Raw genomic sequence first — 56,454 nt, 5'->3', positions numbered from 1 at the left:
TCTTCCGAGAGCTTTTAAATGCCCGGGAGTTCCCGTAATCCCAGGCCTGGCGATTCTGTTCTGCCTGTTCTTGATTTTAAATCTGGGATGGGTGACGATTGTCCGCTTCCTGGTGTGGCTGTTAATCGGCATGGTAATCTATTTCCTGTATTCAAGAAAGCATTCAAAATTAAATCAATAAATAACCTTTTGATAAAGAGAGCGGTCATATAGACCGCTCTCTTTTCTGTTCTTGGCAAATGAATCTATAGAAATGAAGACAAAAATAAGAGATAATATAGGCTGGAAAGGAAGTGACGTTTATTGTCTGAGGAAAAACCAGTCCAATGGGCTTCGAAAATCGGTTTCGTCATGGCAGCCGCCGGCTCGGCTATCGGCTTGGGGGCGATTTGGAAGTTTCCTTATGTAGCGGGGACTAACGGAGGAGGAGCCTTTTTTCTTGTTTTTGTGCTATTTACCATCCTCTTAGGCTATCCGCTTTTAGTGGGGGAATTTATTTTTGGAAGACGGAACCAGACGAACGCCATTGATGCATATAAAAAAGAAGCGCCGCGAACCGCTTGGTTTTTTACAGGTTGGGTTGGCGTAGCAGCATGTTTTTTAGTGCTGTCGTTTTACAGTGTAATCGGAGGATGGATTTTGCTGTACATCGTGAAGACGGCGTCTGGTTCACTGTCCGGGCTTTCTCAAGCACAGTATGGCAGCTTGTTTGCTTCTATTATCCAAAATCCAGTGCAGACGATCGCAGCTCAGTTTATTTTTATGGTGCTGACTGTCTTGGTAGTCGCCAGAGGAGTTCAAAAAGGAATTGAACGGGTCAGCGCGGTGATCATGCCGATATTGTTTATATTGTTTATTCTACTCGTCCTTCGATCTCTTACACTTAATGGTGCGATGGAAGGCGTGACATTTTTGCTTGTGCCTCATTTCGGCGACTTGACATCGGAATCCATATTATTCGCACTGGGACAGGCCTTTTTTACGTTAACACTAGGGGTTTCGGTAATGGTGACCTACAGCTCATACTTGCCGAAAACACAAAATATCCCTCGTTCAGCCGCCTCTATCGTCTTGATGAATATCATTGTGACACTCCTGGCGGGTTTGGCCATTTTTCCAGCGGTTTTCTCATTCGGTTTTCAGCCAAATGAAGGTCCGACACTGTTGTTTACAGTGCTTCCGTCCGTTTTTGAACAGCTTCCGTTCGGCACGCTGTTTTTTATCGGTTTTCTCGTTGCATTTTTATTTGCAGCTTTAACCTCAGCGTTTTCGATGGTTGAAATTATTGTCGCGACGATCGGAAAAGGGGACGAAAAGAAGAGGAAAAAACTGTCTTGGACAAGCGGACTTTTGATTTTCTTGGTGGGAATCCCTTGCTGCTTGTCTTATGGCATGTTGAGCGATGTGCACATCTTTGGTAAAACGTTTTTTGATATTGCCGATTTTACCGTCAGTAATATTTTGATGCCGTTAGGCGCGCTGTTAATTTCTCTTTTTATCCCGCTCAAAATTTCGAAGCGGGAGCTCTGGGCGGAAATGAGGAGCGGATCAAAAGCAAGTAAAGCATTCTTTTACACATGGTTTTATTTGCTTCGTTTTATCGTGCCGTTAGCCATTATTATTGTATTTTTAAATTTAATCGGGATTTTATCATTTTAAAAAACAGGCTCCGGGAATGGAGCCTGTTTTTTATTTAATAAGATGATACGGCGCCCATGCCGTTTTCAATTTTTGGATGCCGAGTCTGATGTCCTCTTCTGACAAACCGCCATAACCGATTAAGACAGAAACAAAAGGCGTTCGTTCTTTATATGAAAAGGAGACGGGATAGATGGTTACACCGTTGTTTGCGGCTGCTTTTATTGCTTCTTCCTCACTTGCTGGAAACAAAAGACGCAGCAGAATGTGAAGCCCCGAGTTTTTACCGAGAACCTCAACGGTGTTTCCTAGTTCAGAGCGGATGGCTTCTAACAGGACAGCGTGTTTTTTTCGGTATAGACCTCTCATTCTATTTATGTGTTTTTGCCACTCTCCGGTTTCGATGAAGTCTGCCAGTGCGAATTGCGAGTGGGCAGAGACGGTTTGCTTCATTAACTCAGCGTTGTTTTTGATCGATTTCATGAGTTCAGGGGGCACAATCATGAAGCTAAGCCGCAAGGAAGGCAGAAGCGACTTTGAAAAAGTACCGAGATATATGACTCTGCCATTCGGATCAAGACCCTGTAAAGACGGAATGGGATGGCCACTGTAACGGAATTCCCCGTCATAATCATCCTCTATAATGAATGAATTTGATCTTGCTGCCCATGCAAGCAGCTCCTGTCTGCGGGTTATTGTCATGATGGTACCAAGCGGAAACTGATGCGAAGGAGTCGTATACATGAAATAAGGATTCCGGCGGTAGAGCTCATCCGGCAGGACGCCTTCTGCATCAGTACAAATCGGAATGACATTCATGCGATTTGCTTCAAACATCCTTCTTGAACGGTGAAAGCTCGGCTCTTCAAAACCGATTTTTGTTCCGGGCTGAAGCGTAAGACAAAGAATTTGCAGAAGCACGGTCGTTCCTGCGCCGATGATGATCTGGCCGGGCTCGCAATTTATTCCCCGAGACAGCCTGACGAATCGGGCAATCGTGTACCTGAGTTCGTATTCTCCTTGAGGATCGCCAGAGGTGTGAAACGAATCGGAATAGCGATCCAGACTTTTTACTATGCTTTTTCTCCATGCGCTAAAGGGAAAGAGGGCCGGATCAACATTGCCTTGATGAAAGTCAATAGCAGGTGCGTTCTTTTTATGTGGGTCAGGCTGTGCAGACTGCTGAAAATGGTCAGGAGCTGACGGAAAGTCTGGCTCTACTTCCGCCGCAAACCAGCCGATTTTCGGCTTGCTTTTGACATAGCCCTCAGCAGTTAATTGCTCGTAAGCTCGTTCTATTGTTGCCGTGCTGACATCGAGCAAGCTGGAGAGCCTGCGTTTTGAAGGAAGTTTTGTTCCCTTTGTAATTCGTGTATGTGAAATCTCTTGTTTGAAAAAGCTATAGAGCTGCTCATACAGCGGTATTTTGCTCTTTTTATCCAGAAACGGCGTGATATCCATCTCGTGTCCCCTTTTTATCTGGCGTGGTCATTTTTTCTGATAGTGGCTATTTGGCAAATGCCATTTATTAGCTATGATCATTGTAACGAAAGGAAAGGGGATTGAGAAGATGATTCATATCAAACAATTAACTACAAAAGAAGAATGGGCTGAGTCGTATCCGGTCATGGGTGAATTGAGAACAGAACTAGATATCGAGACGTATCTACAAAGGCTTGAAGCCTGTGTGCAGAAAGAATCGTATATGCTGTTTGCCTTATATGAAGATACAGAGATCAGAGCGCTGTGCGGCGCTCAGCCGAGGGTTTCCATTCATAAAGGAGAGTACTTGTGGGTTGCGGATCTAGTTACAACGGCACCTAGCCGGTCAAAGGGATACGGCAAAATGCTTTTGGATTATGCCGCAGACTGGGCGAGTAAAGCCGGACTTGGTTTTGTCAGTCTTTCATCTGGCCTTCAGCGTAAAGACGCACATCGATTTTATACAGAAAAAATGGGTTTTGCTATAGAAAGCTATTTGTTCCGAAAACCGGTGTAATGAAAAAAGACGCCTCTTCAGGCGCCTTTTTTAAAAGCCAAACTGTAAATTGGTATCCACTGATACAATGGTATACACACAAATAATCACAAAGAGATTCAGGATGACGCCGAGCAGGCCGGGGCCTGTGCGGCCTCTTTTGATGAAGAGTTCAATAATGCCAAACGGAACGGCAGCCATGGCGAATGGAAGCATTTGATAGGAATAAAATGTAACGTCGCTGATAATCGCCAAATTCAGCAAGAGCAGAGACAGAATCGCCGTTCCGACAGAGATCCACCCAAATACATTGTGTTCTTTAAATATTCTTACCAGTTCCATAATTCCACCTCGCCGACGTTCGCTGATTTTACAGATTTGTTTTTCAGCATGCGCTGGATTTCCTTGGTCGGTCCTGTAACGACCGAACCGTATACATTGACACCGTTTTTCTCTACATAATCCAAGCGGTTGTCCACATGCAGGTCTTTTCGTTTTGAAATGACCTGCGCCCATTTTTCATGCTTGGACATGAAGTGGAGGGCATTGATAAACTGATCGCCATTTGACTTGCCTTTTGTATTAAGGGCAGCCAAAAATTTTGAATCTTTCCCAGGATAGCCAAGAGGTTCTGTGTCTGCTGTTTTATTTGTATTTCTCTCTGTTTCGATTGCATTCCACAGAAAGCTCACATCATAGCCTTTGAATTTGTTATACACGTCTTTTGTCGGGTATGCACGGTCATATGAAAGATAGACCTCTGATACCGTTCCTTCAGGCAATGTCTTTAACGTTTTTTCTGCTTTTGAAGTTGTTTGTTCTGACGTATTTGATGGGTGTGTAAAGTAATGACTTGTATTATTTACTTGTAAGTCATAGTAGTTAACAGCCGGCGTCTTCACTTTATCATAAAACATTTCAACCCGTTCATTCCCTACGGCAGCTGTCTTCGCGCCAATCTGTTTTTGCAGCGGGAATTCCGTATTCATTCCAAACAGCTTCACTTGGCTTTTCAGTCCGGATGTATCGACAAGAACATTCGGCATAGTCAGGGCTACAGTGACTGCGGCGGTTTCCATAAGCTCATTGCCGGTGCTGTGTTTTCCTCCCATTCCGTAATAGAGGTAGCTTCCCAGCGTACAAAACGGCAAAATCATAAGTGTCGAAATGACGGCAAGTACAGAAATTCGCAAATATGACTTGCGTTTGCCGTAGGCTAAAATCGCTTTCTGTTTTTCTGGACTGATGCTGGCATCCAAAGCATTGCCGCCCTCAAGTTCGCTGTCAATCAGTTCCTGATACACTTCTAGCTTCTCAAGTTCTTCCTCAAACGCGGTCATTTCCTGGTCGGTCATTTCCCCATTTTTATATTGGTCAAAACGTTTTTTTAATTCTTCATTCATCATTAACACCTCTATTATAAAGTGCTTTCAGCCGCTGTCTGGCACGAAATAAAACACTTTTAAAATTCGCCTCTGAAATATTCATAATATGGGATGCTTCTTTGTAATTTAACTCTTTTAAATAATATAACGTTAAGGCCTCCCGATAATTATCGGGGAGCTCGGACATATAACCAGTCAGCACTTCCTTTATCTCTACCTGGTGGGCAGGACTCTGAACAGCATTTTGAAAGAGGCTTCCGATTAAGTCATCAGAAATGGTTACTTCTTTCTTATGCTTTCTGACGTAATCAATGAAGGCGTTACGCGCCACTTGAAAAAGCCAGGGCTTTACTTTGCTGTGATCATAGGAGTGAATGTGTATGTATGCCCGCATAAAGGTTTCCTGCAGCAAGTCTTCGGCAAGATGCTTGTCTTTTGTCATGGAGAGCAGGAACCTGTAAACATCATTCATGTACATTTGGTAAATTTCATCGATCGTCACTGCCTTTTCTCCCCTCTATCTTATACACGCATAAGAAAGGTTTAAAGTTGCACATTACGTACAAACGGCTTTTTTACACTTAATCAAACACCATTCCTATATAGTAACCAAAAATGGACTCAAAAGATAGTGCGAAGAAATGTTTAACATTTTTTCCAGCGGGGAAAATATAGTGGAAAAAGTGAAGGAGTGGCACAATGGAATACACCAATATAGCAGACACGGGAATCAAAGCTTCAAGAATCGGTCTCGGCACGTGGGCGATTGGCGGCACCATGTGGGGAGGCACTGACGAAAAAACATCTATCAAAACAATTCACGCCGCTCTAGATCGGGGGATCACACTGATTGACACAGCGCCGGCTTACGGCTTCGGACAATCTGAGGAAATCGTCGGCAGGGCGATCAAGGAGTATGGCAAAAGAGACGAAGTGATTCTCGCCACGAAAACGGCTCTGGATTGGAAGAATAACCAGCTGTTCCGCCATGCGAACAGAGCGCGAATTATAGAGGAAGTCGAGAATTCTTTGAAACGGCTTCAAACGGATTATATTGATCTTTATCAAGTGCATTGGCCTGATCCATTAGTGCCTATTGAAGAGACAGCGGAAGTCATGAAGGAATTATATGATGCCGGGAAAATCCGGGCAATTGGCGTCAGTAATTTTTCAATTGAGCAAATGGATACATTCCGCGCCGCTGCACCGCTTCATACGGTTCAGCCTCCGTATAATCTATTTGAAAGAGAAATTGAAGAGAATGTCCTGCCGTATGCAAAAGACAACCAGATCACAACATTGTTATACGGCAGTTTATGCAGGGGGCTGTTATCAGGCAAGATGACTGAAGGGCATACATTTGAAGGAGACGATCTGCGAAATCACGATCCTAAATTCCAGAAGCCACGCTTTAAAGAATATCTTTCAGCTGTCAAACAATTGGATGAGCTGGCGAAGACACGGTATGGAAAATCAGTCATTCACTTGGCTGTCAGATGGATATTAGATCAGCCGGGAGCCGATATCGCTCTTTGGGGAGCAAGAAAGCCTGAGCAGGTTGAGGCGGTATCTGAGATTACAGGCTGGACACTGAGTGAGGAAGATCAAAAAGACATCAACACTATATTAGAAAATACGATAACAGACCCGGTTGGGCCAGAGTTTATGGCACCGCCGACCAGGGAGGAAATATAACAAAGCTGAGGGCCAACCCTCAGCTTTTTAGCGTCTTTAACGGAGAAATCTTAAAAATTAGTACCAGGTAATAAAAAATATTGTTATAATAAGTACAGAAAGAATCATTGATTATGACAAAGGAAGTGCGATATGTATAAGTTTTGTGCAAATGCTTTAAAAGTTCTTCTTTCTCTTCGCGGAGGAGTGAAGGTGTATAACAAAGAAAACCTTCCGGCCGATTCAGGTTTTGTCATCGCGTGTACACATTCCGGCTGGGTTGATGTGATCACACTCGGAGTCGGGATTCTTCCTTATCAAATACACTACATGGCGAAAAAAGAGCTTTTTCAAAATAAATGGATCGGTTCATTTCTGAAGAAAATTCATGCCTTTCCGGTTGATCGGGAAAATCCCGGGCCAAGCAGTATTAAAACACCGATTAAGCTGCTGAAAGAAGGCGAAATCGTCGGTATCTTCCCAAGCGGAACAAGAACCTCTGAGGACGTGCCTTTGAAAAGGGGTGCGGTGACGATTGCGCAAATGGGGAAAGCGCCGCTCGTTCCCGCTGCATATAAAGGGCCATCAAGAGGAAAAGAATTGTTCAAAAAAGGGAAAATGAAGCTTATTATCGGTGATCCGATTCAGCAGGCTGATTTTGCCCACCTGCCGCCAAAGGAAAGACTTGCAGCTATGACAGAGGTTTTGAATCAGCGAATTAAAGAATTAGAGGATAAACTAGAACAGCTATAAGATGTAGTGGTTTTGAATGTTTTGTTTTCCTCACATTCCATGAAACTGAGAAAAATATATGTAAAAAAAGCACCTTTCACAAGGTGCTTTTTTATTATGCTTCCTGCTGTTCAGCTGTTTCCACAAGTTCTTCTTCTTGAAGCTTTTTCACTTCGATATAAGCGACATGGTGGCCGTCGATTTCGTTAATGATAAATTCGCAGCCTTCTTCAATGATAGAATCATCTTTTTCAACATCATATTTTTGAGTAAGGAACCAGCCGCCAATTGTATCGACTTCTTCGTTCTCTAAATGAATGCCGAGCAGGTCGTTTACTTGATCAATTAACACTTTTCCGTCAAGAATATAATGGCCTTCGCCGATTTTTCGGATCTCGTTAATTTCATCAATATCAAACTCATCACGGATTTCGCCGACGATTTCTTCAATAATATCTTCAACCGTCACGAGCCCGGCAGTCCCGCCGTATTCGTCAGACAGGATGGCGATGTGAACCCTGTCTTTTTGCATTTTGACAAGCAGGTCTTGAATCGGCGCAGATTCAATGACATGAATGATCGGGTTGATAAATTCAGAAATGGTGGAATCTACGGATACCTCACCGCTCATGCAGGCGGTCAGCACTTCTTTAATATTAATAACCCCGATAATGTTATCTTTATCGCCCTCTTCCACAGGGTAGCGGGTATATTTTTCAGTCTGAATGATCTCCATCATTTCAGAAATCTTAATATCATGCGGTAGGCTGACAATTTCAGTCCGCGGAATCATAATTTCTTTCGCGAGCCTGTCATCAAATTCAAAGATTTTATTTACATATTTAAACTCTGACTGGTTAATTTCACCGCTTTTATAGCTTTCAGACAAAATGATTCGCAGCTCTTCTTCAGAGTGAGCCAGTTCATTTTCTGAAACAGTCTCCAAGCCAAATGCTTTAGTCAATAATCGTGCGGAATTGTTCAAAAGCCAAATGAATGGGAACATAATGCGGTAAAACCAAATCAACGGTTTCGCAAACAGCATAGACACTGATTCCGCCTTTTGGATGGCGACTGTCTTAGGGGCAAGTTCCCCGACAACAACGTGCAGGAACGTAATAACCGCATACGCAAAAATAAACGATATCACATGTGAAAGGGAACCCGGAACATTCAGTTTTACGAAAAGCGGGTGAAGCAACCTTTCAATCGTTGATTCACCTAAAACCCCTAATCCGATGGAAGTCAATGTAATTCCGAGCTGACACGCAGACAAATATTCATCAAGATGCGTGGTCACTTTTTTAACACCTATTGCTGCTTTATGTCCTTCCGCGATCAGCTGATCAATCCGTGAGCCTCTGATTCTGATAATGGCAAATTCAGATGCCACGAAAAATGCCGTCAGGGCGATTAAAACAGCAACTAAAATCAAATTCACTATGTCCAATTAGAACCTTCATTCTAGCAATGAGAATGAAGGTAACACCTCCTGTTAGATAAAATGGTTTTAACTTAACAGCAGCATAAATGATTGGAACACGGCGAGCTTTTCGGGCGGGAGCTTGCTTTTCAGCTTGTCACGCTCCTCGGGCTTCAGCCGTTCAAACCGATTCAAGATTCCGGAGATGTTTTGATTCATATGATCAATTTCTAATGCCAGATTTCCAATTTCATCATCACGTTTAGCTGAAGAGGGAAACTGGTTCTCCAGTCGATCTTTAATATCGGACAGGGCCAATCGCTGCTTCTTGCAATCTACAATAAATATAAGCCGATTAAGTGCATTTTTATCATAGTAACGATAATTTGAACAGGATCTGGCCGGCGTAAGCAGGCCGATATTCGTATAATAATCAACTGTTCGTTTCGTTACTCCGGCAAGTGCCGCTAGTTCACTGATGCGATAAGTCTCAGCCCCATCTATATCCCTCCCAACCATCACGTTATAGTTATGAGAATAGTTTAATATATGAACGGCATCTTGCACAAGTTTATTGTTTTTTTAACGGGAACTGGAAGTGGTGGAATTCATCATCAAATTGAAGTAACATAGGAAGATAGAATTTTCTCACTTTTATATGCGGAAGGGACAGATGAATTTGGCTGGGGTATCCCGGGAAATTGAAGCAAACTTACATAAAGGATCATGGATTCGGAAGCTGTTTGATGAAGGCGCAAGGCTGAAAAAAGAGTTCGGAGATGACCAGGTGTTTGATTTTTCATTAGGCAACCCGATTGTTGAACCGCCTGAAGCTTTTAAGAGAGCGTTAATAGAGGAAGCTGAAAAAGGCAATCACGGATACATACAAAACCAAGGACTGCCGGCAGCGAGAGAAAAAGTCGCGCAATTTCTGGCCTCCCGTTTTGAAGCGGAGTTCTCGGCGGAACGCGTCGTCATGACGGTGGGCGCGGGCGGCGCTTTGAATGTCGCGTTAAAAAGTATCGTAAACACGGGAGAAGAGGTGATTATTCTCGCACCTTATTTTGCCGAGTATAAATTGTATATTGAGAACTATGGGGGAAAGGCTGTGAGCTGTCCGTTGACGTCTAAGTTCGAGATCGATATTGAAGCGGTAAGGCAATCGATCACTTCAAAGACGAAAGGGCTGATTCTTAATACACCTCATAACCCGACAGGCACTGTTCTCAGCCAGAAAAATATAGATGAGTTAGGCGATTTATTAAAAGAAATAGAAGAGAAGAGCGGCCAGGCGATTTATGTGCTGTTTGATGAGCCGTACAGTCAATTAATCTATGATGAGGAATTGGCAAATCCGTTTCAATCGTATCATCGTGTGATTTTGGCGAGTTCATTCAGTAAAGATCTCGGTATAGCCGGGGAGCGGCTCGGATATATCGGTTTGGACAGCCGGGTTCCGGATGCTGAACTTTTGATCAACGCTTTTGTGTATTGTAATCGAACGCTTGGATTTGTGAATGCGCCTGTCATGATGCAGCGGGCTGTGGCAAGGATGGATGATGTAAGAATAGATGCAAGCGCGTATAAAGAGCGCAGGGATATCATGGTCGGCATTTTAAACGAAGCCGGTTTTGAATTTGAAATGCCGAAGGGCGGTTTCTTCGTTTTTCCGAAATCACCGATAGAAGATGAAGTCGCTTTTTGCGTGCATGCCGCCCAAAAATATAAACTGTTAATCGTGCCAAGCAGCGGTTTTGGAGTGAAAGGACATTTCCGGTTATCCTTCAGTGTGCCGATCGAGCAGATTAAAAACTCACGGGATATTTTTGTATCTTTATATAAAGATTTTGTGTAGGAAAGCAAAGAAAACGGCTTTGAACGCCGTTTTCTTTTTTTTGAAATTCTTCTCTTCCAAACAACAAAATTGACAGGCTGTGCGCCTGTAAGCAAAAGCTGCCTCTTCATTAAAGTCTAAAAATTAAGAATCATTTTTGGAATGAGTTGTGTTACAATAAAATATACAATTTATAATCAAACTTTGACTTGGAGGTGGTATGATGGGGCCCTCTGCTTATTAGGCAACAATACACCGCGTACCTCAATGTTAAGGAAAAATGATTATATCAGGAGGTGACTCCTTATCCTTCGATGAGGGGATAAGGTTAAATGGACGATATTGACAGTCTGATTTTAATTGGCGTGCTCATTGCTTTAACCGCGTTTTTCGTTGCAAGTGAGTTTGCAATTGTTAGAGTAAGGAGATCCAGAATTGATCAGCTTATAACAGAAGGAAACAAACGGGCGATACTCGCAAAGCGTGTCATTACAGATTTGGATGAATATTTATCCGCATCCCAGCTAGGCATCACATTGACATCGATCGGACTCGGTGTGCTGGGAGAGCCGGCATTTGAACGGATGCTGCATCCATTGCTTGAACCGCTCGATCTGCCGGAATCAGTTTCTCATGGAGTCTCTTTTGCAGTGGCGTACGCCATGATCACGTTCCTGCACGTTGTTGTGGGGGAGCTGGCCCCGAAAACGGTCGCGATTCAAAAGGCAGAGCAGCTGACCTTGCTGATAGCGGGTCCATTACGTTTATTCTATTTGCTCCTGTTTCCGTTTATTTGGATCCTCAATGGATCGGCGCGGCTTTTATGCGGCATGTTTGGGTTAAAGCCAGCGTCAGAACATGACGGTTCCCATTCTGAGGAAGAACTTAGAATGCTGTTGTCTGAGAGTTTAAAAAACGGAGAGATTAATCCGTCTGAATATAAATATGTGAATAAGATTTTTGAATTTGATAATCGGATCGCCAAAGAAATTATGATCCCGCGCAAGGAAATGGCAGCTGTGTCAACAGAGATGACGATAGCAGAGATGCTTGAAGTCATGTTGAAGGAGAAATACACGCGCTGGCCTGTCACAGACGGGGACAAAGACAGTGTCATCGGATTGGTGAATACGAAGCATTTGTTTTCTGATTTGCTGTTTATGACAGAAGAGGAACGCATGAAGATGACAATACACCCGTACGTGAGGCCTGTCATCGAAGTGATTGAAACCATCCCGGTTCATGATTTGCTAATCAAAATGCAGCGTGAACGCATTCATATGGCCATATTGTCTGATGAATACGGAGGAACCTCAGGGCTTGTGACGACAGAGGATATTCTTGAGGAAATTGTCGGCGAGATCAGAGATGAATTTGATGAAGACGAACAGCCGCTGATCCAAAAGCTGGGCGACCGTCATTATGTGATGGATGGAAAGGTGCGTATCGATCAGGTGAACAGTCTTCTGGGAGCATCGATCCAAGAGGACGTCGATACGATCGGCGGACTGATATTGAAAGAAAACATCGATATTGAGGCTGGGGCGTCCATCCGCATTGGTTCGTATACGATAAAGGTGCTAAAAATGGACGGCCGATTAATCAAGCAAATCGATATAAAAGAAGTAGCCGGCAGCACAACCGGGATTACGGCACACCGCGCGCTGCCGATGCCCGAACCTGTGATGCTGAACAGTGCAACCTTGAGCGAAAAATAAGCTCAAGGTTTTTTATGTTGCGATTATCCAGCCGCACCAAAACGCCAAAAGTGACCCGCAAAGCGTCAGGGCGATGTACAGGATGCTTTCCATTACGCGTTTGGCCAGCAGGAGCTGAACACTTTCAACGCTGAAGGTGGAAAAGGTCGTAAAGGCGCCGAAAAATCCCGTGCCGATGATGAGGGAGGCCGAAGCATTTGTAATGTGCAGCCCAGTAAATATCCCAAGTCCGAGCGCTCCGATAATATTGACTAATACAATGCCGATGGGCAGGCTGGGACCTTTAATTTTGGCGGTTATGAGATTGCCGAGCCAGAAGCGCAGCATCGCACCAAGTCCGCCTGCTATGAAGATACCTGCTAGTGTCATCGTTCTTGAAGCCCCTTTCTTTGTTTGCTGCCTGCTATACGCCGTCCAGCCAATACACCGCTCAGCGCAAGGACGATTCCTGATAACAATGAAACTGCCATATACAAAACAGCCAGTGAGGGTTGCGCTTGCAAAAGCATCACTGTTTCTTTAGAAAATGTGGACATTGTTGTAAAGCCGCCGCAAAACCCTGTGCCTAAACAAGCCGACAGCAGAGGCCGTTTTGCCCTAATCATAAAAAAACCGGTCAGACTTCCTAATAAAAGGCTGCCAGTTGCGTTTTCCAGCCAAGTTGCTGCTGGAAATTGTCCGGAGTGTATCCATATGTTGAATGCATATCGGAGGCAGGCGCCAAGCGCACCTCCGACAAAAACAGCGCTATATATTTTCATGTTTGCCATCCTTTTTGATGAAATCCGGGTAATCTGTTACAATGCCGTCCACGCCCATAGCTTGTAATTTTGCTGCTGTCTTTTGGTTCTTGACAGTCCATGCAAACACTTTTAGGTTGTTTTTATGGGCGGAAGCGATCATCAGCCGGTTGAGACGTGTGTATTTGATATTGACATAGTTTGCAATAGATTGGCAGGCCTTCAGCTGATTTCTGGACAGCATGCCAAAGTTAGGCCTTGTAATGACAGCTGTCGGAATCGATGGATAAAGCTCGCGGAACCTTTGGACGGTACGGAATTGAAAGGATTGGACAATATTGTGGATAGAAAAAGAAAATTGCCCTAACAGCTGTCCTACTTCTTCTTCAATTCCGACTTGAGATGGATGTCCTTTTAATTCAATTAAAAGACCAATTTTTTTGTGATAGCGTTTGAGCACCGCTTTTAAGGTTGGTATACGCTCTCCCTGAAAAGCAGGGCCGTACCAGCTGCCTGCATCGAACTTCTGCAATTCCTCCAATGTAAAATCCTTAACAAAACCCGATCCATTTGTTGTTCGGTCTACCCTGTCATCGTGTATCACGACAATCTGTCTGTCTTTTGTAAGCTGGACATCCAGTTCGATCATATCGGCATTCATTTCTGCCGCAAGATCAAATGCGGCGATCGTATTTTCCGGAGCATAACCTGAAGCTCCGCGATGGGCAATGGTGTACAAGCTAAGTCAGCTCCTCGTATGGGCATTTCTGTTATTGTATCAAATCCATAAATGCGCGGCGATACAAACGGGTGAATTTTTTGCTTCATATCGGAATGGTCCGGGCTAAAGGAGGGCGTATAACGAAAAAAAAGACATTCAGAGCAGCCAAACATATTTCTCCGCAAATTTAGTTCTTTCGACACATCAACGAAACATCCTGATCATTTATAATGGCAAAAAAGGAGGCGAGATCATGGGAAAAGGGAGAATCAGAGTGGAGGAAAGAATTAAAGCCGAAACGGATACTGAAATGCAAAACGCAACTCTCCTTGATCAGACACAAACGAAAAAAAGTAAGTGACTGTCCCTATTGAATCTGGCTGAATAGTTGACTTGAAAAGTGACCTCGGCGTTCCGCCGGGGTTTTGTGCTGTAAAAAGACATTTAGAAGAGCATCTTTACGAATCTTTTAGTATAATAAACATTTGATTTAAGAAGGGAGATCATCATGCCGGATTATTTGCAGCAATATTTTACGCTTGATAAGATCATACAAATCGGCATCAGCCTGGCAATTTTGCTGGTGTTTCTTATACTCAGAAAGCTATTCACAAGATATTTTTTTCGGTTGCTATTTAATATAACGAATCGGCGGAAAACAGAAATTTTCAAACAGGTGGTTCTTGCATTTGAAAAGCCGGCCAGATGGTTTTTTGTTGCTTTAGGGCTGTTTTTAGCGATTCAGTATTCCCCGTTTTTAAACGATCAAATGCCGGTCATCAGCAAAATATACCGCTCACTGATCGTTGCGCTCATATGCTGGGGGCTTTGTAATTTGACTGCAGCGTCGTCATTTATCTTCCATAAGGTGAATCAGCGCTTCGAGTTGGACATGGATGACATCCTGGCCCCGTTTTTATCCAAATTGCTTCGTTTTATTATCATTGCGCTCAGTGTCAGTGTGATTGCTCAGGAATTCAATTATGATGTCAACGGATTTGTGGCAGGCCTAGGTCTTGGGGGCCTTGCTTTTGCGCTTGCTGCAAAGGATACCATCAGCAACTTCTTCGGCGGCATTGTTATTATTACTGAAAAGCCGTTTACCATCGGTGATTGGGTGGAGACGTCAGCTGTAACCGGATCAGTAGAAGATATTACCTTCAGGAGCACGAGATTCAGAACAGCTCAGGGAGCGCTTGTAACGGTGCCAAACTCTACGCTGTCGATGGCAGCGATCACAAACTGGACGAGAATGACTAAACGCCAGATTACGTTTTCCATCCATGTATCCTACGCTACACCGGTTGAGAATCTGGAACGTTCCATTCGTTCTCTTAGAACCATGCTTTTGGAGCATGAGGGTGTTGATAATGATCTCATTATGGTTAACTTCGATGCGTTTGCCGATAGCTACTACAATTTATTTTTCAACTTTTATACAAAAACAACGGTATGGGCTGAAAACCTTGTTGTGAGAGAGGATATCAACTATAAAATTATTGAAATTCTCGCCTCTGAAGGTGTGGAATTTGCATACCCCGGCCAAATGGTTGTTGTAAAGAAAAAGCATGAAAACGATCCGTTCCAGGTTAATCTAAATAAAGAGGAAAAGGAACGGGCTTAAAAGGGAAAGACTTCGTCTGGCAGAGGCGGAGTCTTTTTCGTGGTAAAATAAGAGAAAAAAGGAGGTGTTAACTTGAAAGCAATCAAAACTATTTTAAATGATGCACAGCGAATTGTCGTGCTGACCGGAGCGGGGATGAGCACAGAGTCAGGGATCCCCGACTTTCGTTCAGATGAGGGCATTTGGACGGAGGATGCTTCAAGAATGGAAGCGATGAGCCTGGATTACTTTTTAAGTCACCCGCGTCTGTTTTGGCCTAAATTCAAACAATTGTTTCAGATGAAAATGAGCGGGAGCTTTGAGCCGAATGAAGGGCACCTGCTTTTAACTGAGCTGGAGAAGCAAGGGAAGCAGGTCGACATTTTTACGCAAAACATTGACGGTCTTCATAAAAAAGCCGGGAGCCGACATGTGTACGAACTGCATGGCTCTATCCAGACCGCGGCTTGTCCTGTATGCGGCGCCCGCTATGAGCTCCCTCATCTGCTGGAACAGGAGGTGCCGGAGTGCACGGCGGCCGGACAAGCTGGTGCCATTTGCGGAGCGGTATTAAAAACCGATGTCGTTCTCTTTGGCGATGCCGTCCTGCACTTTGACACTCTTTATGAAAAGCTTGAACAAGCAGATCTATTATTGGTCATCGGCACATCTCTCGAAGTTGCCCCGGCACGATTTGTGCCTGAGGACGCAAGCCGGATTCCCGGCATGAAGAAAGTCATCATTAACCTTGAACCGACATATTGTGACAGCTTGTTTGACATGGTCATCCATCAAAAAATTGGAGAGTTTGCCCGACGTTTAGGCATAAAAAAATGAGGCGCTCACATAGTGGCGGCCTCATTTTTTATTCATGAACAGGAACCATGGTGTCCTCTAATTCTCCGAAGGAATAGCCTTTTTCTTTTAGTTTATTGATTAATACCGGTAGTGCGTTTACAGTAGCGGGAAGATCATGCATGAGAATGACATAAGGTCTGCTTGAATGACTGTTTTCCATATTCTCAAGCTGTTGTAAAACTTCCGTCACATATTTTGAATTCCGGTATTTCCAGTCCATGCTGTCAATCGTCCAATCCCAGTACATAAAACCGTCATTTTCAAGATTGTGAATTTGTGAGGCGGTCAGTGACGGCTTGCTTCCGTATGGCGTTCTGACAAGATCGGTTTTATATCCCGTGATGTCTTGCAGTGTGTCACGCGCCTCCCGCATTTCTTTTAACGGAGATGTCGGTGTTTGATAGAACAATTTGTTATTGTGGCTGACGCCGTGTAAACCGAGTGCGTGGCCTTCTTTTTCTGCCCTTTTCACCGCTTGTTTATATTCGTTCATCCGAGGTGACAGCATAAAAAATGTCGCTTTTACATTAGCGCTTTTCAGCGTGTCGAGCAAGCGGTTTGTATAGGCTGACGGGCCGTCATCGAAGGTTAAGTAAACCGTCTTATTCCCCATCTTCTGCTTTGTCTGGAAATGTTTAATCAAAAGTTCAGGGGAGTCGTTTTTCAGTTCAAGGCTTTCCTTCTCGTCACGAAGCTGGCCGTTTGTAGTGACAGTGACTTCCTTTGCTTTCGATGAGCTGTTGGAATAACCCAATATCACCATAAGCAAAAGCAGCACACATAAAGCTGCTAAACTTGCAAATTTAAAAGCAAGCGAAACTGCAGAAGGAGAAGCGTCTCCTCTCGTTTGTCGCATAACAATCTCTCCATTGGCATAAAATCTCTACATACCGCTGTACAGCAGGCAGCTTATCAAGATGCCATATGTTTACAACCTATGTATTACCAGTCAAGTATACAGGAATAAAACTGGAAAGAACATAGAAAATTGTCGAAATATCAGATTTTAAGGAAAAAATAATCTCCTTAGCTATAGAACTCTTGATCTTTCTGTTTTTCAATTGGTCCAATATGGTAGAATAAATGACAATGACAGCCAGAAAAACATCTGGGAATCTCGAAAAGGGAGGGCTATTATGAAGGTTTTAGTCAATGGCCGGCTGATTGAACGCAGCGAAGCTTCGATCGATTTGGAAGATCGCGGTTATCAGTTTGGTGACGGTATCTATGAGGTTATCAGAGTGTACAAAGGGGTATTGTTCGGCTTGCGAGAGCATGCGGAGCGTTTTTTCAGAAGTGCGGCTGAAATTGGAATAGCACTGCCATTCAGTGCGGAAGATTTGGAGTGTGACCTGCAAAAGCTTGTACAGGAGAATGCGGTCAATGAAGGAGCGGTATACATTCAGACAACAAGAGGTGCAGCGCCGCGAAAACACCAGTATGAAAGCGGACTTAAGCCGCAGACTACTGCTTACACATTTACTGTGAAAAAACCGGAGCAAGAGCAGGCGTATGGAGTGGCAGCGATTACAGATGAGGATCTCCGCTGGCTGAGGTGCGACATTAAAAGTCTGAATTTACTGTATAATGTGATGGCCAAGCAAAAAGCGTATGAAGCAGGAGCATTTGAAACGATTTTACTAAGAGACGGTACTGTTACAGAAGGTACATCCTCTAACGTTTATGCCGTTATCAATGGAATGGTGCGAACGCATCCGGCTAATCGTCTCATTCTCAATGGGATAACACGGATGAATATTTTAGGACTGATGAAAAAGAACGGGATTGAGCTCGTAGAAAAGCCTGTCAGTGAGGAAGAACTGAGACAGGCGGAAGAGATCTTTATTTCGTCAACAACGGCAGAAATTATTCCGGTCGTGACGCTCGATGGGGAATCAGTAGGAAGCGGCGAGCCCGGACCGGTGACCAAACAGCTTCAGTCTGCTTTTCAAGAAAGCATTCAGCAGGCAGAAAGCATTTCAAAATAAAGTATAAAAAAGAGTCCGCTTTGCAAGCGGAGCTCTTTTTATTTTTTCAAAAATCCAACCAAAATGGAGAGCAACGGCGATATATAGAGGAAGAATGTAAAAGGGATATAGTTTATGACGGGAACACCTAGTGTGCTTGCCATAAAAGCGCCGCATACGCCCCAAGGGATCAACGGATTCATCAATGTCCCACCGTCCTCTAAGGATCTGGAAAGAAATTTCCGCGGGATGTTTTGTTTGTCATATAACGTTTTAAAAGATTGTCCCGGTATTAAGATTGATAGATACTGTTCACCGGTTGCCAGGTTGATGCCGATACTTGAACAGACCGTTGCGGCAATCAGCTGCCCTTTTGAGCGGATGCCTTTCATGACACCCTCCAACAGCGCGGAAATTAATCCGATTTTCTCCATCAGCCCCCCGAGTGCAAAAGCAATCATAATAAGCGAAACTGAACCCATCATGGATTGCAGTCCGCCTCTGTTAATAATTTTAGCGGCGGCCTCATTATCAGTTTCAAACGCTGTGCCATTTTGCAAAGCTGTCATGAACCCTTGCAGGCTGCTGCCAGGTATAAACATAGCAGTCAATATTCCCGCGGAAATAATTCCGGCGGACAGAACAGGAATGACGGGCACACGCTTAACCGCCATTAAAACGACTAATAATGGTGAGAGAAGCGCCCACGGTGTTACGTTAGCGGCATCCTTGATGCCTTTTATGACCTGTTGAATATTATCTGTCGAAGCAGTGTCCGCTGACACAGATAAACCGAGAAAGTAAAACAGAACGACAGTGATAAGTAAAGCTGGAATAGTAGTACCCATCATATGGCGAATATGTTCAAAGATTGGTATGCCGCCTATGCCGGCGGCGAAATTGGTTGTGTCCGACATTGGAGACATTTTATCGCCAAAGCACGCGCCGCAGATGACCGCGCCTGCCGTCCATTCAAGAGGAACACCAGCCGCGCTCGCAACGCCGATCAGCGCAACCCCAATTGTGCTCACTGTTGTCAAGCTTGAGCCGACAAGCGTGCTGATGATCATGCATGAAAACAAAGCAGTCAAAAGAAGGTGACTTGGTTCAATAAAGGACAGAACATAAACTGTTACGGACGGTATTGCGCCGCTGTACATCCAAGCGCCGATTAAAATACCGATAAGCGCCAGAACGATAATCGGCTGTACGCCGTTTTTGATTCCCTCTACAATCCCTTTTTCTAGTTTATCCCAAGAAAAACCGAACCATAAACCGGTTGCCGAAAGCATAACAACACATAGAAACAGCGGGATATGCGGTTCTGTATGAAGAAAAAATAAGCAAGAAATAATGATGCCTAACATGAATATAAATAAACCGACGGCTAACGGAAACGTCAGCTGTTTTTGAGAATCCAAAATAACACCCCATCGTTGTTCTTTAATGCTTTTGTGCTTTTGGGCACGAAAGCATTATAACAGAAAAAAATGAAAATCTTTGTTTTTTCACAATTATGAATTTAAAAAAGCGAGCACAAAGCGTGCTCACTTTACAATCAATACGGGTATATCTGATTTCGATGAAAGCTTTTCGCTTACACTCCCGAATATCAGCTTTTTCAGCTTGTTCTGGTCTCTGCTTCCGGTTACGATCATATCGGCAGAAATGCGGTTTGCATGCTCGATAATTGATTCAGCCGGATCGCCTTCTAATATATCAATATCTCCATCTGTCTGCTGGTCATTCAGCATCATTCGGGCTTCTGCGATGATTTCTTCTGTACGGTCTTCATAGATCATTGGCTCAGGGGGTGCGACATCTGATACAAGCGGATCAGGAATACTTGTCACGCCTCCGCCAATATAGGTTGCCCCTGCTGCGGGTCTCGGAGGGTCGATGATGGTCTGATTGTCCTTCCTATCATGTGAATGGGCGACGGTAATATCAGCATTTACGGTCTTAGCAAGATCGATAGCTGTCTGCAGCGCTTTTTTGCTATTTTCACTTCCGTCAAACGCAACGATGATACGGTCAGCATGAAACATCATTCTCACCCTTTCAAAAGCGTCTTACAACACAATACCCGCATTCGTGTATAATTAACCTTTTCCTATTCAAGTAATGATTGACAAAAAAAGGATTTGTTTATATGATAAAAAAAGATGAAATGTAACTGGAAGGAGGGTTTGCTATGCCAAGGAATTTGTGTGTTTATCAAACAGTTTCATATTGGCGCGGCAAACCCTATGTTCTGTTTGATTGAACGTTTTTTAACTTTAGCTGCGCTTGAAAAGCGCTGTGCATACATATCTGTTACAAAAGGCATGGAGCTGACGCTTCGTGTCTTTTTTATATACAAAATGTAAAGAAAGACAGGTGTATGGGATGTGAAGACAAATACAGGGGCAAGGACAGCTCGTGCAAAACGAAATGAAAAAAGCTGCAAGGGAAAAATAGAAGGCGGCTGATGGAGATAAAGGAGATGGGGATTGATGTTTTCAGTATTGAAAAAGCTAGGCTGGTTTTTTAAAGCATACTGGCTGCGCTATACAATTGCGATTGTGCTTTTATTGGGAGTCAATATCATTGAAATGTTTCCGCCTAAGCTCTTGGGGAATGCCATAGATGATATGAAATCGGGGACGTTTACTGCGGAAGGGATGCTATTTTATATCGGTATCTTTTTTGTGCTGACGGCTGTCGTGTATATCATGTCTTATTTTTGGATGCACCAGCTGTTCGGCGGAGCGAATCTGATGGAGAAAATCCTTCGTACGAAACTAATGGGACACCTGCTGGCCATGTCACCGCCGTTTTATGAAAAAAACCGGACAGGAGATTTAATGGCACGAGGGACGAATGATCTTCAGGCTGTTAGTTTAACGACGGGGTTTGGCATCTTAACATTAGTCGACTCTACGATGTACATGCTGACGATTTTTTTGACGATGGGGTTTCTGATCAGCTGGAAGCTGACCTTAGCCGCTATTATCCCGCTTCCTATTATGGCGATTGCCATCAGTCTATACGGAAGTAAAATTCACGAGCGGTTTACGGAGGCTCAAAATGCGTTCGGGGCGCTGAATGACAAAGTGCTGGAATCCGTTTCAGGCGTGCGGGTGATTCGCGCGTATGTCCAGGAAACAAATGATGTCCACAGGTTTCATAATATGACCGCCGATGTGTATCAGAAAAATATGAAAGTGGCGTTTATTGATTCACTGTTTGAGCCAACGGTGAAGCTGCTTGTCGGCGCCAGCTATCTGATCGGACTCGGTTACGGAGCGTTTCTTGTGTTCCGAAATGATCTGACGCTGGGCGAGCTTGTGTCCTTTAACGTTTATCTCGGCATGATGATTTGGCCGATGTTTGCTATAGGCGAACTCATTAATGTGATGCAGCGCGGCAATGCATCATTAGACCGGGTAAATGAAACTCTTTCTTACGAGCCGGACGTCAAAGATCCGAAGCAGCCCGCTGAACTGAAAGGGCCTGGAGATATCATTTTCAGCCATGTCAGCTTTACATATCCAAGCTCGACAAGCGGCAATATTCAAGATGTTTCGTTTGCGGTGCGACAAGGGCAGACTGTCGGTATTGCCGGTAAAACCGGAAGCGGAAAAACGACAATTATTAAGCAGCTTTTGCGCCAATATCCTGCTGGTGAAGGAAGCATCACACTTTCAGGCGTGCCGATTGAGCAAATCCCTCTTGACCGGCTCCGCGGGTGGATCGGATATGTGCCGCAGGATCATTTGCTGTTTTCAAGGACTGTAAAAGAAAATATTTTATACGGAAAACAGGGTGCAAGTGATGAAGAGGTCCAGAAAGCTATTGCCGAAGCCCATTTTGAAAAAGACTTGCACATGCTCCCAGCCGGTCTGGAGACGATGGTCGGTGAAAAAGGCGTGGCACTGTCCGGCGGGCAAAAACAAAGAATTTCGATTGCGAGAGCGCTCATGGCGAATCCGGACATTTTGATCCTGGATGACTCGCTTTCTGCCGTCGATGCCAAAACAGAGGCGGCCATCATCCGGAACATTAGAGAAAACCGTAAAGGAAAAACAACATTTATTTTGACGCACCGTCTATCAGCGGTAGAGCATGCCGACCTGATCCTTGTGATGGATGGAGGAGAGATTTCTGAGAGAGGCACACATCAAGAGCTAATGGCCAATAACGGGTGGTACCGAAAGCAATATGAAAGACAACAGCTGTTCACTGCGGAAGAAGGGGGAGCGGGGGCATGAAAACAGGAAAAACGTTATGGAGATATGCACTCCTATATCGAAAATTGCTGATCACTGCCGTTCTATTGCTTGCGGTCGCCGTCGGGGCAGAACTGACAGGGCCGTTTATCGGCAAGAAAATGATTGATGACCATATCCTCGGTATTGAGAAAACATGGTATGAAGCTGCGAAAAACGATAAAAACGCCGTTCAGTTTCACGGCACTTCTTATGTTAGAGAAGATCGTATACAGGGGCCTGTATCTCAAGAAAAAGAAGCGCATGTTTATCAAGTGGGAATGGCATTCTATTTTGTTGATCAGGCTGTCAGCTTTGATGGGAACAGAACAGTTTCTGACGGAAAGCTGACGATCACAAATGGTGACAAGAGCCAGACATATGCTGCTGAAAAGCTGACAAAAGAGGAGCTCTTCCGGTTCTATCAGCCGGAAATAAAGGGTATGATGTTTCTCATCTTCCTGTATGGGGGCTTGCTTATCTTTTCTGTGTTCTTTCAATACGGACAGCATTATTTGCTGCAAATGAGCGCCAATCGAATTATTCAAAAGATGAGGCAGGACGTGTTTTCGCACATACAAAAAATGCCGATTCGCTATTTTGACAACCTCCCGGCCGGCAAAGTAGTTGCCCGGATTACCAATGATACGGAGGCCATCAGGGATTTATATGTGACAGTGCTGTCAACATTTGTGACAAGCGGAATCTATATGATCGGAATATTCACGGCCTTGTTTCTGCTGGATGTTAAGCTTGCATTTGTGTGTCTGGCAATTGTTCCGATTATCTGGCTATGGTCGGTCATCTATCGAAAATACGCGTCTTATTACAATCAAAAAATCCGTTCCATCAACAGTGATATTAACGCAAAAATGAACGAGTCCATTCAAGGCATGCCGATTATACAGGCGTTCCGCCATCAAAAAGAGACGATGAGAGAATTTGAGGAATTAAATGAGTCTCATTTTTATTTTAAAAACAGGATGCTGAATTTAAACTCCTTAATGTCCCATAATCTTGTCAATGTCATCCGGAACCTTGCGTTTGTCAGTCTGATCTGGCATTTTGGCGGTGCAAGTCTGAATGCGGCCGGGATTGTTTCCGTCGGTGTGCTGTATGCGTTTGTCGATTATTTAAACAGGTTATTTCAGCCGATTACAGGCATCGTTAATCAGTTTTCAAAGCTGGAGCTGGCGCGGGTTTCTGCGGGGCGTGTTTTTGAATTGCTTGGAGAAAAGAATACAGAAGAAGCGGGTGAACCGGCGAAGGAGCGCGCACTGGGACGGGTTGAATTTCGAGATGTGTCATTTGCCTATCAAGAAGGAGAAGAGGTATTAAAACATATTTCCTTTACTGCGCAAAAAGGTGAAACCGTAGCGCTCGTCGGTCATACCGGATCAGGAAAAAGCTCGATTTTGAATCTCCTGTTTCGCTTTTATGATGCGCAAAAAGGAGATATTCTAATTGATGGAAAAAGCATTTACAACATGTCAAGACAGGAACTCAGATCCCATATGGGTATTGTGCTTCAGGACCCGTATCTATTCTCGGGCACAATCGGATCTAACGTAAGCCTTGATGATGAAAGATTGGACGAAGAAGACGTGACAAAAGCACTGCGTCAAGTCGGTGCCGAAGCGCTTTTGAAAAAGCTTCCGAAAGGCATCCATGAACCTGTTGTTGAAAAAGGCAGTACCCTGTCATCTGGAGAGCGGCAATTAATTTCTTTCGCAAGAGCCTTGGCATTTGATCCCGCAATTTTGATTTTGGATGAAGCAACGGCGCATATTGATACAGAGACAGAGGCTGTGATTCAAAAGGCGCTTGATATCGTTAAACAAGGACGCACCACCTTCGTCATCGCTCACCGGCTTTCAACGATCAGAAATGCGGACCATATTTTGGTCCTAGATAAAGGAGAAATTGTTGAGAAGGGAAACCATGAAGACTTAATGGCGATCAAAGGCCAATATTATCAAATGTATGAGCTGCAAAAGGGACAGAAACCTTCGATTGCGTAACGTTCAAAACCCCAAAACATTCGTGTTTTTGGGGTTTTTATGTCATTAATAAGCCAGTCCCACGCGGCAGCCGATATACTCTTCTGTCACAAGTTCATGATAGAGGAAATCAGCAGTATCACCTACCGTAATGCTCGTGCCGCCCTCAGGCAATACATCACGCTGTGCGCGATAACCGCCGCTTGCTATTCCGTCGGGCAGGTAAGTAGGACAGATGATTGTCCAGTCTAACGAGGAATCTTTTAGCATTTCGTATACTTTTGCATGCTCTTTGGCTGCGCGGGTCTTTTTTCGTTTTGATTCATTTGTTTCAAACCGGTACTTTCTTGGTTCATATCGAGAATTAAGAATGCCAGCGGTACCGATTGTAATAAGCCGTTTGATCTGCTGTTCCTTCATAATGTCCAGTATATTTGCGATAGCTGCAGACAGGGTATCATCACCATCTGTGCCGAGACAGCTGATCACGATGTCAGCATCCTTTACAATTTTTTTTACATCTTCCAAGCGGCGCGCATTCCCCATGATGACTTGATCTTTTGGAAGGGGAAGCTCAGTATGATGAGATCTGACCAGCGCAAAAATAGTAAATTGTCCATTTGCGGCAGCTTGTTTTAAAAAGGCTTGTCCGACACGGCCGCTGGCTCCAAATAAAGCGATTTTCATCAAAAAACCTCCTCGCCCCTCATTATAAAAGGGTGGCCTCAATTTGAACAGCGCGGAAAAGAATATCTGTACAAATAGACAGCACGATGGGAAACATATTCATGAATCACGGATATACTTACGAACTGAATCAGCTCCCAATTCACAAAGTGGATGAATGCCACCTTTATTCCCTCCCTTTTTTTCTAGAATATGTGGGGCAGGGAAAAGGGTGACAACATAAAGAGAGCGCGGAAACCGCGCTCTCTATAGCCATATATTGAATTGTTATTGAACTCTGCCGCCCATTTGCTGCTGCGCGAAAGATACTAAACGTTTTGTGATTTCTCCTCCGACAGAACCGTTAGCACGAGAAGTTGTCTCTGCTCCAAGGTTAACACCAAATTCAGAAGCAATTTCAAGTTTCATTTGATCGATAGCCTGAGCTGCGCCAGGAACTAGTAAGTCGTTTGAAGAGTTTTGGTTAGCCATGTGTCATATCTCCTTTTTGTTTAGTATGGTTGGGTTAACTGGAGTTGCACCAGTCTGTGGACCCGTCTCGGGTGTCACTGCCGTCTCGGCGTAACCCAATGCTTGCCGGCTTGTTACTAGTATTATGTTAAAGTGGCCTGAAACTCATGCAGAGAATGAAGTGGTAAATCTTGAAAAGGCATAAAAAAAGCATAGCCGTTTAGGCTAAGCTAAATATGTAAAATGTATTTCATTTGTAAGGGGCAGGCTCCTCAGCGGGAGCGGGAAACAAATCCCCGATTCAATCATAAAATGAAATTTTCGGTAAAGGATTTCCAGATGAAATGAGAAACCATTACGGCGCGATCCTTAGAAATTGATATCAAATGACCTGAATATAACAAATGATGTTTATTGTATTACTGCTAAAACATCACAAAAGCAAACCCGCTTTATCAAAAAAGCGGGACAGGTCACGAAGGCCACAGCGCATCATGTGAGGTGATTGCCTTCTCGGATAGATATGACGCGTATTCAAAGCTTCTTCGTTTTGTCAGAGAATCAACATGATACAAATGAGGATGGGAAAAAATACTGCGGCCCGGACGTGAATTGGCTTCAAACATCCATACCTTTCCGTTATGATCAATACCAAAATCAAAACCGATTTCCCCAATAAACCCTTCGATATGATCATGAAGCACATGACTTGCCGTCAGTGCCGCAGCAGATAGCTTTTTAATGACTTCAACTCTTTCAGCAGGATCATCGTATACTTCTGCGAGTGTTTTTACAATGCCGCCATTAGAAAGATGTGTGGTAATGCTGTTTTCTCCGGAAATTTTTACGGCTATGGCTGTGACCGTCCATTTCCCTTTTCTGTTTTTATTCGTGTGGACACGAAAATCCGCCGGTTTGCCTTGAAATTCGATGAGATCAACACCTTGTTGGATGAGAAAGTCAGACGGGTCGTGCTGTTTTTGAAATTCTGCCAGAAACGCGGCGGCATCGGAATAATCGATTGAAGAAAACGTTTTGGCGTCATTTGTATGTTTCACCGTCAGGCCGTCGTCTGTTTTTGTCAGCTGATAAATGCCGGTACCGAGTGCTCCGTTTGCCGGTTTGATATAAACTTTTTTGTATACATTGCAGAGCTCATTAATCTGCTCCTCAGATGGTATCAGCTTGGATGTCGGCAAAAAAGGGGCTGTTCTTGGGTCTTGTTCAAGCAGTTGATGAACACTCCATTTATTAAAAAACGTTTTATTAAACCATGGAATTTGATATTCATCGATCAGTCTCTTTTTTGTATGTTGTAAAAGAAGTGAATCTTCAATTTTCCGATTTGGCAAACGGTCATAAACGACGTTTGGCAGCGGGACGATTTTTTTCTCCCAGCCGTTTTCCCTGTAGAGGAGCCCCTCAATTGTGCCTTCCTCCCAATTGATTTGGTGAGCACCAAAAACGAAGCAGTAGCCTCCAGCTTGCTCATGTAACGTCACGAGCTTAGAAAAAAAGAGAGAACGATCCTTAAAAGGGCGTTCAAGAGATACGGTAAACCCTGCTGTAAAGATGCCGATTAACGGTCCGATATGCACTGTATGATCATGAATCAGAATGTCAGCTCTGCTTCTGTGGGGAAGCAAAAGCTCATGAAATAGATTTTCAGAGAGAAGCACGGTTTGTTCAAGGTGCTTTCTATAGGAAATGTGGCATCTGACAACCTTCGTCCCGAACGCGGCATGTAAAAGTCCGTTTCGCTTCAGCGAAGAGGGCAGAAACAGGGTATTTTCACTGTTTTTGTCTATGCCGATCAAAAACCGTTTACCATTCACGCGGAAGAACTCCCTTCTGGCTTTGTTCAGAAGATAGATATTGGCATCGTTTTAAAGGACATGTGTACAGCTGTTCTTTTTGCTCGGGAGAAACCCGCAGGATTGACTTTCTGCCCGGTTTGGAATTGATATCCATGATCCAAATTCTACCGTCCTTTGCAAGGCAGATGTCAAGGCCAAGTTCAAACAGCGGCCCGTAGCGCTCGTCAAGATAATATGGAACCGACTGGGTAATCGAAAATACGTCATCCAGCAAGACAACCTGCTGTTTTTTCGGTATATCTTCAAACCAAGAATCAAATGTCAGTGCATCAGACCCGCCAGACAGGTTGGCCAGCAACCCATGTTTGTAGCCGCGTCTCACTGCCTTTCCAACCGTATTCCATTCACCAGCTTCGGTTTTTTCCATGAATAGGCGGATATCACATGGATATTGCTCCTTATCTTGAATATTTAAATAAGGCTGAAGCAAATATTGGTGCTGAAGCACTTTTTTGCACCATGTTTTAAAAGAAGCCTGTTTGGAAAAGGTTTTGGTCTGCTTATCTTTTCCGATGTGATACGTAGCGGTTATGTTTTTCTTGCCCAGCTCCAATAGAATCACGCCTCTGCCTCCGGCGCCGAACGCGGGTTTTAGGATGCAGGCTTTTTCTTTGGATAAGAAGGAGTGAATTTGTTCATATTGGCTTACCTTCATCGTTTCGGGAATATAAGGATTGATCACAGCATTCTGCTGCAGATCATGAAGAACGGTCCACTTATCGGGAAGACCTAGCCCGATAAATTCCGTTTTCGGATATTTTTTAAGCCACTCAACGATTGGTTTTGCTTTTTGAGATTGAGAATCCTTGCCGTAAAAACAGCGGTCATAAATATAATCTGGAATCGCCATTTCAGTTTCATTCCATGTTCTGCTGGCCGAATGATAAACCGATGCTTTGACACGCAAGGTCTCTGGAGAAATATCAAACGGTGTAAACCGAACGAAAAGTATGCCAAATTCGGGTGCTCTCTTGGCCAGCTCTGCGGAATAGTCCGCTTCGTGCTGGCGGGATAAGGACATAAAACCAAGTGTTATCATGGTGAGACTCCCCCTTTTATTCAAAAGCTGCCGGCGGGTGTCAGCAGCTTTACGCTAAATACATTCAGGATGAACGCAGCTGACGGTATTCTACTTTACAGAATACGATTCTTCACCTTGCACTATTCCAAAAGAACAAGCTGATTTTCTAATAATGGAAATTTGTCTCCTCGTTTGCTATGTGATTGCATGAGCCTCTATAATATGAATAGGTACATCAACAATATGAAAAAAGCTGAAGCACAGATGGAGGAAGATGAATAGGAAATGGGTATTGCAGGAACCTTTATTTTTATGATCGTGATCGGCGCCGCCATTGGCGCGGTGACCAATCATTTAGCCATTCAAATGCTATTTAGGCCTTATAAGGCATACTATTTGTTTGGGAAACGAGTCCCTTTTACGCCAGGGCTGATTCCGAGAAGGCGGGATGAACTGGCAAAACAAATGGGACTGATGGTTGTTAATCATCTCTTAACCCCTGAAGGCATAAAAAAGCGGCTTGTCTCTGATGCAGCAAAAACGCAGGCTCTTCAAGTCGGGGAACAGCTGATTCAAAAGCTGTCGCTTTCTGAAATGACAGTAAAAGACGCGCTTGAAAAAGCTGGGGTGAAACGTCCTGATGAAGCGGCAGACGCATGGATCAGCCGCTGGACGGATGATAAGCTGAATGAGCTTTTCCTCCAATACGAGCACCAATCGTTAAAAGAGCTGTTGCCTTTAGAAGTGCAGGAAAAGATAGGAGAAAAAATCCCGATGATCTCAGAATATATATTGTCACGCAGTGTCAGTTATTTTGAGAGTGATGAAGGGAAAGCCCGTCTTGCGAATATGATTGACGGCTTTTTAAAAGAACGCGGCATGCTTGGAAGCATGGTGCAGATGTTTCTCGGCAATTCAAGCCTTGCGGACCGCGTGCTGCCGGAGCTGCTGAAGTTTTTGCGGAATGAAGAAACAAATCAATTGCTTTCTGATCTCCTAAAAAACGAATGGGGCAAGCTAAGAGAGTATACGTTTAATGAAGCAGACGAAAAATGGAATGCAAAAGCGCTCATTTTCAGCTTGAAACGAAGCGTGCTGCGAACATTTTCAACTGCGCCTTTCTTCGACAATACGATTGGCGCGCTTTTCGTCCGCTATGAATCTGAACTGACCGGGAAAATGCTGCCGGCACTGTTAGACAAATTGCTTGAAGGGGTTTCGGCTAATCTAGAAAGTGTCTTAAAACGGATGCGCTTAGAGGAAATCGTCAAGGAGCAGGTGGATCAATTCCCGGTGCAGCGTCTTGAAGAAATGGTGCTGTCCATTTCAAAAAAAGAATTTAAAATGATTACCTATTTGGGAGGCCTTCTCGGCGGAATTATAGGTGTAATTCAAGCGTTGTTTGTCGTCCTTTTTTAAGAAGAGATGAGTTCTGGTTAATGAAAGCAGCTCCATAGTTTGTTATAGTGGAGTGGTATGTCAAACGGCAACAATGAAAGGAGCTATTTACAATGGCTGTTAATTTTTATGATGTAGCGTATGATCTGGAAAATGCATTACGCGGGAGCGAGGAGTTCACCCGTTTAAAAAACCTTTATGATGAAGTAAATGCAGATGAATCTGCAAAACGCATGTTTGAAAACTTCCGCGATGTGCAGCTTAGACTCCAGCAAAAACAAATGGCGGGAGAAGAGATTACACAAGAAGAAGTGACTCAGGCCCAAAAAACAGTTGCACTTGTCCAGCAGCACGAAACAATTTCTCAGCTGATGGAAGCGGAGCAGCGCATGAGCGTGCTGATCGGTGAATTGAATAAAATCATTATGAAGCCTTTAGAAGAACTGTACGGCAGTGTTGAAGGCTAACCAGCAAAAATCCCTTCTTGGAAAAGAAGGGATTTTTTATTATTCAGCAAACTTGGAAATCCAAAGAGTCTTTTGTCTCTCCATTGATGATCACTGATAATGTATGAATCCCTTTGTAATGTTTTCTGGTCGTGAGGTCCTTAAAGGATTGAATTTTTGTGTACGATTTTGTTTCGTTTCTTCGTATATTTGTTTCTGTTATTTTAAATACTTTTCGATGACGCTGGCCTCTTGCTTTTACAAAATCAATTGCATATTCAATTCTTACTTTTTGATCACTGTCCGAATGAATATAGAAAGAAAATTCAAGGCTTTCGCCAATGGCTATGCGGTTTGATTGGCATGAGAAATCATGCAGTTGGATCGAATCAGCATTTTCATAACCGAAAAGCGCTAACGCCTGTTTATCTCCCTTTTTTAATAAAGTCCGATAGGCGTGTTTGATAATCCAATCAGAATAGGGATGTGTTCCGTACCATTGATCCGCGATTTTTTCTAGCAAATGAGGATGCGTTTTTGATATGTCATTAAGATTGTTGGCTACGCTTTTTCTTACATATAAGGACTCGTCCTGCATCAGCTTCCCAAGGATCGGCAGAATAGGGGAAGGGTCCGTTTTCAAAGCGGGTATCGATTTTCCCCATGGCAGGCGGGGTCTGCTTCCTTCGCTCGCAAGTCTTCTCACGTGTTCATTTTCATGTTGGGACCATTGAAGCAATTGTGCAATCATTTTTTCTTGATCTAACAGCAAAAAGGGTCTCACAGCAAATTCTGCGGTGGAGTATTGCGTGAAATATTCCAATGCTTTTACGGATTCTTCCCAATGAGCTAATCCGTATTGTTCCACATAATCAGGGAATAGGATGCCGCTTAGTCCGTTAAAATGAGGAGCTGCATCCTGTAAAATGGCAAGCGCTTCACCGTAATGTGTCGGCAGTGTTCCGTATAAGGAGACTGTTATTCGGCGCATCCGCTCTTTTAAAGCAAGTTCAGGCCAATCATCCCGCAGCAATTGTTCTTTGAACCTGTCTTGGTTAAAGTCAGGATAAGATGTCTTGATATGGAGTACTAATCGAGATATCATTTTTTCATTGTATATATCTTTTAAATCAGCCATCTGATCACCGCTTTTCGTTTGTTATTTATATCATATAGGAATGTATGTTCTGTATCAAGCGGTTATTTCCAAAAAACAACAACAAGTCCTGCCTTAGTATACATGATTTGTCATTTTTTTTAGTTAAAAAAACCCTTGTCATCAGCAAGAAAAACTGAGATAATGGCATTGAAAGCGCCTACACTTACCTGTTTTCATTGGATACGATCGCATATCATGCCGCTATATAGAGGGGATAAGCAACAGAGAGTAAGTGTTCGGAGCGCATCAACGGTCAAACAAGGGGTCTTTATACATGATTTTTCGTAAATCGAAATAACGATATGTGGGAGAATGGCTGCTTCGATCGTATCCTATCATCAAGCCATCGATAAAGTCTGCTGAGCCAGGCTTTTTTGCTTTCCAGAAAAGGTTGTTCTAAACACAGAGACAGGGTCATATTCTATACACAAGTACAGTCATCAAGGAGGGGGACTTCTCTGTGTCAAAACAATTGCTTGCCTTAAATATAGATGGAGCGCTGCTTCGGTCGAACGGGAAAATTCATCAGGCAACAAAGGACGCGATTGAATATGTGAAGAAAAAAGGGATTTACGTCACACTCGTGACCAACCGCCATTTTCGTTCCGCACAGAAAATAGCGAAATCACTCAAGCTTGATGCCAAGCTGATCACCCACAGCGGGGCATACATTGCTGAGAAAATAGACTCCCCGTATTTTGAAAAACGAATTTCTGACGATCATACTTTTAACATTGTTCAAGTGCTGGAGAGCTATCAATGCAATATTCGGCTTCTTCACGAGAAGTATTCTATTGGAAACAAGAAAAAGGTGAATTCCAATTTACTGGGGAAAGCCCTCATTCATCCGTCTGATCCGATTTTTTATCCAGTTCAGTTTGTTGAATCATTAAGCGACCTTCTCATGGATGAGCCGGTGAGCGCACCTGTCATCGAAGTGTGCACAGAGCATGATATTCAGCATGACATCACAGAAACAATTACGAAAGCTTTCCCTGCGGTTGACGTCATTTACGTAAACGATGAGAAACTGAATATTGTTCCGAAAGGTGTATCAAAAGAAGCAGGTCTCGCCCTCGTCGCTTCAGAGCTTGGACTGACCATGGATCATGTTGTGGCTATCGGACATCAATATGACGATCTCCCGATGATTGAGCTTGCCGGCCTTGGCGTAGCGATGGGGAACGCCGCTCCGGAGATTAAAAGAAAAGCCGATTGGGTTACAAGGTCCAATGACGAGCAAGGTGTCGCTTATATGATGAAAGAATATTTCCGAATGCAGCAGAGAAAAGGATTTCTTGATAAGTTCCACATGAAACGTGTGTAAAAAAGCCGCCGCACCCTGACAGGTGCGGCGGCTTTTTGCCGATTGATTTTAATGGGTTATTTCTGTACACTAAAGAAAGTTTTGAATCTGATAAATTAGGTGATAAAGTTGCAAATTAAAATAGAAGGCATCAATGATGACCGTCTGCATCGGCCTTTGCAAAATATTGCAAATTTGTTTTATGAAGAGTGCAAGATTGTATACGGCGGAGAGGAGCCCGCAGAGGTTGTCATTTCTTTAGACTGCTCACAAACAGATGAGCATGTGACGGTTTCGGGAGAAGTGAAGGGAACCGGCATAAAGGAAAACCATACAAAATCTTTTTCACCCGGAATAAATGAAAAAGAAGCTTTTAAGCAAGTGAAGAATACGATTTCTTATGTGTATTTGAATCTTCTTCAGGCACACACGGGCATCGCGCAAAAGTGGGGAATCCTTACAGGAATCCGGCCGACAAAGCTCCTTCATAAAAAGCTGCAAAGCGGAATGCCGAAGGAGCAAGCGCATGCTGAATTGAAAAAAGATTATTTAATTCATGATGAGAAAATTGAGTTAATGCAGGAAATTGTTGATCGGCAGCTGGCGGCAGTGCCGGATTTGTACCAAGTAAAGGATGAAGTCAGCATTTATATCGGCATTCCGTTCTGCCCGACAAAGTGCGCGTATTGCACATTCCCTGCGTACGCCATTCAGGGGCAGGCAGGCAGAGTCGGCTCATTTTTATGGGGGCTGCATTACGAAATGCAGAAAATCGGTGAATGGCTGAAGGCGCATAATGTTAAGGTGACAACCATTTACTTTGGCGGCGGGACGCCGACAAGTATTACAGCGGAAGAAATGGATCTGCTCTATGAAGAAATGGTCCGTTCTTTTCCGGATGTAAAAAACATTCGTGAGATTACGGTGGAGGCAGGGCGCCCTGACACGATTACAGAAGAAAAACTCGCCGTTTTAAATAAATATGACATTGACCGGATCAGCATTAATCCGCAATCCTATGAAAATGAAACATTAAAGGCGATCGGGCGGCATCATACGGTTGAAGAGACCATTGAGAAATATCATCTGTCACGCCGGCACGGCATGAATAATATTAATATGGACCTGATTATAGGTTTGCCTGGAGAAGGCGTGAGAGAGTTCAGACACAGCCTTTCAGAAACGGAAAAGCTGATGCCGGAATCTCTTACCGTTCATACGCTTTCCTTTAAACGAGCGTCAGAAATGACGAGAAACAAGCATAAGTACAAAGTCGCCGGCAGGGAAGAGGTTTCCCAAATGATGGATGACGCGGTGGTTTGGACGAAGGAGCATGGGTATGTGCCTTATTATTTATACCGCCAGAAAAACATTCTTGGAAACCTTGAAAACGTCGGCTACTCTTTGCCGGGACAAGAAAGCATCTACAACATCATGATTATGGAAGAGGTGCAGACGATTATCGGCATCGGCTGCGGCGCGGCAAGTAAATTTATTGACCGGGATACAGGGAAAATCACACACTTTGCCAATCCGAAAGATCCAAAGTCATACAATGAGCGTTTTGAGCACTATACGGATGAAAAAATCCAATATTTAGAGCGGATTTTTGAGAAAACGCTAAAGCAGCACTGATCACAGTGCTGCTTTTTTTTATTCTTTTTTTCTTGCAGGCTGACGATCGGGCTTCCATTTAAATATCTTGTTCAGCATGCGGTATATTCGTTTTGATTCTTTTGTTAAAAGCGGTCCCAAAATCGCCAGAATGAGGACATATAATGCGGCGAACGGTTTTAATGTGGCTGACAGTCCGCCGGCTATGCCGAGATTCGCGACGATAATTGAAAACTCTCCCCGTGATACGATCGTCAGGCCGATATTCGATGAAGCTTTATGAGAAAGCCCTGAGCGCCGTCCGGCAACCATTCCGGCGATAAAGTTTCCGAGAATGGTTAACATCACTGCTCCCAACGCAAGCCAAACCGCTTCACCTAGTGAAAATGGGTCGATGCTGAGGCCGAAGCTGAAAAAAAACATCGCACCGAAGAAGTCGCGAAACGGCACGACAAGGTGCTCAATCCGATCGGAATGCTCTGTTTCTGAAAAAACCAAACCGAGCAGCAGCGCGCCGATCGCTTCCGCTACATGGATCGTCTCTGAAAAACCGGCGGTAAAAAAGAGCGCGGCGAAAATGACGATAATAAACACTTCATTTGAGCGAATGTCCAACAGCTTATTTAACAGCGGCGGGAGTTTTCTGGCAGCGATAAAAAACAGCAGCATATAACCGAAGGCGATCAAAATGGATAAGAGTGCACTCCCGACTGATGTCGCATCACCTAACACAAGACCGGAAACAACGGACAAATACACAGCGAGGAAAATATCCTCAAACATGATGATGCCGAGAATCAGCTCGGTTTCCGGATTAGCGGTTCTTTTTAAATCAACAAGCACTTTTGCAACAATCGCGCTTGACGAGATCGTAATGACACCTGCGAGGACGAGGACTTCCAGAAAGGAAAATCCAGTGATAAACCCATAAAGCATTCCGAGGCTGAAATTAATCAAGATATAAATGGTTCCGCCGATCGCGATTGATTTTCCAGATTTGATCAACTTACCGACGGAGAATTCGAGTCCAAGATAGAAGAGGAGGAACAGGACGCCCATCCGCCCGAAAAACTCGATGATTTCACTGCTTTCTATAAATGTAAGATCAATAATCCCTAATTTTGGCGCATGCGGCCCAACCAGCATGCCCAGCACAATCAAAAACGGAATAATCGAAAATTTTATTTTATTGGCGATTACGCTGGCAATCGCCACGAGCACAAGCGCTGTACCGACTTCGAATACAAGATGGTCCATTGGCCGCTCACACGCCCTCTCCAGAAAGAAAATCATGAATCAGCTTCTTCAGATGCTTTCTCTCACCTGAGAGGATAAGTGTGTCGTTTTCTTCAATAACCGAATCGGCTCCGGGGTTCAGAAGCTTTTCCTGGGTGTGCTTGATGATGGCGATGACAGTGACATCGTAGTTCTGGCGGACATCAAGCTCTCCGAGGGTGCGGCCGATTGATTTGGCGCCTTTTTCAACCTTAAACCATTCAATAATGAGGTCGCTGAAAGCCATTTCGATGGACTCCAGCGCTTGCGGTTTATAGACCATACCGCCTAGAATAGCGGCAATTTGTCTTGCTTCAGAATCATCCAACGAGATATTGGAAAGAAGCTCATCAGGGTCTTGATCATTAAACCGGTAAATTTCTCTTCTTCCGTCATCATGAATGATAATCGTCATTTTTTCATGACTTCTCGTTTCGATTTCAAATTTTTTGCCGATTCCCGGCAAATCATTTTCTTTAATATTCAATGAAAATCCCTCCGAATGTAGTGTTGGCCAAGTGGGGTGGATTATAAATAATAATTGAGCATTTATATTCGGAGGTAATTGGACTGGTATTTGATAGGGACGGCACAAACCTTTTCCAGCCTGTTCATCAGCGGTTCGTCAAGAGGCTTGACAGACAGCTGCCTGACAGACTGAGCCAGCGGACTGTACTCTTTGACCAGCTCTGCCAGGTACAGACTGCCGGGTGAAGGCGTTTTGGCCGATTGTGTTTCCTGCGGATATGAGGACATGGGCACATAGCTGTCAGTGCTTGCTTCAAACTGGGAAGGCAGAACCACGTCCGAAGGCGGAAAGTACACCATAAATAAACTTAACAGAAAACTAATCAGCCATTTATCCATGCTTCCTCTCCCCCCTTCTCATTCTGATATCCCTTCTTTTTCACTATATATAACTTTATGTTTCTATTCAAATAATATGCGTTTTTCAGTATCTATTGACCTTGAAAAATAAAAAGGTTTATGTGGGGTAACAGGGAATGTATATGTGAAAGACAAAAGTAAGCGTATACATGGAGGTGTATCATATGGAGTTTATAAAGTATGAAGTAAATGGAACCATTGCGGAAATTATTCTGAATCGCCCTGATGCCCATCATGCCTTGAATGAACAGATGCTGTCAGAACTGAAAGAGGCGATTGAAAAGGCAGCTGCAAGTGAGGCGCTCATCGTTTTCCTGAGAGGGAGCGGAAAAGGCTTCTCAGCCGGCGGCGATATCCGAATGATGACGTCAGAGCATGACCTTGAGCAATTTAATCAGCTGATGGATACGATTGAAGCCGTCACTTTGTCGCTATATCAGATGAAGAAAGTGACAATTGCTGCTATTCACGGCGCTGCTGCGGGGCTGGGACTGAGTTTGGCGCTTTGCGCTGATATTGTGCTCGCGGAAGAAAATGCCGTTCTTACGATGAATTTTATCGGTATCGGCCTTGTTCCGGACGGAGGAGGGCATTATTTGCTGAAAAAAAGAATTGGAGAAGTGAAAGCGAAAAAGCTGATTTGGAGCGGGAAAAAACTTTCCGCAGCGGAAGCCGCCGATATGGGCCTCTTGGATGGGACGTTTGCCGGAGACCCCGCAGAAGGCGCAAGACCATTTATCGAAACCCTTTTGTCTTCACCTCTTTTGGCGATGCTCGAAACGAAATCCATCTTTCAAAGCCTTCAGCTTGATGAACTGAAAAAGGTGCTCTCTCTTGAGCGAGTCGCCCAAGAGAAAATGAGAAGAACTAAAGATCACCGAGAAGGCATTCGTGCCTTTTTAGAAAAACGGGAGCCGAAGTTCCAGGCGTGACAGATCAGCCGGAAAGCTGATTATCTGTGAAACAAAATCAGCTTTCCGGCTGCATTGACTAAACGATGGGTATGAATGTGGAGCTCTTTTTCTTTTAACAGAGTTTCACCATGCGTTTTTGCCTCTTCTTCATTTTTCGCCTCAAAACGTTCATTTACCAATGTTTTCCCCGAAGGATCAAAAGCTGTAAGGAAATAATCAGCCATCAGGTGTCTCCTCCATTTTCAAGGTTTATCAGTCTTCTTCATTTATATTCTATATTCTAAACACGAAATCAAAATCCTTTATTATGTTTGACCCAAAATTAGTATATAATGGGTCAGGGAAGGAGGAGATTCAGTGCTTAAGATTGATCACGTAACAAAGAGATTCGGAGATTTTAAAGCCGTTGATGGATTAGACTTAGACATTCCGGAACAGCAAATGTTCGGACTTTTAGGCGCAAACGGAGCAGGAAAAACGACAACGTTTCGCATGATCCTTGGCTTATTAAGCATGACGGAGGGCTCAATCACTTGGAAGGGCCGTCCTGTGAATTATAGTATTAGCAATAAAATTGGTTATTTGCCGGAGGAGCGGGGACTTTATCCGAAAATGAAGGTAAAGGATCAGCTTGTCTATCTTGCCAGACTAAAAGGAATGGAGAAGCGGGAGGCTGCAAAAGAGCTCGGCATATGGCTTGAACGCTTCAATATAACAGATTACGAGAATAAGAAGGTGGAAGAGCTTTCGAAGGGAAATCAGCAGAAAATCCAATTCATTTCGGCCGTTTTGCATAAGCCGGAGCTGCTGATTCTTGATGAACCGTTCAGCGGCTTGGACCCTGTCAATGTTGAGCTGTTAAAAGAGGCTGTGATTTCTTTGAAAAACAGCGGCGTTTCTATTTTATTTTCCAGCCATCGGATGGAACATGTGGAGGAGCTGTGTGAGAACCTTTGCATACTGCAGAAAGGAAAGCCGGTTGTGCAAGGCAGGCTGAAAGAGATAAAGCGTTCCTTCGGGAAAAAGAATGTGACCATCCATTCCGACGATGATCTGCGTTTTTTGCAGTCTCATGAAGGTATTCTCCAATGGAAGGAAACAGCCGACGGCGTCAAGCTGCAGATCGCAAATGAAGACATGTCTCAAGAGATCTTTGCTATGCTTCAGGGAAAAGGGTTTATTAGAAAGTTTGAGCTTGAAGAGCCGTCACTGCATGATATTTTTATAGAAAAGGTGGGGGCCGTCTATGAATAAATTTTGGATCATGCTTTCTCATACATATAAAAATAAGATTATGGCAAAATCATTTATTATTTCGACTGTCATCACGTTGCTGCTTGTATTAGCTGTAACAAATCTGGAGTCGATTATTTCTATGTTTCAAGGTGATGATGCGAAAGAAAAAATCGCCGTTATTGATGAAACGAACGAATTATATCCGATTTTCTCGAAGCAGCTGAAAGCGGTGGATACAGATGGCGATCTTGATGTGAAACAGACCAAGCAATCGGCGGATAAGGTCGCAAAACAAGTCAAAGATGAAGCGCTTGATGGCATGCTTATCATCAAACGAGATGAAAAAGGAACCATTTCAGGAACATATAAAGCGTTAACGATTTCTGATGAAAGCACATATCAAACGCTGCAGCAGGCATTGACGCAAACCAAAACGGCTGTCGGAACGGCTGAACTCGGTGTTTCGCAGGAAACAATCAGCAGCCTTTATGCGCCTGTTACAGTCGGACAGGAGGCGTTGAAGGAAGGAGCGAAGTCTGAGGAAGAGCTTGGCCAGACGGTTGGACTTGTTTATATCATGCTGTTTGTCATTTATTTCTCAGTAATTATGTACGCCAGCATGATTGCGATGGAAGTCGCAACCGAGAAATCGTCACGTGTTATGGAAATCCTGATCTCAAGCATGCCGCCGATCCAGCAAATGTTTGCAAAGCTGCTTGGCATCGGGCTTGTCGGAATGACACAGCTTGCTGTTATCATAGCCGCCGGCTCGCTGTCACTAAAGCTGAACAAAACGAGTGAAACAGCTTCCTCTGTCGGCGGATTCCTGGATTTAACCAACGTTTCCGCTACAACTGTCGTCTATGCTGTGATTTTCTTTTTGCTTGGATACTTTTTATACGCGACACTCGCCGCGTTCCTCGGCAGTGTCGTCTCAAGAATAGAAGATGTGCAGCAAACGATCACACCGATGACATTATTGGTTGTCGCCGGTTTTATGATCGCGATGTTCGGATTGAATGCGCCTGATTCAGGATTTATTACAATCACTTCGTTTATCCCGTTCTTTACGCCGATGATTATGTTTCTGCGCGTCGGTATGCTTGATATTCCATTCTGGCAGGCAGCTGTCGGTATCGGAATCACACTGCTCACCATTGCTATCCTGGCTGTCATTGGCGCCAGAATTTACAAAGGCGGTGTGTTGGTTTACGGCAACTCAAGCGCGTTCAAAGCAATCAAACAAGCACTTCGCTTAGCGAAAAACTAATCGAAAACAGCCTGAGAATTCTCAGGCTGTTTTTTATTGACAGAACGTGCATTCGCAAGAATTCGGTGCTAAAATAAGGGTACTCCATCCCGGAAAGGAGCAGAATGTTGACTGATCTAACCTTTATTCATGCGGCAGATCTGCATCTCGACAGCCCGTTTTACGGGATATCACATTTGCCGGAGCCAATTTTTGCCCGAATTAAAGAAAGCACGTTTGCAAGCGTGAGACATATCATAGATGCCGCAATGAGAGAAAATGTTGATTTCATTTTGCTGGCGGGAGATCTATTTGACGAAGCCAATCGAAGTTTAAAGGCACAGCTCTTTTTAAAAAAGCAGTTTGAGAGACTCAGAGAGTGCGGGATATTAGTTTATGTGATCTTTGGGAACCACGATCATCTTGGCGGCGAATGGACGCCGATTGAATGGCCTGAAAATGTCCATATTTTTTCGTCCGCTGTTCCTGAAGAAAAATCGTATTATAAGGCAGGCAAACGTTTAGCAAGCATTTACGGCTTCAGCTATCAGGCCAGAGCTGTAACGGAAAACAAAGCTGCCAGCTATCGGAAATCGACTGACGCGCCTTTTCATATTGGAATGCTTCACGGCACGCTTTCAGGATCTGAAGGGCACGATCCATATTGCCCTTTTACACATGACGATCTCGTGAAAAGCGGAATGGACTATTGGGCGCTTGGCCATATCCATAAACGCCAGGTTCTTTCTGCCAAGCACCCAGCAGTCATCTATCCGGGGAACACGCAAGCGCGTCATATGAAGGAGACGGGGGATAAAGGCTTTTATCTCGTTCGTGTGGCTAATGAAGACATTTCTTATGAATTTCAGAAAGCGCATGATATTCTGTGGGAAAAAACGGCAGTTGATGTGACAGAGGCCAACAATATGACCGCTCTTTTTCAAATGGCTGAGGACACGTTTTCGAAGCTGCGGAAAAAGGGAAGCCCCGTTTGTGTACGACTGGTGTTACAAGGAACGGCGCCGGAATGGCTGCTGAAGGCGCCGAAAGGCACTTTGGACGAGCTTCTCGAAGCTTTACAGGAGCAAGAGGCGGAGGAGGAACACTTCGTTTGGCCGCTTTCATTGGACGATGAAACAGAACATGAAGAAAACCTAACAAATCTTGATCCTTTTTTTGGCGGTTTGTTTGCGGAGATTGATCGCGGTGATCTGTCAGGCGTGCTGGAAGGGCTTGAGCGGCATGCTGTATACAGAAGGCATGTGGACCGTTTTAGCCAAGATGAGTTGCAGGAAATCAAAGACCAGGCACAGATTTTATTGAAAAGACAGCTTAAGGTGCTTGAAACATGAGGCGGTGAAGCTTTGCGAATTACATCTTTACATATCTACCAATACGGGAAATTTTCCAATCGGACCTTTCACTTTTCCGCCTCGCCTGTCCAATTAATCTACGGATTAAATGAGGCAGGAAAAACAACGATGATGTCATTTATTGAAAGCATGCTGTTCGGTTTTCCGAAAACGAAAAAATATGAACCGAAAACAGGCGGTGTCTACGGAGGTATTCTTGAAGCTGAACATCCTGAGTATGGGGTTCTGAAGATCGAACGGACGAAAGGAACTGTCGAAAAGCTGAGAGTGTACACAGAAAAAGGCGAAGTAAAGCAGGGAGATTTTTTAAAGCAGCTATTCAAGAGCACAGACAGGGCGCTGTACAAAGCCATTTATTCGTTTGACGTATTTGGACTGCAGGAAATTCACGCTTTTAACCGGGACAAGATCGGTGAATTTTTGCTGTTTTCCAGCTTGTTTGGCGCTGAGGCGGTATCTAAGCTTGATTCACGGCTGACCAAGGAAAGCGAGCGGCTCTATAAACCAAACGGGCGAAACCCGGAATTAAACCAAGAACTGGAAACACTTAAGCGGCTGACAGCAAAGCTGAAACAGGCCGAGACAGAGGAAGCGGGCTATCATCAGCTTCTTGAAGAAAAAAGAATATTCGAAGCCCGTCTTGCCGCCGCAGAAACTGAATTGAAAGAGGCGGCAGGGCATATCCGAATGATTGAGGGAGCAATTGAGCTGAAGCCGCTGCTGCATGAAAAAGCGGCGCTTAAACAGGCGATGTCACAATATCCGGAACAGGCGGGACAATTTCCGGCTGACGGACTGCATCAGCTGGAAAAATATGAATCTCACCTCCATCCGAAAGCAGCACAGCTGGAGGCGCTTCAAGTAAAGAAGGCGGAGCTGGACAAGCAGATGCAAAAACTTACTCCCAATAAAGAGATTTTGGCAAAAGAAACACTGATACAAGAGCTTTCAGCATCGTTTCATATGTACCAATCTTGGGGAGAACAGCTGGCTGCTATTCAAGCGCAGCTGCGCCAGTCATCTGAACAGGCATCGGCAGGACTGGAACAGCTCAATAAAACGGATGAAAATGAGCTTTTGAATATGAACATGTCATATGACTATGAATGGCAGTTGCAGCAGGCGGTGCAGCAATACGTACAGGCAAGAGACAGAAAACGGCAGTTAGATGAGTCATTTGAACTTGCCAGACAAGAGCTGGAAGCTGCAGAAAAGACCGTTCATTCCGCTTCGTCCGCCATCCTTGAAACCAGCGATAGAAAAGATAAAGAAGCGGCACTTAAAGTATATGATGAAGCACAGGGGCAGCATCAGGAACAAGCGAAGCTGAGAGAGCAGCTGCAATTTTTTGAGCGGCAGCAGGCGAAACAGAAAAAAACGGTTATGGCAGCTGGTATGTTGTTCATCGTTCTCTTTATGCTGCTGCGGCAATGGATCCCCGCTATAACTGTTGCTGCCGCTCTTATTGTCTATTGGCTTATATCAGGGAAAAAAGCGCCGTCTTTTCGAAACAGCCGGGAGACAAGAGAGCCAATGACGGATATTTCTCCAGCAGAAGCTGAAGCGCTTCGAGAAGCGTTATGGGAGGATGACCGCAATAAACAGCATCTTCTCGCCCAGCGTGCAGTACTTCAACAAAAAGAGGCGGCGTATGAAAGGGTCATCCAGCAGTTTGAACAGTGGGAAACCGATATGGCTCCGTCTTTAACACGGATCGAGCATTTTATGAAGGAGCTCGGATTCAAGGAAGATCCGTCTTTTTTGCTTGATGCATACAGCTTAATGAAGGATGTCAAAAAAGACGTGAAGAAAACGCATGAGCTGACTATTGAAGCGGGCAGGCTGAAAAAGCATCGGAGAACATTTGAAGAACGCGTCAGCATGCTTCATCCTCCGAGTGAGGGTCAGAACATATCTATCTCGGACGCCCTTCATATATTGCAGAAAAACTTGGAACGTGAAAAAGAAATGGAGAAGCAAAAGAAGGAAATTGCCACAGATGTTCAATATACAAAGAAACAGATGCTGGAGCTGGAGCAGGAAATCCAGTATTTTAAAGAACAGATTGAACGGCTGTTTGCCGAGACGGCTGCAAAAGATAGAAATGAATTTTGCGCCATTGCCGACGTCAGCAGACAATTGAAAGATACGGAGAACCAGCTATATCACATAAACGCACAGCTTCAAGGTGGGAACCCGGAGGAGCTTGAACTGGCGGATTCCCATACGCTTTCTGAATTGAAAAACAAACAATTCGTTGAGAATGAAAGAAAAGAGCGGCTGACTGAGGAGATCCAAGAGCTTCGGAGCAAAATCGCATTGCTCCTCGTCAAACAGGAACAATTAGAGGGCTCGGGATCGGTCTCAGATCTGAAGCTTCAAACAGAAATGCAAAAAGAGCGTGTAAAAGAAACTGCGAAAAAGTGGGCCTCGATCCAAATGATCAAACAAGTGATCCGAAACAAACTGGAGCGGCATAAAAAAGTCGAGCTTCCGCGCCTTCTGGAGACAGCCGGAGAATTTTTCCGCCCGCTGACTGACGGAAGCTACAAGACGATATATTTTTCCGAAACAGATGACTCTATTATGGTCATGCACTCTAATGGTACTGTTTATCATGCCGAAGAGCTGTCACAAGGAACGTGTGAGCAGCTGTATACAGCGATTCGATTTGCTCTAGCCGTTACACGTCAGGATGGGGCAAAACTTCCGTTTCAGCTTGACGACAGCTTTGTTCATTTTGACCAGGCAAGGCTCAAACGTGCACTAGAAGCCCTTGATCATTTATCCGAAGGCGGACGACAAATTCTGTATTTCACATGCCATGACCATGTGAAAGATGCATTTCAAAGCAGCCAAATCATTCATTTGGTGTCATAAAAGAGATTCTATAGCTGTCAATTGGTATGTGATATACTGGTATTATGTAAGATACGGAGGGAGCTTTAATAGAATGGCTAAAGGGATTATGCTACATGAGGTTGGCGAACAGGTGGATCAATATCTATTGGTTAAATCTTTGACAAAAGGAATTGCCAGCAATGGAAAACCGTTTTTAACGCTGATGCTGCAAGACCAGTCAGGTGATATTGAGGCAAAGCTGTGGGATGCCAAGCAAAGTGATGAAGTGACCTATGCGCCGCAGACGATTGTGAAAGTTGTGGGAGATGTCCACCATTACCGCGGACGCACCCAGCTGAAGCTGAGAAATATCAGGCCGGTGAACGAAAATGAAAATGTTAATATTGATGATTTCTTAGAAACCGCACCGATACCGAAAAATGAAATGATGGAGACCATCACTCAATATATATTTGAAATGAAAAATCCGAATATCCAGCGGATCACAAGGTTTTTAGTCAAAAAACACGAAACGGAATTGATGGATTATCCGGCGGCTACGAAAAACCACCATGAGTTTGTCTCAGGTTTAGCGTATCACGTCGTCTCAATGCTGAGCCTAGCGAAATCTATTGCAGATTTATATCCGTCCCTTGACCGTGACCTGCTTTATGCCGGAGTTATTCTGCATGACCTCGGAAAAGTGAAAGAGCTGTCCGGTCCTGTCTCTACTTCGTATACGGTTGAAGGCAATTTGATCGGCCATATTTCGATTATGGTGACAGAGCTTTCAAAAGCGGCTGAGGAGCTCCAAATCGATTGTGAAGAGGTATTGATTCTTCAGCACTTGATTTTGAGTCACCACGGCAAAGGGGAATGGGGCAGCCCAAAACCGCCGATGGTGAAGGAAGCGGAAATTCTGCACTATATAGACAACCTGGATGCGAAAATGAATATGATGGACAGAGCGCTTGAGCGCGTGAAGCCGGGTGAATACACTGAACGTGTATTTGCGCTGGAAAACCGTTCCTTTTATAAACCAACTTTCCACAAATAATAAAAAAGGACTGAAGCTGAAATATTCAGGTCAGTCCTTTTTTGATGCGCTTTTACTGCTCATAACTTGTCTCATCCCCGCATAGGTTTAAGAATAAAGAATCTATGCAAAAAGGGGGAGGGAGCCCGTGTTGTTTTTTCCATGGTGGGTGTATCTTTGTATTGTAGGCATCATTTTCAGTGCATATAAACTTGTAGCGGCAGCTAAAGAGGAAGAAAAAGTAGATCAGTCCTTTATTGAAAAAGAAGGGCAGATTTATATGGAAAGGATGGAAAAGGAGAGAAAACGGCGCAGTTCTCAGCAGGATGATGATGAAGGCCAAAACCATTCCATCGCATAAAAAAACTGTGCAGCTCATTGAGCCGCACAGTTTTTTATTATTTAGAACCGTTTGAAGATGAAGAAGGGTTGCTGCTTTTCGTTTTAAACGTGTCTTTCAGGTCTTTATCTTTTACTTCGATATCTGCTTTTTTCATGACTTTTTGAACAGCTTCTTGAACGGCTGCGTTGTCATTTAATTTTTGTTCAGCCACTTCTGGTTTCAGTTCTTTTTTCATATCATCGTATTTCCCGCGTTCCTCTGTCTTTTTGATGACATGGTAACCGTATTGTGTTTTCACAGGGTCACTGACCTCACCTGTTTTTAAATTAAATGCAGCTTTACTGAATTCAGCAACCATGCCGTCTTTTGCGAACCAGCCAAGGTCTCCGCCTTTAGAAGCAGAGTTATCAGTAGAGTATTCTTTCGCAAGGTCTTCAAATTTCTCGCCTTTTTTCAGCTTTTTCTCTACTTCTTCAGCTGTTTTTTTATCAGCGACAAGGATATGGCTTGCGCGGATTTTGCCTTTCAAGCCCTCCCAGTACTCTTTCGTATCGGCATCTGTGACTTTGATGTTATCTTTAGCCGCTTTTTGTGTCAGCAATTCATATTTTACTTGTTCTTTAAGGTAATCCTTTCCATATTGCTTTTCGAGAGCAGTATATTGATCGCCAAGCTGTGTTTTGTATTCTTTCAGTTTGTTGTCAATGTCTTTATCGGACACTTTATATTTCTTGTCTAAGACTTTTTCTTGCACTAGTTGTGTCAGTACACCTGCACCAGCTGTTTTTTTCATGTTTGTGTAGAGTTCGCCTTTTGTCACATCGCCTGCGTCCGTTTTAGCAATGACTTCTTTGTCGCCGCTGCTGCAAGCACTGAGAGTGAGGATGCTTGTAGCAGTAATAGCTGCTATTGCGATTTTCTTCATTGTTTTCAAACACTCCTAATCATTCCAAATTAAATTACCTATGCGTATCATAACATATTGTGGCTTTCTGTAAAAAGATTTTAAATAAAGGGCATTCGTCTAGTCAAACTTTTGCTGCTGGCATATTTATATATTGATCAAGAAAAGGAGGTATGTGACATGAGCGGAGGATACTCTAACGGGTTCGCGTTGCTTGTAGTACTGTTCATTTTGCTTATCATCGTAGGTGCAGCTTACATCTACTAAGCAGCCCGGGGATCGCTTGCAAGTTAAGCGATCCTTTATTTTCACTAGCGCCTAATCGTTTCAAACATGAATTGCATAAGATGTAATTGGTAAATAAAGCTTTTTACAGGAGGTGCTTTTTAAGATGGGTGAAGTATTTGCAGGCGGATTCGCTCTATTGGTTGTGTTATTTATTTTGTTGATTATCATCGGCGCTTCTTGGCTGTACTAATCAAAATAAAAAAGCATAGCTGCTGAATCAGCAGCTATGCTTTTTTCGCTTTTACACTGTAAAAGAGATCTCCACAAACGAAGAGATCAGTAAAATTAATATGGATATGTTAATAAATCGGAATACCTTATCCTGTCGCTCTTCAGGAATCTCTCTGACAAGGCATAATGTATTGGTGAGCCTGTTTATGAAAAATACTATAAACACGGCGGCGATGATAAAATAGACTAAAATGATGGGAGATTCCCCCTCTCTGTGAACTGTCCCATATTACATTACCAAATATTTATGAAAAAAGATAGAATACAAATTGAAAAAATCGCTTCTGACGCTACGGCGCGGCTACTTTTCAACAAGTATATCCAAGCCGTCTGCTTCCTGGTCAATAAAAGCCGTTTTGGGCGCTTTTGCGAGCTTAAGAGCCAGCAAGAAGTCAGGCAGACAGTAGCCGGCATGAATGCCCGAAATCATACAGAAATAATGGGCGTGATTCGGAAATGACAGCGCGGCGTAAAACAAGACAGGCGTAATCAGCAAAAACGGGCTTATGAGTGAAATCAACATCGTTGTTTTAGGTATTCTTTTCCACGTGCGCAATAAGTAAAACTTTTTTTCTATTTTTCTTTTTTTGCAGATGATCGGCAGGATATGGATGACTTTATGTACAAATAAAATAACGACGAGCAGACCGCCGAACAAAGGTACATATTCATCGCTTAAGCTTGTGCCAGGCCGCAGCAGCTCAAATGCTAAAAAAGTAGATATAAAAACCAAAATCATAAAACATACAGCAGTTAATACGATGCGAACGGCGCCATAATCCTTCATCAGATTTATGGTCTTCCAGCAATTCATTAAAGTCATCCTTCCATACAGCTTGAATAGAATCTCAAAATAATTTACTCCTCTCAAGAGAAAAAATCAATGCTTTTTCAAGAAAAAATATGATCCGGCAGGTATTTTTTTGAAACAAGCAAACAAACTGCGAAATCTCGGGTTAGAACTTTCTTCTCAGTGAATTATCAGCTAAAATAAGATTAAAGATAGAAAGTAGTGGTGTGGATGGACTCGATGGATCATCGCATTGAGCGATTAGAATATTACATACAATTATTAGTGAAAACAGTAGACATGGACAGGTATCCCTTTTATGCACTTCTTATTGATAAAGGGCTGAGCAAGGAAGAAGGGGAAGAGGTTTTGAAGATATGCGATGAGTTGTCAGAAGAGCTGGCAGCACAAAAAGCGCAAGGGTTTATAACCTTCGACAAGCTCCTTGCGCTTTTTGCAGGACAGCTGAATGAAAAGTTAGATGTTCATGAAACGATTTTTGCTCTGTACGAGCAGGGGCTTTATCAAGAGCTGATGGAAGCCTTTATCGACATCATGAAGCACTTTGATTAACTGTTTACAGGTTCGAGCTCTTCTGCCGGTTCATCCGCCGCACTGGTCTTTGCTTTTTTCTTCAGTTTTCCGTTTACGCTTTCAAAATCATTGTCAATATTCGTGAGAGATGTTTCAAAAATCTCCATAAAATCATCGCCATAGATATGGCGTATCATACACATCATTTCTGCCACTTCAGGGAATTTTCCGAATAAATGATACAGAGGCTGTGACCCTTTAAAAACCGCGTTGCGTGTCGGATCAAACTCCTCAAGTAAACTCCAAAACACCTCAGTGCCTTTTTCAGTCAATTGGACGTATGTGTTCCGTTTATCATTCAGCCGTTTGGAGAACATTAAATAGCCCCGTTCCTCCAGCTTTTTTGAAAAGTTGAATGCGGTTGATACATGCATGACCCCGAATTTCGCGATTTCAGAAATGGACGCTCCATTCAATTGATACGCAATCCATAAAATATGATGCTCATTAATATTCAGGTCATACGGTTTGAGCCACTGCTGCCAATCCTTCTCTATCGATTTCCAAAGAGCCTTGCTAAGCTGGGCCATTTTCTGGGTGAAGACAAGAGCTTCTTTCACATCATAGGGAGGTTCCATTCGATTCATTACGTCACCTGCTTCTCTTTTTCTTTTTCTCTATTATGCCAATAAAATAAAGATTAATAAAGATGAAAATGTAAGAATTTTTTAATAAATTCTCAAACCGTTGCAGTGAGAGGCTTTTTCGGCAAAAAAAAACACGAGTCTATATTTGGCCCGTGTTTTTTTCTTTAGAATAGGATATTAGTTTTGTAAGGTTTTCTCTAGCTGTTTGATTTTCTCTTCGATATCAGCGATTTCTTTTTGCAAATCCTGCTGGTGAGGTTTGATCTCTTCCTGCCATTTTTTAATTGACGTTTGGAGCTCGCCGCTCACGTCTTTAATGACATCTTTGCTTTCTTTTGCCGCTTTGATCAGCTGGTCTTTTAACGCAAGTCCGTCTGATTTTAAGCGTTTGATCGTTTCTTCGAAAGAATCATAATTGGTTTTCACTTTTTCACGCAGCTGCTTTCCTGAGGAAGGTGCAGTAAGAAGAACTGCTGCTCCTCCGATGATGCCGCCTACGAATAGTCCTGTTAATAGAGAACGTCCGTCCGCCATTACAATCACCCCGTCTTTTTCTTGGAAATAGGATTCATTCAGCTTGTTTCATTTTTGTTGAAAGCTTGAACTTCTATACATAGCTTGCTTTATTTTAGCATATTTTTTAAGTGAAAAGGAGGGAGAAGGTTGTCTGTCTTTATGATTGTGTTACTCTGCATTACCCTTGCCTTTGCTTCGGGCGCTGTTTACTATATCAGACTTCTCGGCCAAGCTGCTTCTTATCCGCCCAAAAAGGTCATCCGACAGAAAGCGCTTGTTTGTTCAACCGGAACCGCCTTTACACTATGTCTTATCTTTTTCACAAAATTCTTCGTTTAAAACATGCAGACATGCTGCGGGCTCTCTGGTCGAAAAAAACCTCTCCCGAAGCGGAAGAGGTTTTGTGTGACAATTATTTAGCAGCTTCTATAAAGCTTGAACGTCTTAAAATGGTTTGGATAATCGGATAAATAATGATCATTGCAATTGTATTCAGCACAGTTGCCGGCAGAACAACTGCTACGAACAATGCGGCAAAACCGCCAGGCAAACCGACGATCAATAAAGCTGACGATAAAAACACAATTCCCGACAAGATGGTCCCGATCGCTACGAGCACAGCGGCCGCACCTGTTTTTTGACTCTTTCCGAACAAAAGGAACAGGGTAAAAAACAGGAGCGCTGATACAGGTTTGTCGATGATGTTAGGAATCTGTCCGGCTGGAAATGCGGTTGTAAGTGCGGAAATGATTCCAGTCACAATTCCGATGACGAGTACGTTTTGCACCCGCGGGAAAAGCAGGATGCCCATAAACATCATGATCAGCATCATATCTGGTTTCATGCCGCCTAAAAAAGGCGGAATAATGGAATGGAGCGCTGCGCCGATTGCGGCAAACAGAGCCATAGTGACTAACTCTTTTGTTTTCATATCTATGCTCTCCTCTGCTAAGCTTTTTGCCCTCCAATAATATGCTCGTCATTTATTGCGAAGGCTTAAAGAATGTGATATGCAAACAGTATACCAAACGAACGGTTTGCATAGCCAGACTTTTTACTCATTTTCCTGTTGGAATTTTCTCATAAACGCAGCTAATTTTTCACAGTCTTCAAGAGATACCGCATTATAAATAGAAGCGCGGCAGCCTCCTACTGAACGGTGTCCGCCGAGGCCGATCATGTTTGCTTCTTTTGCATTCTGAATGAATGTTTTTGTTAATTCATCATTGCGAAGCGTGAAGGTAACATTCATGCGTGAGCGGCTGTCCGTTCTGGCATGCCCTTTATAAAATCCGCTGCTTTCATCAATACAGCTGTAGAGAATCTGCGCTTTCTGTTCATTGCGCTGTTCAGCGGCTTCCACACCGCCGTTTTCTTTTAGCCATTCCAGTACAAGGCTCAGCATATAAATCGCAAATGTCGGCGGCGTGTTGTAGAGTGAATCTGATTTGACATGCGTTGAATACTTCAGGATTTTTGGAACGTTCGCGTTTTCGTGCTGCAGCCATGTTTTTTTCATGATAACAACGGTCACACCGGAAGGGCCAAGGTTCTTTTGAGCGCCTCCGTAGATGACGTCAAATTTGGACACATCGATTTTTCTGCTCAAAATGTCGCTGGACATGTCGGCGACGAGCGGAATCGGGGAATTCGGGAATTCCTGCCACTGAGTGCCGAAAATCGTATTGTTGGATGTGATGTGTAAATATGCGCCGTCTTTTACATCCGTAAGGTCAACCTCCGGAATATAGCTGTAATTGTCTGTTTCACTTGTAGCGGTGATTGACGTGTTCCCGAACAGTTTCGTTTCTGCCAGTGCTTTTTCAGACCAAGCGCCTGTCATGACAAAATGCGCGGTTTTTTCAGGTGTTAAAAAGTTCATCGGAAGCATTGAGAATTGAAGGCTTGCACCGCCTTGAAGAAACAAAATATCGTAATCTTCCGGGATGTCCATCAGTTCAGTTAAAAGGCTTTTCGCTTTTTGATGCACCGCTTCATACTCTTTGCTGCGGTGGGAAAGCTCCATAACAGACATGCCGGATTCGTTAAAATCAATAAATTCTTTCTGTGCTCTTTGCAGAACTTTTAATGGCAGCGCTGCAGGACCTGCGTTAAAATTCGTTGTACGTTCCATTATGATCTCTCCCTGTTCTCCACGTTAATGTATAAAATAATACAATTATCCTATCACAAAAATTCAGTTTTTTTGATAAAAAATGAGAATAATCAAAAGAAATTGACTAATGTTTGCGGAATGTTCACAAATAAAATAACCTCATCTTATGATGAGGCTAGGCGCTTTGCGATTGAAGAAGAGATGTTTTGCAGATCCTCCGCTTTGTAATCGTCAGTATGCGTTTTCCAAACCGCTCCGAAGCCGTCTCCTTTTCCGTAGCGCGGGATAATATGCATATGGTAATGGAAAACAGATTGTCCTGCTTTTTCACCATTATTGTTCAGTGTATTTAAGCCGATCGGCTCAAATTCATCCCGGATAGCGCGGGCGATTTTCGGAACAGCGTGAAAATATTGTTTTGCTAATTCATCCGTAAATTCATACACATTTTCGATATGTGTTTTCGGAATGACAAGCGTATGGCCCTTTGTCACTTGGCTGATATCAAGAAAAGCCAGCACATGCTCGTCTTCATACACCTTTGCGGACGGAATGTCGCCGGCGATGATTTTACAAAAGATACAATTCTCAGCACAATGCATGAGGGTTCCTCCTTATGAAATTGTTAGTATGTATATACTCATCGTACCACAGAAATGCAGAAAATAGAAAACAGGATGAACGGCAAGCGTTCACCCTGAATGCAGAGGAAGAGCTGATATGAAGAAAATGTGATATGCCTTTTGTAAGCACCTCATTTGTCAATAAAATGAAGACTTGTTTTCATGCCTAACGATTCCTGCGATAAACACCTCATTTGACAATTTACTTCATGGATGAAGAATTCATCAATTCAGTGAAGAGAAATGTTTCAGCATTGGACATGGTGATTTTCTATCCAACTGTATCTAAGACGTCTTTGACAAACACCTCATTTTTCAGTTGATAGGCTTTTCCTCTACGCCTATTATCATGTCCAGAACTCTGTCTCTTTATAACAGTAAATTCATCATTTGTTAAAAGGGAAATGTTTCAATTCAGGCGTTGTTTTTGGTACTATGAAGAAAAACAATATAAGGGGAGAAACTATGTCTCTGCTATCAGTAAATGATGTAACCGGCGGGTATACAAGAAATCCGGTTTTGAAAAATGTATCATTCACCCTTGAGCCGAATCAAATTGTCGGTTTAATCGGGTTGAACGGTGCTGGTAAAAGTACAACAATCAGACATATTATCGGGCTGATGGATGCGCATAAAGGTTCAATTGAATTAAACGGGAAAACCTTTGCTGAGGATCCAGAAGGCTACCGTTCACAATTCACCTATATACCTGAAACACCTGTTTTATATGAAGAGCTGACGCTAATGGAGCATCTTGAGTTAACAGCGATGGCGTACGGCCTCTCGAAAGAAACGATGGAGAAAAGGCTGCCGCCGCTTTTAAAGGAATTCCGAATGGAAAAGAGGCTGAAGTGGTTCCCGGCTCATTTTTCTAAAGGAATGAAGCAGAAGGTGATGATCATGTGCGCATTTCTGGCTGAGCCGGCGCTCTATATTATTGATGAACCTTTTCTAGGGCTTGATCCGCTTGCGATTAACGCGCTGCTTGAGCGAATGAATGAAGCGAAAAAAGGCGGGGCGAGTGTGCTGATGTCAACGCACATTTTGGCGACGGCAGAACGCTATTGTGATTCGTTTATTATTTTACATAACGGCGAGGTGCGGGCGCGCGGCACGCTGTCCGAGCTCAGAGAGCAGTTTGGAATGAAGGATGCGGCGCTGGACGATCTGTATCTTGAGCTCACGAAGGAAGACGCTGGCCATGAATAATATGCTTGATATTTGGCAGTCGCGGCTGCAGGAGCATATCAAAGAAACAAGAATGTATATGAAATACATGCTCAACGATCACCTCGTTATTGTTTTGATCTTTTTTCTTGCGGGCGCTGCAAGCTGGTACAGCAAATGGATACGGGACATTCCCGCTCACTTTCCATCCTTTTGGTTGATGGCTGTGCTGTTTTCACTCGTGTTGACAAGCTCTTATGTGCGGACGCTTTTGAAGGATGCTGACCTTGTCTTCTTATTGCCGCTTGAAGCAAAAATGGAGCCTTACTTGAAGCAGGCGTTTGTCTATAGCTATCTGTCTCAGCTGTTTCCGCTGATTGCATTGAGTGTTGTGGCGATGCCGCTGTATTTCGCTGTTGCATCACAGGCTTCACTGGCATCGTATGCGGCAGTTTTCGTCCAGCTTTTGCTGCTGAAAGCGTGGAATCAGGTGATGGAATGGCGCACAACCTTTCACAATGATCGAAGCGTGAAAAGGATGGATGTGGTCATTCGCTTCGCAGCGAATACGCTCGTTCTTTATTTTGTTTTTCAAGCTGTTTACATGTATGCGCTTGTGGTCTATATCATTATGGCTGCTCTTTATCTGTATGTGTCTTCGGCGGCAAAACGGAAAACATTTAAATGGGAGAGCCATATTGAGTCTGAATTGAGACGCAAGCAGCGTTTCTATCGGATTGCCAATCTGTTCACTGATGTGCCGCATTTGCGAAAGCAGGCGAAACGCAGGGTGTATCTCGACTTTTTGCTGCGTCTTGTGCCGTTTGAGCAGCGTAAGACGTTCGCGTACATGTACACTCGCGCCTTTTTGCGTTCAAGTGATTATTTGGGCATACTTGTTAGATTAACGGTCATTTTCGCGCTGATTATTATGTATGTGTCGGCAAGCCCGCTGATTGCAGGAATTTTGACTGTGTTTACCATTTTCATTACGGGCATTCAGCTTTTGCCGCTGTTCGGTCACTTTGATCACCTGGCGCTTCAAGAGCTTTATCCTGTAAAAAAAGAAACGAAGTTGAAAAGCTATTTTTCTCTATTGAAAACGGCTCTTAGCGTTCAAGCGCTGCTGCTGTCTGCTGCATCCGCCTATGCTGCCGGATTGACAGGTTTTCTGTACGCGCTGATCGGTTCTGCAGTTCTGATTTTTGTTGTGCTTCCGTCTTATATGACAACCAGACTGAAAAAACATGGAAAGCTGTGAACGGAAAAGGGGTAGCTACATGACAGACAATCAGCTGCTGATGCAAGAGGCACTTCAGTGGAAAATGCATTTTTTGCGGAAGGATTCCCTGTTTGAACGCTTTTCGAAGCGTGTGCAGACAAAGGTGAATGAGCGGATTCCTGAAAAAATTCATGCAGTTGTCACCGAGAGCGTGAAAAAAATGGTCGAAGCGACAATGGCCGGCTCCAATATCATCACATATCAGAAGGATACAAGCGATCTTTCACTCAGTGAAAAAAACGAACTGGCGAAAAAAACGATTGCTTCTTATCAGAAGGTAGCGGCTGCTGAGGGAGTCGGCACCGGAGCGGGCGGCATTTTTTTAGGAATTACCGATTTTCCGCTGCTGCTTTCAATTAAGATGAAGTGTTTATTTGCCTTATCCTCTATTTACGGTTTTGATGTGAAGGATCCACAAGAAAGGATGTTTTTGCTGCTTGTCTTTCAGCTCGCATTTTCGAGTGATGACTGCCGCAAAACGCTTTTTACTACCGTCGACAATTGGAGGACTGAAAAAAAGAGTATCGATTGGAGAGTGTTCCAGCAGGAATATCGTGATTATATTGATGTCGTGAAGCTTCTGCAGCTTTTGCCCGGAGTAGGAGCAGCTGTCGGCGGCATTGCCAATTATAAGCTGCTTGCTCAGCTGGGGGAAACAGCAAGACACATCTTTCATCTGAGAATCGTAAAGGAAACAGCCGGAGAATAAAAGCTCCGGCTGTTTTTTATAGCTTATGATAGGTGATCGCAGCGCCTGCAAGCACTTTTGCTGCAGTCAGCATCGCTTTTTCATCGAAATCGAATTTCGGATGGTGATGGGAATAGACGCGCTCTGGCTGTTCAGGAGCGGCGCCTGTAAAGAAAAAGGTGCCTTTGACGTTTTGTAAATAATACGCGAAATCCTCACCGCCCATTTGCGGTTCGCCGTCAATGACCTTCTGAACGCCTTCCGTATTCTTTGCGGTGCTGACTAAGTGGTTCGTTTCAGCAGGATGGTTCACAACCGCCGGATATCCCCGTTCATAGTTATACTCATAGGATGCGCCGTGCATGCTGCACACGCCTTTTACAACGGCTTCGATTTCTTTGGCCAGCACGTTGCGGACATCTTCATCAAAAGAACGCGCTGTACCGGTGAGGACCGCTTGGTCTGCGATAGCATTAAACGGGTTGTCAGCGATGAAAGAGCCGGTTGAAATGACGGCGGATTGAATCGGGTTGACTTTACGGCTGACAATGTGCTGCAGAGAGGAAACGATTTGTGAGCCGATCAGAACAGCGTCCTTCGTAACATGCGGGTGAGCGCCGTGACCGCCCTTTCCAATGATTTTGATCGTGAATCGGTCCGCCGCTGCCATGACGGCGCCGGAGCGGCAGAGAATGGTTCCGAGCGGATCAGTCGCCCAAAGGTGCGTGCCGAATATCACATCCGCGTTCTCGAGACAGCCGTCTTCAATCATTGGCTTTGCGCCGCCTGGATAAGATTCTTCCGCATGCTGGTGGATCATGACAAATGTTCCCTTCAGCTCATGTCTGTTTTGGTGAAGGACTTTCGCCACTGCAAGAAGAGTTGCTGTATGGCCGTCATGGCCGCATGCGTGCATGACACCGGGCACTTTAGAGGCGTAAGAAACATCTTTTTCATCTTGTATGGGAAGGGCGTCAAAATCGGCCCGCAAAGCGACAGTAGGTCCCGGTTCACTTCCTTCAATATATGCCAAA

The 56,454-nt window shown here is 43.9% G+C and carries 62 protein-coding genes and 1 pseudogene (2 of these 63 cut by a window edge); 32 read left to right on the top strand and 31 right to left on the bottom strand.

Translation table 11 applies throughout. From position 1 onward, the window contains the following. Both bcaP and BTW01_RS06010 read left to right on the top strand, forming a co-directional pair. Window positions 1–181 carry the end of a branched-chain amino acid transporter BcaP gene (gene bcaP / locus BTW01_RS06015; protein WP_162102116.1) on the top strand. 1,217 nt of this gene lie to the left of the window's left edge, so only the last 181 of its 1,398 coding nucleotides appear in the window; its start codon lies beyond the left edge, outside the window; the stop codon is at window positions 179–181. 122 nt (window positions 182–303) lie between these two features. Further along, the gene (locus BTW01_RS06010; RefSeq protein WP_162102115.1) at window positions 304–1,659 is read left to right on the top strand and encodes a sodium-dependent transporter; all 1,356 of its coding nucleotides are present in this window, start codon (window positions 304–306) and stop codon (window positions 1,657–1,659) included. Window positions 1,660–1,689: 30 nt separating this feature from the next. Here BTW01_RS06010 and BTW01_RS06005 read toward each other — a convergent pair whose 3' ends face one another. Further along, window positions 1,690–3,099, bottom strand: coding sequence for a PLP-dependent aminotransferase family protein (locus tag BTW01_RS06005; RefSeq protein ID WP_162102114.1), 1,410 nt, complete (start codon window positions 3,097–3,099; stop codon window positions 1,690–1,692). A gap of 109 nt (window positions 3,100–3,208) precedes the next feature. Here BTW01_RS06005 and BTW01_RS06000 point away from each other — a divergent pair, with 109 nt between their 5' ends. Then, window positions 3,209–3,637 (top strand): GNAT family N-acetyltransferase, encoded by a 429-nt coding sequence (locus BTW01_RS06000; protein ID WP_162102113.1) that lies wholly within the window; start codon window positions 3,209–3,211, stop codon window positions 3,635–3,637. Window positions 3,638–3,667: 30 nt separating this feature from the next. Here BTW01_RS06000 and BTW01_RS05995 read toward each other — a convergent pair whose 3' ends face one another. The 3 genes from BTW01_RS05995 to sigM are packed head-to-tail and all read right to left on the bottom strand — an operon-like array spanning window position 3,668 to window position 5,503. Then, window positions 3,668–3,958 carry an anti-sigma factor gene (locus tag BTW01_RS05995; RefSeq protein WP_162102112.1) on the bottom strand — a complete coding sequence of 97 codons (291 nt, stop codon included), beginning with the start codon at window positions 3,956–3,958 and terminating at the stop codon, window positions 3,668–3,670. Next, the gene (locus BTW01_RS05990) at window positions 3,946–5,022 is read right to left on the bottom strand and encodes an anti-sigma factor (RefSeq protein WP_162102111.1); all 1,077 of its coding nucleotides are present in this window, start codon (window positions 5,020–5,022) and stop codon (window positions 3,946–3,948) included. The genes BTW01_RS05995 and BTW01_RS05990 overlap by 13 nt, the downstream gene beginning before the upstream one ends. Then, window positions 5,012–5,503, bottom strand: coding sequence for an RNA polymerase sigma factor SigM (sigM, locus tag BTW01_RS05985; protein WP_003224177.1), 492 nt, complete (start codon window positions 5,501–5,503; stop codon window positions 5,012–5,014). The genes BTW01_RS05990 and sigM overlap by 11 nt, the downstream gene beginning before the upstream one ends. A gap of 197 nt (window positions 5,504–5,700) precedes the next feature. Between sigM and BTW01_RS05980 the strand changes: the two genes are divergently transcribed. Beyond that, window positions 5,701–6,696, top strand: coding sequence for an aldo/keto reductase (locus tag BTW01_RS05980; RefSeq protein WP_162102110.1), 996 nt, complete (start codon window positions 5,701–5,703; stop codon window positions 6,694–6,696). Between the two features lie 132 nt (window positions 6,697–6,828). Next, window positions 6,829–7,428, top strand: coding sequence for a 1-acylglycerol-3-phosphate O-acyltransferase (locus BTW01_RS05975; RefSeq protein ID WP_162102109.1), 600 nt, complete (start codon window positions 6,829–6,831; stop codon window positions 7,426–7,428). A gap of 94 nt (window positions 7,429–7,522) precedes the next feature. Here BTW01_RS05975 and BTW01_RS05970 read toward each other — a convergent pair whose 3' ends face one another. Continuing rightward, window positions 7,523–8,857 (bottom strand): hemolysin family protein, encoded by a 1,335-nt coding sequence (locus BTW01_RS05970; RefSeq protein WP_162102108.1) that lies wholly within the window; start codon window positions 8,855–8,857, stop codon window positions 7,523–7,525. A 60-nt stretch (window positions 8,858–8,917) separates the two neighbouring features. Next, window positions 8,918–9,349 (bottom strand): Cu(I)-responsive transcriptional regulator, encoded by a 432-nt coding sequence (gene cueR / locus BTW01_RS05965; protein WP_162102185.1) that lies wholly within the window; start codon window positions 9,347–9,349, stop codon window positions 8,918–8,920. 154 nt (window positions 9,350–9,503) lie between these two features. Between cueR and BTW01_RS05960 the strand changes: the two genes are divergently transcribed. Both BTW01_RS05960 and BTW01_RS05955 read left to right on the top strand, forming a co-directional pair. After that, window positions 9,504–10,685, top strand: coding sequence for a pyridoxal phosphate-dependent aminotransferase (locus BTW01_RS05960; protein WP_162102107.1), 1,182 nt, complete (start codon window positions 9,504–9,506; stop codon window positions 10,683–10,685). A 311-nt stretch (window positions 10,686–10,996) separates the two neighbouring features. Continuing rightward, window positions 10,997–12,382 (top strand): hemolysin family protein, encoded by a 1,386-nt coding sequence (locus BTW01_RS05955; protein WP_162102106.1) that lies wholly within the window; start codon window positions 10,997–10,999, stop codon window positions 12,380–12,382. Between the two features lie 12 nt (window positions 12,383–12,394). Here BTW01_RS05955 and crcB read toward each other — a convergent pair whose 3' ends face one another. From crcB to BTW01_RS05940, 3 genes are read right to left on the bottom strand one after another with little or no spacing between them, the layout of a single operon-like run. Beyond that, window positions 12,395–12,751, bottom strand: coding sequence for a fluoride efflux transporter CrcB (gene crcB, locus BTW01_RS05950; protein ID WP_162102105.1), 357 nt, complete (start codon window positions 12,749–12,751; stop codon window positions 12,395–12,397). Continuing rightward, window positions 12,748–13,143, bottom strand: coding sequence for a fluoride efflux transporter FluC (locus BTW01_RS05945; RefSeq protein WP_162102104.1), 396 nt, complete (start codon window positions 13,141–13,143; stop codon window positions 12,748–12,750). The genes crcB and BTW01_RS05945 overlap by 4 nt, the downstream gene beginning before the upstream one ends. Then, window positions 13,130–13,861: a glycerophosphodiester phosphodiesterase gene (locus BTW01_RS05940; protein WP_162102103.1), complete on the bottom strand. Its 732-nt coding sequence runs from the start codon at window positions 13,859–13,861 to the stop codon at window positions 13,130–13,132. The genes BTW01_RS05945 and BTW01_RS05940 overlap by 14 nt, the downstream gene beginning before the upstream one ends. A gap of 235 nt (window positions 13,862–14,096) precedes the next feature. On the opposite strand from BTW01_RS05940, the gene BTW01_RS05935 reads away from it, so the two are divergent. The 3 genes from BTW01_RS05935 (at window position 14,097) to BTW01_RS05925 (ending at window position 16,283) form a co-directional block, all read left to right on the top strand. Beyond that, window positions 14,097–14,204, top strand: a complete 108-nt coding sequence (locus BTW01_RS05935; RefSeq protein WP_162102102.1) for a YhdX family protein — start codon at window positions 14,097–14,099, stop codon at window positions 14,202–14,204. Window positions 14,205–14,351: 147 nt separating this feature from the next. Beyond that, window positions 14,352–15,467 (top strand): mechanosensitive ion channel family protein, encoded by a 1,116-nt coding sequence (locus tag BTW01_RS05930; protein WP_162102101.1) that lies wholly within the window; start codon window positions 14,352–14,354, stop codon window positions 15,465–15,467. A gap of 72 nt (window positions 15,468–15,539) precedes the next feature. After that, window positions 15,540–16,283: an NAD-dependent protein deacylase gene (locus BTW01_RS05925; protein ID WP_162102100.1), complete on the top strand. Its 744-nt coding sequence runs from the start codon at window positions 15,540–15,542 to the stop codon at window positions 16,281–16,283. A 28-nt stretch (window positions 16,284–16,311) separates the two neighbouring features. On the opposite strand, the gene BTW01_RS05920 is transcribed toward BTW01_RS05925, so the two are convergent. Continuing rightward, window positions 16,312–17,160 carry a polysaccharide deacetylase family protein gene (locus BTW01_RS05920; protein WP_162102099.1) on the bottom strand — a complete coding sequence of 283 codons (849 nt, stop codon included), beginning with the start codon at window positions 17,158–17,160 and terminating at the stop codon, window positions 16,312–16,314. Window positions 17,161–17,440: 280 nt separating this feature from the next. Here BTW01_RS05920 and dat point away from each other — a divergent pair, with 280 nt between their 5' ends. Next, window positions 17,441–18,292 (top strand): D-amino-acid transaminase, encoded by an 852-nt coding sequence (gene dat / locus BTW01_RS05915; protein ID WP_162102098.1) that lies wholly within the window; start codon window positions 17,441–17,443, stop codon window positions 18,290–18,292. 38 nt (window positions 18,293–18,330) lie between these two features. On the opposite strand, the gene nhaC is transcribed toward dat, so the two are convergent. Together nhaC and BTW01_RS05905 are read right to left on the bottom strand one after the other, a co-directional pair. Beyond that, window positions 18,331–19,692, bottom strand: a complete 1,362-nt coding sequence (gene nhaC, locus BTW01_RS05910) for a Na+/H+ antiporter NhaC (protein WP_162102097.1) — start codon at window positions 19,690–19,692, stop codon at window positions 18,331–18,333. A 126-nt stretch (window positions 19,693–19,818) separates the two neighbouring features. Beyond that, on the bottom strand, window positions 19,819–20,319 hold the full coding sequence (locus BTW01_RS05905; RefSeq protein ID WP_162102096.1) for a universal stress protein: 501 nt from the start codon (window positions 20,317–20,319) through the stop codon (window positions 19,819–19,821). A gap of 141 nt (window positions 20,320–20,460) precedes the next feature. Here BTW01_RS05905 and BTW01_RS05900 point away from each other — a divergent pair, with 141 nt between their 5' ends. The 3 genes from BTW01_RS05900 to BTW01_RS05890 all read left to right on the top strand — a co-directional run bounded on the left by BTW01_RS05900 (window position 20,461) and on the right by BTW01_RS05890 (window position 24,542). Further along, window positions 20,461–20,640 carry a hypothetical protein gene (locus BTW01_RS05900; RefSeq protein ID WP_225494226.1) on the top strand — a complete coding sequence of 60 codons (180 nt, stop codon included), beginning with the start codon at window positions 20,461–20,463 and terminating at the stop codon, window positions 20,638–20,640. 126 nt (window positions 20,641–20,766) lie between these two features. Next, window positions 20,767–22,524 carry an ABC transporter ATP-binding protein gene (locus tag BTW01_RS05895; protein WP_162102094.1) on the top strand — a complete coding sequence of 586 codons (1,758 nt, stop codon included), beginning with the start codon at window positions 20,767–20,769 and terminating at the stop codon, window positions 22,522–22,524. Further along, complete coding sequence (locus BTW01_RS05890; RefSeq protein WP_162102093.1) at window positions 22,521–24,542, top strand: ABC transporter ATP-binding protein; 2,022 nt, start codon at window positions 22,521–22,523, stop codon at window positions 24,540–24,542. Before BTW01_RS05895 ends, BTW01_RS05890 begins: the two co-directional genes overlap by 4 nt. Before the next feature lie 45 nt (window positions 24,543–24,587). On the opposite strand, the gene BTW01_RS05885 is transcribed toward BTW01_RS05890, so the two are convergent. The 5 genes from BTW01_RS05885 to spaC form a co-directional block, all read right to left on the bottom strand. Then, the gene (locus BTW01_RS05885) at window positions 24,588–25,208 is read right to left on the bottom strand and encodes an NAD(P)-dependent oxidoreductase (RefSeq protein ID WP_162102092.1); all 621 of its coding nucleotides are present in this window, start codon (window positions 25,206–25,208) and stop codon (window positions 24,588–24,590) included. 38 nt (window positions 25,209–25,246) lie between these two features. After that, window positions 25,247–25,372: a hypothetical protein gene (locus BTW01_RS05880; protein WP_162102091.1), complete on the bottom strand. Its 126-nt coding sequence runs from the start codon at window positions 25,370–25,372 to the stop codon at window positions 25,247–25,249. 103 nt (window positions 25,373–25,475) lie between these two features. Then, on the bottom strand, window positions 25,476–25,679 hold the full coding sequence (gene sspB / locus BTW01_RS05875) for a beta type acid-soluble spore protein SspB (protein ID WP_003224226.1): 204 nt from the start codon (window positions 25,677–25,679) through the stop codon (window positions 25,476–25,478). A gap of 452 nt (window positions 25,680–26,131) precedes the next feature. After that, window positions 26,132–27,493: a YheC/YheD family protein gene (locus BTW01_RS05870; RefSeq protein WP_162102090.1), complete on the bottom strand. Its 1,362-nt coding sequence runs from the start codon at window positions 27,491–27,493 to the stop codon at window positions 26,132–26,134. Further along, a complete protein-coding gene (spaC, locus tag BTW01_RS05865) occupies window positions 27,483–28,574 on the bottom strand; it encodes a spore coat associated protein SpaC (protein WP_162102089.1) in 1,092 nt (363 codons plus the stop codon). The genes BTW01_RS05870 and spaC overlap by 11 nt, the downstream gene beginning before the upstream one ends. 267 nt (window positions 28,575–28,841) lie before the next feature. Between spaC and BTW01_RS05860 the strand changes: the two genes are divergently transcribed. Further along, entirely contained in the window at window positions 28,842–29,975 is a 1,134-nt protein-coding gene (locus BTW01_RS05860; RefSeq protein WP_162102088.1) for a DUF445 domain-containing protein, read from the top strand. A 92-nt stretch (window positions 29,976–30,067) separates the two neighbouring features. After that, a complete protein-coding gene (locus BTW01_RS05855; protein WP_162102087.1) occupies window positions 30,068–30,421 on the top strand; it encodes a YlbF family regulator in 354 nt (117 codons plus the stop codon). A gap of 43 nt (window positions 30,422–30,464) precedes the next feature. Here the strand turns inward: BTW01_RS05855 and BTW01_RS05850 are convergent, their stop codons facing one another. Beyond that, a complete protein-coding gene (locus BTW01_RS05850) occupies window positions 30,465–31,538 on the bottom strand; it encodes a DNA alkylation repair protein (RefSeq protein ID WP_162102086.1) in 1,074 nt (357 codons plus the stop codon). 481 nt (window positions 31,539–32,019) lie between these two features. Between BTW01_RS05850 and BTW01_RS05845 the strand changes: the two genes are divergently transcribed. After that, window positions 32,020–32,886 (top strand): Cof-type HAD-IIB family hydrolase, encoded by an 867-nt coding sequence (locus BTW01_RS05845; protein WP_162102085.1) that lies wholly within the window; start codon window positions 32,020–32,022, stop codon window positions 32,884–32,886. 108 nt (window positions 32,887–32,994) lie between these two features. Next, window positions 32,995–34,500, top strand: a complete 1,506-nt coding sequence (locus BTW01_RS05840; protein WP_162102084.1) for a coproporphyrinogen III oxidase — start codon at window positions 32,995–32,997, stop codon at window positions 34,498–34,500. A gap of 18 nt (window positions 34,501–34,518) precedes the next feature. Here BTW01_RS05840 and khtU read toward each other — a convergent pair whose 3' ends face one another. From khtU to BTW01_RS05825, 3 genes and pseudogenes are all read right to left on the bottom strand, one after another. Further along, complete coding sequence (gene khtU / locus BTW01_RS05835) at window positions 34,519–35,736, bottom strand: K(+)/H(+) antiporter subunit KhtU (RefSeq protein WP_162102184.1); 1,218 nt, start codon at window positions 35,734–35,736, stop codon at window positions 34,519–34,521. Window positions 35,737–35,743: 7 nt separating this feature from the next. Then, window positions 35,744–36,241, bottom strand: a complete 498-nt coding sequence (gene khtT, locus BTW01_RS05830) for a K(+)/H(+) antiporter subunit KhtT (RefSeq protein WP_162102083.1) — start codon at window positions 36,239–36,241, stop codon at window positions 35,744–35,746. A 62-nt stretch (window positions 36,242–36,303) separates the two neighbouring features. After that, window positions 36,304–36,643, bottom strand: a pseudogene (locus tag BTW01_RS05825) (hypothetical protein). A gap of 163 nt (window positions 36,644–36,806) precedes the next feature. Here BTW01_RS05825 and BTW01_RS05820 point away from each other — a divergent pair. Next, window positions 36,807–37,574, top strand: coding sequence for an enoyl-CoA hydratase (locus BTW01_RS05820; RefSeq protein ID WP_162102081.1), 768 nt, complete (start codon window positions 36,807–36,809; stop codon window positions 37,572–37,574). Window positions 37,575–37,594: 20 nt separating this feature from the next. Here the strand turns inward: BTW01_RS05820 and BTW01_RS05815 are convergent, their stop codons facing one another. Further along, window positions 37,595–37,780: a YhzD family protein gene (locus tag BTW01_RS05815; RefSeq protein WP_162102080.1), complete on the bottom strand. Its 186-nt coding sequence runs from the start codon at window positions 37,778–37,780 to the stop codon at window positions 37,595–37,597. A gap of 133 nt (window positions 37,781–37,913) precedes the next feature. On the opposite strand from BTW01_RS05815, the gene BTW01_RS05810 reads away from it, so the two are divergent. The 6 genes from BTW01_RS05810 to BTW01_RS05785 all read left to right on the top strand — a co-directional run bounded on the left by BTW01_RS05810 (window position 37,914) and on the right by BTW01_RS05785 (window position 45,652). After that, window positions 37,914–38,810, top strand: coding sequence for an ABC transporter ATP-binding protein (locus tag BTW01_RS05810; RefSeq protein ID WP_162102079.1), 897 nt, complete (start codon window positions 37,914–37,916; stop codon window positions 38,808–38,810). Then, a complete protein-coding gene (locus BTW01_RS05805; RefSeq protein ID WP_162102078.1) occupies window positions 38,803–40,062 on the top strand; it encodes an ABC transporter permease in 1,260 nt (419 codons plus the stop codon). Before BTW01_RS05810 ends, BTW01_RS05805 begins: the two co-directional genes overlap by 8 nt. A gap of 104 nt (window positions 40,063–40,166) precedes the next feature. Further along, the gene (locus tag BTW01_RS05800) at window positions 40,167–41,393 is read left to right on the top strand and encodes a metallophosphoesterase family protein (RefSeq protein WP_162102077.1); all 1,227 of its coding nucleotides are present in this window, start codon (window positions 40,167–40,169) and stop codon (window positions 41,391–41,393) included. 12 nt (window positions 41,394–41,405) lie between these two features. Further along, the gene (locus BTW01_RS05795; RefSeq protein ID WP_162102076.1) at window positions 41,406–44,294 is read left to right on the top strand and encodes an ATP-binding protein; all 2,889 of its coding nucleotides are present in this window, start codon (window positions 41,406–41,408) and stop codon (window positions 44,292–44,294) included. Window positions 44,295–44,367: 73 nt separating this feature from the next. Further along, complete coding sequence (gene yhaM, locus BTW01_RS05790) at window positions 44,368–45,312, top strand: 3'-5' exoribonuclease YhaM (protein ID WP_162102075.1); 945 nt, start codon at window positions 44,368–44,370, stop codon at window positions 45,310–45,312. Window positions 45,313–45,439: 127 nt separating this feature from the next. Further along, window positions 45,440–45,652 carry a sporulation YhaL family protein gene (locus tag BTW01_RS05785; protein WP_162102074.1) on the top strand — a complete coding sequence of 71 codons (213 nt, stop codon included), beginning with the start codon at window positions 45,440–45,442 and terminating at the stop codon, window positions 45,650–45,652. 37 nt (window positions 45,653–45,689) lie between these two features. On the opposite strand, the gene BTW01_RS05780 is transcribed toward BTW01_RS05785, so the two are convergent. Continuing rightward, a complete protein-coding gene (locus BTW01_RS05780) occupies window positions 45,690–46,559 on the bottom strand; it encodes a peptidylprolyl isomerase (RefSeq protein ID WP_162102073.1) in 870 nt (289 codons plus the stop codon). 159 nt (window positions 46,560–46,718) lie between these two features. Between BTW01_RS05780 and yhzE1 the strand changes: the two genes are divergently transcribed. After that, on the top strand, window positions 46,719–46,805 hold the full coding sequence (gene yhzE1, locus BTW01_RS05775; RefSeq protein WP_003327753.1) for a sporulation protein YhzE1: 87 nt from the start codon (window positions 46,719–46,721) through the stop codon (window positions 46,803–46,805). Window positions 46,806–46,929: 124 nt separating this feature from the next. After that, complete coding sequence (yhzE2, locus tag BTW01_RS05770) at window positions 46,930–47,016, top strand: sporulation protein YhzE2 (protein ID WP_003155248.1); 87 nt, start codon at window positions 46,930–46,932, stop codon at window positions 47,014–47,016. 51 nt (window positions 47,017–47,067) lie between these two features. On the opposite strand, the gene BTW01_RS05765 is transcribed toward yhzE2, so the two are convergent. Continuing rightward, window positions 47,068–47,250 (bottom strand): hypothetical protein, encoded by a 183-nt coding sequence (locus BTW01_RS05765; protein ID WP_162102183.1) that lies wholly within the window; start codon window positions 47,248–47,250, stop codon window positions 47,068–47,070. A gap of 108 nt (window positions 47,251–47,358) precedes the next feature. Next, window positions 47,359–47,871: a DUF3267 domain-containing protein gene (locus BTW01_RS05760; protein ID WP_162102072.1), complete on the bottom strand. Its 513-nt coding sequence runs from the start codon at window positions 47,869–47,871 to the stop codon at window positions 47,359–47,361. 207 nt (window positions 47,872–48,078) lie between these two features. On the opposite strand from BTW01_RS05760, the gene BTW01_RS05755 reads away from it, so the two are divergent. Beyond that, entirely contained in the window at window positions 48,079–48,420 is a 342-nt protein-coding gene (locus tag BTW01_RS05755; protein ID WP_162102071.1) for a YhaI family protein, read from the top strand. Here the strand turns inward: BTW01_RS05755 and BTW01_RS05750 are convergent. Together BTW01_RS05750 and BTW01_RS05745 are read right to left on the bottom strand one after the other, a co-directional pair. Further along, window positions 48,417–49,028, bottom strand: a complete 612-nt coding sequence (locus BTW01_RS05750; RefSeq protein ID WP_162102070.1) for an HTH-type transcriptional regulator Hpr — start codon at window positions 49,026–49,028, stop codon at window positions 48,417–48,419. The two genes, BTW01_RS05755 and BTW01_RS05750, sit on opposite strands and share 4 nt — an antisense overlap. A gap of 177 nt (window positions 49,029–49,205) precedes the next feature. Continuing rightward, the gene (locus tag BTW01_RS05745) at window positions 49,206–49,562 is read right to left on the bottom strand and encodes a YtxH domain-containing protein (protein WP_162102069.1); all 357 of its coding nucleotides are present in this window, start codon (window positions 49,560–49,562) and stop codon (window positions 49,206–49,208) included. 129 nt (window positions 49,563–49,691) lie between these two features. On the opposite strand from BTW01_RS05745, the gene BTW01_RS05740 reads away from it, so the two are divergent. Next, window positions 49,692–49,883: a hypothetical protein gene (locus tag BTW01_RS05740; RefSeq protein ID WP_162102068.1), complete on the top strand. Its 192-nt coding sequence runs from the start codon at window positions 49,692–49,694 to the stop codon at window positions 49,881–49,883. 73 nt (window positions 49,884–49,956) lie between these two features. Here the strand turns inward: BTW01_RS05740 and BTW01_RS05735 are convergent, their stop codons facing one another. The 3 genes from BTW01_RS05735 to BTW01_RS05725 all read right to left on the bottom strand — a co-directional run bounded on the left by BTW01_RS05735 (window position 49,957) and on the right by BTW01_RS05725 (window position 52,262). Continuing rightward, on the bottom strand, window positions 49,957–50,475 hold the full coding sequence (locus BTW01_RS05735) for a tryptophan transporter (RefSeq protein WP_162102067.1): 519 nt from the start codon (window positions 50,473–50,475) through the stop codon (window positions 49,957–49,959). A gap of 123 nt (window positions 50,476–50,598) precedes the next feature. Continuing rightward, entirely contained in the window at window positions 50,599–51,678 is a 1,080-nt protein-coding gene (gene serC / locus BTW01_RS05730) for a 3-phosphoserine/phosphohydroxythreonine transaminase (protein ID WP_162102066.1), read from the bottom strand. Window positions 51,679–51,824: 146 nt separating this feature from the next. Next, window positions 51,825–52,262, bottom strand: a complete 438-nt coding sequence (locus BTW01_RS05725; RefSeq protein ID WP_162102065.1) for an HIT family protein — start codon at window positions 52,260–52,262, stop codon at window positions 51,825–51,827. Between the two features lie 486 nt (window positions 52,263–52,748). Here BTW01_RS05725 and ecsA point away from each other — a divergent pair, with 486 nt between their 5' ends. From ecsA to BTW01_RS05710, 3 genes are read left to right on the top strand one after another with little or no spacing between them, the layout of a single operon-like run. Beyond that, window positions 52,749–53,492, top strand: a complete 744-nt coding sequence (ecsA, locus tag BTW01_RS05720; protein ID WP_162102064.1) for an ABC transporter ATP-binding protein EcsA — start codon at window positions 52,749–52,751, stop codon at window positions 53,490–53,492. Further along, window positions 53,485–54,711 carry an ABC transporter permease gene (locus BTW01_RS05715; RefSeq protein WP_162102063.1) on the top strand — a complete coding sequence of 409 codons (1,227 nt, stop codon included), beginning with the start codon at window positions 53,485–53,487 and terminating at the stop codon, window positions 54,709–54,711. The genes ecsA and BTW01_RS05715 overlap by 8 nt, the downstream gene beginning before the upstream one ends. A 19-nt stretch (window positions 54,712–54,730) precedes the next feature. After that, complete coding sequence (locus BTW01_RS05710) at window positions 54,731–55,441, top strand: EcsC family protein (RefSeq protein ID WP_162102062.1); 711 nt, start codon at window positions 54,731–54,733, stop codon at window positions 55,439–55,441. Window positions 55,442–55,457: 16 nt separating this feature from the next. Here the strand turns inward: BTW01_RS05710 and BTW01_RS05705 are convergent, their stop codons facing one another. Further along, window positions 55,458–56,454 carry the 3' portion of a M20 family metallopeptidase gene (locus BTW01_RS05705; protein ID WP_162102061.1) on the bottom strand. The gene runs 194 nt beyond the window's last position, so only the last 997 of its 1,191 coding nucleotides appear in the window; its start codon lies beyond the right edge, outside the window — the gene reads right to left on this strand; its stop codon occupies window positions 55,458–55,460.

The organism is Bacillus sp. SKDU12, assembly GCF_010093085.1.
In the GTDB taxonomy this organism is placed as follows: Bacteria; Bacillota; Bacilli; order Bacillales; family Bacillaceae; genus Bacillus; species Bacillus mexicanus.
This window is presented reverse-complemented; position numbering and strand designations above follow the sequence as displayed.

Excerpts from the sequence above, each read along its gene's own strand:
- BTW01_RS06005 (WP_162102114.1), bottom strand. The coding sequence starts at position 3,099 with ATGGATATCACGCCGTTTCTGGATAAAAAGAGCAAAATACCGCTGTAT.
- BTW01_RS06000 (WP_162102113.1), top strand. The coding sequence starts at position 3,209 with ATGATTCATATCAAACAATTAACTACAAAAGAAGAATGGGCTGAGTCG.
- BTW01_RS05995 (WP_162102112.1), bottom strand. The coding sequence starts at position 3,958 with ATGGAACTGGTAAGAATATTTAAAGAACACAATGTATTTGGGTGGATC.
- BTW01_RS05990 (WP_162102111.1), bottom strand. The coding sequence starts at position 5,022 with ATGATGAATGAAGAATTAAAAAAACGTTTTGACCAATATAAAAATGGG.
- BTW01_RS05980 (WP_162102110.1), top strand. The coding sequence starts at position 5,701 with ATGGAATACACCAATATAGCAGACACGGGAATCAAAGCTTCAAGAATC.
- BTW01_RS05975 (WP_162102109.1), top strand. The coding sequence starts at position 6,829 with ATGTATAAGTTTTGTGCAAATGCTTTAAAAGTTCTTCTTTCTCTTCGC.
- cueR (WP_162102185.1), bottom strand. The coding sequence starts at position 9,349 with ATGGTTGGGAGGGATATAGATGGGGCTGAGACTTATCGCATCAGTGAA.
- BTW01_RS05960 (WP_162102107.1), top strand. The coding sequence starts at position 9,504 with ATGAATTTGGCTGGGGTATCCCGGGAAATTGAAGCAAACTTACATAAA.
- BTW01_RS05955 (WP_162102106.1), top strand. The coding sequence starts at position 10,997 with ATGGACGATATTGACAGTCTGATTTTAATTGGCGTGCTCATTGCTTTA.
- crcB (WP_162102105.1), bottom strand. The coding sequence starts at position 12,751 with ATGACACTAGCAGGTATCTTCATAGCAGGCGGACTTGGTGCGATGCTG.
- BTW01_RS05945 (WP_162102104.1), bottom strand. The coding sequence starts at position 13,143 with ATGAAAATATATAGCGCTGTTTTTGTCGGAGGTGCGCTTGGCGCCTGC.
- BTW01_RS05935 (WP_162102102.1), top strand. The coding sequence starts at position 14,097 with ATGGGAAAAGGGAGAATCAGAGTGGAGGAAAGAATTAAAGCCGAAACG.
- BTW01_RS05930 (WP_162102101.1), top strand. The coding sequence starts at position 14,352 with ATGCCGGATTATTTGCAGCAATATTTTACGCTTGATAAGATCATACAA.
- BTW01_RS05920 (WP_162102099.1), bottom strand. The coding sequence starts at position 17,160 with ATGCGACAAACGAGAGGAGACGCTTCTCCTTCTGCAGTTTCGCTTGCT.
- dat (WP_162102098.1), top strand. The coding sequence starts at position 17,441 with ATGAAGGTTTTAGTCAATGGCCGGCTGATTGAACGCAGCGAAGCTTCG.
- BTW01_RS05905 (WP_162102096.1), bottom strand. The coding sequence starts at position 20,319 with ATGTTTCATGCTGACCGTATCATCGTTGCGTTTGACGGAAGTGAAAAT.
- BTW01_RS05895 (WP_162102094.1), top strand. The coding sequence starts at position 20,767 with ATGTTTTCAGTATTGAAAAAGCTAGGCTGGTTTTTTAAAGCATACTGG.
- BTW01_RS05890 (WP_162102093.1), top strand. The coding sequence starts at position 22,521 with ATGAAAACAGGAAAAACGTTATGGAGATATGCACTCCTATATCGAAAA.
- BTW01_RS05885 (WP_162102092.1), bottom strand. The coding sequence starts at position 25,208 with ATGAAAATCGCTTTATTTGGAGCCAGCGGCCGTGTCGGACAAGCCTTT.
- sspB (WP_003224226.1), bottom strand. The coding sequence starts at position 25,679 with ATGGCTAACCAAAACTCTTCAAACGACTTACTAGTTCCTGGCGCAGCT.
- spaC (WP_162102089.1), bottom strand. The coding sequence starts at position 28,574 with ATGATAACACTTGGTTTTATGTCCTTATCCCGCCAGCACGAAGCGGAC.
- BTW01_RS05860 (WP_162102088.1), top strand. The coding sequence starts at position 28,842 with ATGGGTATTGCAGGAACCTTTATTTTTATGATCGTGATCGGCGCCGCC.
- BTW01_RS05855 (WP_162102087.1), top strand. The coding sequence starts at position 30,068 with ATGGCTGTTAATTTTTATGATGTAGCGTATGATCTGGAAAATGCATTA.
- BTW01_RS05850 (WP_162102086.1), bottom strand. The coding sequence starts at position 31,538 with ATGGCTGATTTAAAAGATATATACAATGAAAAAATGATATCTCGATTA.
- khtU (WP_162102184.1), bottom strand. The coding sequence starts at position 35,736 with ATGGACCATCTTGTATTCGAAGTCGGTACAGCGCTTGTGCTCGTGGCG.
- BTW01_RS05820 (WP_162102081.1), top strand. The coding sequence starts at position 36,807 with ATGGAGTTTATAAAGTATGAAGTAAATGGAACCATTGCGGAAATTATT.
- BTW01_RS05815 (WP_162102080.1), bottom strand. The coding sequence starts at position 37,780 with ATGGCTGATTATTTCCTTACAGCTTTTGATCCTTCGGGGAAAACATTG.
- BTW01_RS05805 (WP_162102078.1), top strand. The coding sequence starts at position 38,803 with ATGAATAAATTTTGGATCATGCTTTCTCATACATATAAAAATAAGATT.
- BTW01_RS05800 (WP_162102077.1), top strand. The coding sequence starts at position 40,167 with ATGTTGACTGATCTAACCTTTATTCATGCGGCAGATCTGCATCTCGAC.
- yhaM (WP_162102075.1), top strand. The coding sequence starts at position 44,368 with ATGGCTAAAGGGATTATGCTACATGAGGTTGGCGAACAGGTGGATCAA.
- BTW01_RS05780 (WP_162102073.1), bottom strand. The coding sequence starts at position 46,559 with ATGAAGAAAATCGCAATAGCAGCTATTACTGCTACAAGCATCCTCACT.
- yhzE1 (WP_003327753.1), top strand. The coding sequence starts at position 46,719 with ATGAGCGGAGGATACTCTAACGGGTTCGCGTTGCTTGTAGTACTGTTC.
- yhzE2 (WP_003155248.1), top strand. The coding sequence starts at position 46,930 with ATGGGTGAAGTATTTGCAGGCGGATTCGCTCTATTGGTTGTGTTATTT.
- BTW01_RS05760 (WP_162102072.1), bottom strand. The coding sequence starts at position 47,871 with ATGAATTGCTGGAAGACCATAAATCTGATGAAGGATTATGGCGCCGTT.
- BTW01_RS05755 (WP_162102071.1), top strand. The coding sequence starts at position 48,079 with ATGGACTCGATGGATCATCGCATTGAGCGATTAGAATATTACATACAA.
- BTW01_RS05750 (WP_162102070.1), bottom strand. The coding sequence starts at position 49,028 with ATGAATCGAATGGAACCTCCCTATGATGTGAAAGAAGCTCTTGTCTTC.
- BTW01_RS05745 (WP_162102069.1), bottom strand. The coding sequence starts at position 49,562 with ATGGCGGACGGACGTTCTCTATTAACAGGACTATTCGTAGGCGGCATC.
- BTW01_RS05735 (WP_162102067.1), bottom strand. The coding sequence starts at position 50,475 with ATGAAAACAAAAGAGTTAGTCACTATGGCTCTGTTTGCCGCAATCGGC.
- serC (WP_162102066.1), bottom strand. The coding sequence starts at position 51,678 with ATGGAACGTACAACGAATTTTAACGCAGGTCCTGCAGCGCTGCCATTA.
- BTW01_RS05725 (WP_162102065.1), bottom strand. The coding sequence starts at position 52,262 with ATGCATTGTGCTGAGAATTGTATCTTTTGTAAAATCATCGCCGGCGAC.
- ecsA (WP_162102064.1), top strand. The coding sequence starts at position 52,749 with ATGTCTCTGCTATCAGTAAATGATGTAACCGGCGGGTATACAAGAAAT.
- BTW01_RS05715 (WP_162102063.1), top strand. The coding sequence starts at position 53,485 with ATGAATAATATGCTTGATATTTGGCAGTCGCGGCTGCAGGAGCATATC.
- BTW01_RS05710 (WP_162102062.1), top strand. The coding sequence starts at position 54,731 with ATGACAGACAATCAGCTGCTGATGCAAGAGGCACTTCAGTGGAAAATG.